Below are 57,671 nucleotides of genomic sequence, written 5' to 3'. Positions count from 1 at the left end.
GGACGGACCACGACCGAGGTTCGACGCGACAAGATTCACCGATTCGTTCACGGCTGCGTGGGTGGCAACGCGCGTGGCCAGCAGCTGGTGCGTCGCAAGACGCAATGCGTCGAGCACGGCGCCATCGATCTCCTCGGTGGGACGGCCGGCGGCAGAAGCGATGATCGCGTCATAGGTGCCGCGACGCCGCAGAGTGCCGTAGGTCAGCTCGGTGGCGAGGGCGGCATCCTGCGTGTTCAGACCTGCGTCTGTGATCGCTGACGGCAGGAGCAGGTTCGCATAGGCGTCAGATTCGCTGACTGCTCTCAGCACGTCGTAGGCGACGCGTCGGGCGGGTTGCACGTGGCGATTCTGTGCGGGGCGGTCCGGGCGATTCTGTGCCGGGCGCCGCTGCTCACCGCTCATGCGCCGGCTCGCAGAGTGTCGTCGCTGCGAAAGCCGCGCCACCAGTCTGTGGCGTTCATGGCTCCTTTTCCTGCGGGCTGTACTCGAGTGACCTCGAGCGGCGTTGTCGCCGTGCCGATCAACAGCGAGTGTTTCGTCGCCGCGATAACGCCGGGCGCAAGCGCACCTGCCTCAGACACATCCACACCGTCGGCAGGAGACGCCCCGAGAATCTTGACGCGAAGATCACCCACGGTCGTGTGTGCTCCTGGTTCAGGCGTGACGCCGCGGAATCGCGCGTAGATCTCGTCCACCGGAAGAGTCCAGTCCAACTGCCCGTCGTCGAGCGTGAGCTTCGGCGCCACCGTGACTTCACCCTCCTGCGGGAGAGCTGTCGCGGTGCCGTCCGCGATACCTGCCACGACCTCGGCGGTGAGATCCGCGCCATCATGGGCGAGCACGTCGAGCGCAGAATCGGCGTTGGCATCAGATGGCAGCGGCACAGTGCGCGCGGCGAAGACGTCGCCAGCATCCAGCGCAGCGACGAGCTGGAAAACGCTCACCCCTACCTCGGCATCTCCGGCAATCAGCGCACGCTGCAGCGGTGCCGCACCACGCCACTGCGGCAGCAATGAAAAGTGCAGGTTTATCCAACCGTGGGTCGGCGTCGAAAGCAGCGGCTCACGAACCAGCCCTCCGTACGCGACGATCACACCGAGCTCTGGACGCAGCGCACTGATCCGCCCGGTCGCATCATCATCGAGACGGGCCGCCTTGATGATCGGCAGTCCCATTTCCGCGGCAGCCTGCGCGACCGCGGAGGGAGTCAGCACGCGCTTGCGCCCGAGCGGCGCATCAGGGCGTGTGACAACCGCGACGATCTCGTGTGAGAGCGCAAGCGTGCGCAGAGTGGGGACGGCAGCGGCGGGTGTGCCGGCGAAGACGAGTCGCATAAAGGTTCTCCGGAAGGAATGGGTTAGAGCTCTGGATCGAGGATATCGAGCCGCAATGAAAGCGGGATGCGCGTATTGTTCTGCCCTCGCCGGCGGCGTCGCTTAACAGCCTCTGCCACCACTACAGCGCGAAGAGCCGTGGAAACGACATTGCCGGCGCCGTATTCGAAACGGACCAGCGCGCGCACGCGCCCTTCGTCCGTCTCGATCGGCACCGGCCCGAGGACCGCATCCGATGGCAATGGCAACTCTCGCAGCGCGTCGAGGGCGCGCTCAACGGAGTCGGGTACCCCTTCGACAAGGGCAACTCGAGTCGTGGGTGGCATGTGCAGCGGGGCGCGCTCTTCCAGTTCGGAGCGCGCATAGCCGGCTTGATTCCAGGTGGCCAGTGCTCGTCCGACTGCACCGTCCACGCCAACCAGATGAACCGGAGCGCCTGGCGCGGCAAGGGCTGCGGCATTGGACCACCAGCGCAGGCAGGACTCACCGATACGGAGGTCAGGCGCCTGCAGCATCCGCGAGCCGTCCAACAGCACGACCGCGCGGTAGCCCCCATCTGCCAGTGGTTCTGCGCCACGCGTTGCGACCACCAGTGCCGGCGCGGCAGAGACCAATTCGACGGGGTGTGCACCGTCGGCGACGATCACGCGCACCCCGGGAAACGCACGGCCGAGCTCGTCGGCGGTGCGTTCGCTCCCCGATGACGCCAGTCGCAGCTGTGTAGACGAACATGACGGGCAGCTCCACGCCCGCGCCGATATACCGCACCAGGCGCACACCGGCACAGCGCCTCTGTGGCGTGCCCCGAGAGGGCCTCCACAGGGCGCGCAGCGGGCGGGGGCACGGCACTCGGCGCACACCAGGCTTGGCGAGAAGCCAGGCCGCGACACCTGCACCAGTACTGGGCCGTGCTCTGTGGCCTTTCGTGCCGCGGCGAACGTGCTGGAGTGCACGCGCTGGGAGGGTGCTTCCATCTCATGAGTCGTGCTCAGCACGACCTTCGGCAGTACTCGCCGCACCGCGCGGACATCCTTCAGCCAGCCTCTGAGTACGAGGCGTTCGGCATCAGACGTGCGGGTATGCCCGGCGAGCATCAGCGCAGAACCCTCCTGCTCCTGACGCAGAAGTGCGGCATCTCTCGCGTGCACGTAGGGCGCGAGCTGTTCACCGAGCAAGGGGTCGCCGTCATCCCAGATCATGACCAGGTCAGCGCGGACCGGCGAGTAAACGGCCGAGCGGTTGCCGACGACGACGCAGGGCGCATCTTCCAGCGTGCGCAGGAACCCGCGATAGCGGTCGGGGTTCGTCTGTCGCGAGTCATGTCGCACGATGGCTTCGGGCGGCAAAAACTCCCCCAGCGTGGCGAGCAACCGGTCGAGGTCACGATGATCGGGTACCACCAGAATCGAGGAGGACCCGGATGCGAGCATCCGGGACGCTGCAGCCGCGAACAGCTCGGTCCAGCGCAGCACGCCGTCTCGGACTCCCGGAATAGCCTCGACGGCGCCGCGCTGTCGTTCCTCCAGCAGCGTGGCGAGTCCGTCGTACTCCTCGAGCACAGCGTCCGCGCGTTCGACCGATTCCGCCGTGAGCACGGGTGGCGCGGCATCCGCCTTCCACGCCTTCTCGACACGCACCTGTCGCTTGGGAATGACCAGGCGAAGGATGTCGGAAGCGGAGCCCGCAGCGCGGTCTGCTGTACGGCGGGCAAGGCGGTAAAGGCGTTCAGGCAGCACTGGCACTGCCGAGACGATCGCCTCCACCGCGGACAGCGGACGCTCAGCGTCGTCTTCTGCAGCAACCTCGATGACGTAGGCGTCGACGAGCCGCCCGGCGGTGCGCAGCGGCACACGCACGCGCACGCCGACCTGGACATCACCGAGTTCGTCCGGAAGTGCGTAATCGAACAGTCGGTCCAGCTGGGGCAGCGGAGACTCCAGCTGCACCCGCGCGATGCGCCGGCTCATCGCCGGGCTCCGCGCGTGCGCATCACAGCCCCGCGGCGCGGCGCAGCTCGTCGGCGCGGTCTGTGCGCTCCCAGGTGAACTCTTCCAGCTCGCGGCCGAAGTGGCCGTACGCGGCCGTCTGACGATAGATCGGGCGCAGCAGATCAAGTTCTTCGATGATCGCCTGCGGTCGAAGGTCGAAGACCTTGCGGATCGCTTCCGTGATCACCTCGTCGGAGACCTTCCCGGTACCGAAGCTCTCGACGTACAGACCGACGGGGCGTGCCACGCCGATCGCGTAGGCGACCTGAACTTCGAGGCGTTCTGCGAGGCCGGCGGCGACGGCGTTCTTCGCTACCCAGCGCATGGCGTAGGCGCCCGAACGGTCGACCTTCGACGGATCCTTGCCGCTGAAGGCACCGCCACCGTGGCGGGCTGCGCCACCGTAGGTGTCGATGATGATCTTGCGCCCGGTGAGCCCGGCGTCGCCCTTGGGTCCTCCAGTGACGAAGGGCCCTGCAGGATTGATGAAGTAGCGATCGTTCGCCGGCATCGCAAGACCGGTGCTCTCCAGAACCGGATCGATGACGAGGCGGCGCACCTGCTCCTTGAGATCATCCTGAGAGATATCAGGGTGATGCTGCGTGGACAGGACGACGGCGTCGATCGTCTTGGGTGTGAAGCCCTCGTAGCCGAGGGTGACCTGCGTCTTGCCGTCTGGTCGTAGGAACGCAAGTTCGCCGGAGCGGCGCACTGCGGCCAGGCGCTCTGCGATGCGATGTGCGGTGTGCCCTGCCATCGGCATGAACTCGGGAGTTTCGACCGTGGCGAAACCGAACATGATGCCTTGGTCGCCTGCGCCCAGACCGTCGAGCGCGTCAACGGAGCTGCCGTCGCGCTGTTCCTGCGCCTGATCGACGCCGTGGGCGATGTCGCTGGACTGCTCCCCCACGGAAATGCTCACGCCGCAGGAATCGCCGTCGAAGCCGGTCTCGCTGGAGGTGTAGCCGATGCTGTTGACAACCTCGCGGACGATCGTCGGAATGTCGACGTATGCCTCGGTGCGGATCTCTCCTGCGACGTGCACGAGTCCCGTGGTGACAAGAGTCTCCACAGCAACTCGTGAGCCGGGATCTTTGGCGATCAGAGCGTCGAGGATGCTGTCAGAGATCTGGTCGCAGATCTTGTCAGGGTGTCCCTCGGTGACGGACTCAGATGTGAAAAGGCGCAGTGCGCTCATCGAGGACGCAGCCCTCACTCAGCGTGGCGAATGCGGAGCTTGTCCTCGTTGATCTCGTGGAGCGCGATGGTGAGCGGCTTGTCCTCGACGGACGAGTCGACCAGGGGCCCTACGTTGTCGAACAGGTTGCCCTCGTGGAGATCTGCGTAGTAGTCGTTGATCTGGCGTGCGCGCTTGGACGCGTAGATGACCAGTTCATACTTCGAGTCGACGCGGGAGAGCAGGTTGTCGATGGGGGGATCGATAATGCCCTTGGTGTGATGACCGGCCATGGTGGACCTCCAGATCAGGCGACGGGTTCGTCGCAAAGTCGAATCGGCGGGCGCGCGAAATCGCTCAGCGCGCAGTCGCCTCAGACAATCCTACGACCTCGCGCGCTGCTGCGGCGACGTCTTCGTTCACAATCCGGTAATCGAACTCATTCTGCGCGGCCAATTCGACCTTCGCAGAGCGCAGTCGACGAGTACGTTCTTCCTCGTTTTCGGTGCCGCGGCCGACCAGCCTGTGCACCAGCTCGTCCCAGGACGGAGGCAGCAGGAAAATGAGCGTTGCCGATGGCTCCGCCGCACGCACTTGGCGGGCGCCCTGCAGATCGATCTCCAGCAGAACCGTCTTGCCCTCTGCGAGAGCAGCATCGATCGGTTGCCGCGGCGTGCCGTATCGGGAACGATTGTGGACGACCGCGTGCTCGAGCAGCGCACCCTCGTCGATCAGCCGATCGAACTCGGTGTCGTCGACGAAGAAGTAGTGCACACCGTCGATCTCGCCAGGGCGCGCCGTACGCGTCGTCGCCGAGACGGAGAGGTGGATCTCGGGATTGTGCTCACGGATGTGAGCGGCGACCGTGCCCTTACCCACTGCTGTGGGGCCGGCCAGCACCAGCAACCGGCTGCGACCGGAGCGGGGGCCCTGCTCCGGGAATCGCGAGTCGAGCCACTGCGTCAGGCTGACGCGCTGACGCACTCCGAGTCCGCCCAGACGCTTGACGGGAGAGATGTCCAGGTCGAGCAGGATCCGGTCGCGCTTGCCGATGCCGATGGCGGGCAGCGCCAGGAGGAAGTCCGTGATGCGCATCGAGCCCGCGACTGAGTCTGCATCCTCGAAGGCCTCCCGCGCGATGGACTGTGGGGCAACGACGCGCATGGTCAGCGAGCGCTTCACCGCGGCCCGCGCACGACGGCGCTCCACAGCTCGGCGTGCCGCGGCAGCCCGATCGACTTCGGGAACGGTGCGCTCAGCCATTCAGAGCCTCCTGGTACGCCACAACACGAGAATTGATTGCGTCGACGAGACCATCAGGTCCCGCCGACAGGATGCTGCGGCTCTCGGCCGCGATAACCATCGGTGCCGCTGCCCCGAAACGACCGATGAGGTCGGCAGGACCCGCTCCCTGAGCCCCGAAACCAGGACCGAGGATGGGCGCGGCCGGAGAGAACGCCGAAATACCGGCATCCGTCCAGTCGACCGTCGCACCGATGACGAAGCCGAGGCTCCCCCACTCACCATCGGCCGTCACCCGCGCGTTGCGGATGCTGACCTGCTCGATGATCGATGCAGCGACCGTCTGCGTTCCCGTCGCAACAGAACGCGCCCGCTGCACCGTTGCGGCCTCAGGGTTGCTCGTCGCCGCAAGCACGAAAACGCCCTTGCTGTTCGACTCTGCGAGTTCGAATGTGCTCTCCAGCGCGCCGATTCCGAGATACGGATTCACCGTGAGCGCATCCGCTTCAAGTGGGGACCCCGGCGTCAGCCAGGCGGCGGCATAGGCATCCATCGTGGTGCCGATGTCACCGCGCTTGGCGTCAGCGATCACGAGAAGCTCCGCCTCACGCGCTGCACGCAGCACATCCTCCAGCGCGGCGAATCCGGCGGAGCCGAAGCGCTCGAAAAACGACACCTGCGGCTTGACCAGGCCGACTCGGCCCGCGGCCGCGGCCGCGTCCACCGTACGCAGCCCGAAGTCCCTGACACCCGCAGCGGAGTCTGGGAGCCCCCAGGAGGCGAGCAGCGACTGATGCGGGTCAATTCCTACGCACAGCGGTCCGCGCGCGGTGAGAACCGCACGGACCCGCTCTCCGAACCGTTCGGTCACAGGGCAGCCTGCCGGTCGATCGCATACTCCTGGAGGCTCTTGACGCTGAAGCCCTGATCCGCAGCATCCATCGCGCTGACAGCTGCGCCAAGGACGGCGATCGTGGTGAACAATGCCTTGTCGGCAGCCACGGCAGCGGCGCGGATCTCATAGCCGTCTGCGCGCGCAGCACCACCGGAAGGAGTGTTCACAATGATGTCGATCTCGCCGTTGTTGATCAGATCAACGATGTTCTGCTCACCGGCATCAATGCTCTCGCTGTACTTGGCGACAACGGTGACGGCGATGCCGTTACGGGACAGGATCTCAGCCGTGCCCTCAGTGGCAACCAGGTTAAAGCCCAGTTGCTGCAGGCGGTGGGCAGGCAGGATCACGGCACGCTTGTCGGCGTCGGCCACGGAGATGAACACCGTGCCGGAGGTCGGCATGCCGCCGTACGCTGCGGCCTGGCTCTTCGCGAACGCGGTCGGGAAGTCCTTGTCGATGCCCATGACCTCACCGGTGGAGCGCATCTCCGGGCCGAGTACGGAATCGACGATCTTGCCAGTCTTGGTGCGGAACCGTTTGAAGGGCAGCACCGCCTCTTTGACGGACACCGGTGCATCCATCGGCACCCTGGAGCCATCTGACAGCGGGAGCATTCCCTCGGTCTTGAGCTCGGCGATCGTCGCGCCAACCATAATGCGGCTGGCCGCCTTCGCCAGCGGAATGCCCAGCGACTTCGCCACGAACGGCACCGTGCGGCTGGCACGGGGGTTCGCCTCGATGACGTAGAGCACTCCGGCGCTGATCGCGAACTGCACGTTCAGCAGGCCACGCACGCCTACGCCCTCGGCAATCGCAAGCGTGGCAATGCGCACGCGGTCGATGTCACTCCGGCCGAGCGAGATCGGTGGCAGCGTACAGCTGGAATCTCCGGAGTGGATACCGGCCTCTTCGAGGTGCTCCATGACGCCGCCGATGTACAGCTCGGCACCGTCGTAGAGCGCGTCCACGTCGATCTCGATGGCGTCATCCAGGAAGCGGTCCACGAGCAGCGGCGTGCCAGGACCGACAATGACCTCGCCCGCCGTACGGACGAAGTAGTCGCGCAGGCTGGGGGTGTCGTAGACGATCTCCATGCCGCGGCCACCGAGCACGAAGCTCGGACGAACCAGCACGGGGTAGCCGATGTCTTCGGCGATCACGACAGCGCCGTCTGCGTCAATCGCCGTGCCGTGACGCGGCGCGATGAGGCCCGCAGTGTCGAGCAACTGTGAGAACAACTCACGTTCCTCGGCAATATCGATGGCCTCGGGGCTGGTGCCCAAAACGGTGTAGCCGGCGGCCTGGATGCCCTTAGCAAGACCGAGCGGAGTCTGCCCGCCGAGCTGGCAGACGACACCGAGGATGGTGCCGCTGGCCGCTTCCGCGTCCAGGACTTCCAGTACATCCTCCAGCGTCAACGGCTCGAAGTAGAGCCGGTCGGAGGTGTCGTAGTCGGTCGAGACAGTCTCAGGGTTGCAGTTGACCATGATGGTCTCGAAGCCGGCATCCGACAGCGCGAAGGAGGCGTGCACGCAGGAATAGTCGAACTCGATGCCCTGGCCGATACGGTTCGGGCCAGAGCCGATGATGACGACCTTCGTACGCTCCGACGGCACAATTTCCGTCTCAAAGTCGTAGCTCGAGTAGTGGTATGGCGTGAGAGCCGGGAACTCGCCGGCGCAGGTGTCCACCGTCTTGAAGACCGGGCGGACACCGAACCCCTGACGCAGGCCACGAACTGCCGCCTCATCGAGGCCGCGAATCTCGGCCAGTTGGGCGTCGGAGAAGCCGTGCTCCTTCGCGTAGCGAATGGTTTCCGCGTCGAGTTCAGTGGCAGTGCGCACGGTGTCGGCGACCTCGTTGATCAGCACGATCTGGTCGATGAACCAGGGATCGATCGCAGTGGCCGCGAACGCCTGCTCAACGGTCGCGCCCTTGCGCAGCGCCTGCTGCAGCACGACAATGCGACCGTCGGTCGGCGTCTGGGAGATCTCGAGGAGTTCCTCGAGGCTGCGCGGCTCATCGCCCCAGTGGAAGCTCGATCCACGCTTCTCCAGCGAGCGAAGCGCCTTCTGCAGCGCTGTTGCGTAGTTGCGACCGAACGCCATCGCCTCACCCACCGACTTCATGGTGGTCGTCAACGTGGCATCCGCCGCCGGGAACTTCTCGAACGCGAAGCGCGGCACCTTGACTACGACGTAGTCAAGAGTCGGCTCGAAACTCGCCGGAGTCACACCGGTGATGTCGTTCGGGATCTCATCGAGTCGGTAGCCGAGCGCGAGCTTCGCCGCGAGCTTCGCGATCGGGAAGCCGGTCGCCTTCGACGCCAACGCGCTCGAGCGAGAGACACGTGGGTTCATCTCGATCACGATGATGCGACCGTTCGAGGGGTCGACCGCGAACTGGATGTTGCATCCGCCGGTATCAACGCCAACGGCACGAATAATATCGATGCCGATGTCGCGCATGTGCTGATACTCACGGTCAGTGAGGGTCAGCGCGGGCGCCACGGTGATCGAGTCGCCGGTGTGCACACCGACCGGGTCGACGTTCTCGATCGAGCAGACTACGACCGTGTTATCGGCCGTGTCGCGCATGAGCTCAAGCTCGTACTCCTTCCAGCCGAGGATCGACTCCTCAAGGAGCACCTCGTTGGTCGGTGAGTCGTGCAGACCTGCGCCGGCGATGCGGCGAAGATCGGCCTCGTCATACGCAAAGCCAGAGCCCAGACCGCCCATGGTGAAACTCGGGCGCACGACCAGCGGGTAGCCGAGTTCCGCCGCACCGGCGAGCACCTCGTCCATGGTGTGGGCGATACGAGAGTCGGCGACCTCAGCACCGGCGTCGAGGACAAGCTGCTTGAAGATCTGACGATCTTCGCCCTTGTTGATGGCCTCGAAGCTCGCGCCGATGAGCTCGACATCGTACTTCTCGAGGATGCCGTGGTTGTGCAACTCGATCGCGGCGTTGAGCGCTGTCTGCCCGCCAAGGGTCGGCAGAATTGCATCTGGACGCTCCTTCGCGATGATCGTTTCGAGGACCTGCCATGTGATCGGCTCGATGTACGTGGCATCGGCGAAGTCCGGATCGGTCATGATCGTGGCGGGGTTGGAGTTCACGAGGATGACGCGCACGCCCTCCTCGCGCAACACACGACACGCCTGTGTTCCGGAGTAGTCGAACTCAGCGGCCTGACCGATCACGATCGGGCCGGAGCCGATGACGAGGACGGAGTTGATGTCGTCGCGCTTTGGCATTACTTGGCGTCCTTCTGGGCAATGTCGGCCACAACCAGATCACGGAAGCGGTCGAAGAGGTAGTTTGCGTCGTGCGGGCCGGCAGCGGCTTCGGGATGGTACTGCACCGAGAACGCGGGAATGTCGAGGGCGCGCAGGCCCTCCACGACGTTGTCGTTCAGACCGATGTGGCTGACCTCGACTTGGCCGTAGCCATTCGGGCTCTCGAAGGTGCCTTCAAGAGGGGCCTCGACCGCGAACCCGTGGTTGTGGGCCGTGATCTCGATCTTGCCGGTGGACTTGTCGAGCACCGGCTGGTTGATACCGCGGTGACCGAACGGCAGCTTGTAGGTGCCGAGGCCGAGTGCACGGCCGAGCAGCTGATTCCCGAAGCAGATACCGAAGAAGGGAAGCCCATCGTCGAGCACGCTGCGCAGGAGAGCGACGTGATCGCCCGATGCGGCCGGGTCACCGGGTCCGTTCGAGTAGAACACGGCGACCGGGTTCACCGCACGGATCTCCTCGATCGTCGCGCTCTGCGGCAGAACGTGCACCTCGAAGCCGCGAGCGGCGAGATTGTCGATCGTGGCCTGCTTCACACCGAGGTCGAGCACAGCGAGGTTTCCGAGTCGCTCCCCCAGTGCAGTCGTCACGGTGACGACATCCACCGAGACCTGGGCCGACAGATTCTGTCCGCTCATCTCTGGTGCCTGCCGCACGATCCGTACCTGCTCCTCTGGGTCAAGCGCAGCATCCGCACCGGAGAAGATGCCTCCACGCATGGAGCCGGCCGACCGGATATGACGCGTGATGGAGCGCGTATCGATTCCGCTGATCCCGATGATGTCGTCGCGAACGAGGATCTCATCGAGAGAGGCGTTGGCGCGCCAGTTGGACACCACGCGTGAGGGATCGCGCACGATGTAACCGGCGACCCAGATGCGTCGAGACTCCGAGTCTTCGTCGTTCATCCCGGTGTTGCCGATGTGCGGCGCTGTCTGCAGGACGATCTGTCCGGCGTAGGACGGGTCGGTGAGTGTCTCCTGGTAACCGCTCATACCCGTAGCGAAGACGACTTCGCCGAGAGTGGTTCCTTGGGCGCCATAGGCGCGACCCATGTGACGTGTGCCGTCTTCCAAGACGAGGACGGCGGGATCAGGCAGTGTCATGACGTGGCTCCTGAGTTATCGGCGGGGATGAGCCGCTGCAGTTCTGAGATGAGGTTGTTGGGGTCGCCCGTGCTGGCACGCAGGTACGAGTCGACGATCGTTGCGTCATCGACCTTCCATGCCAGCCGCACAAGTCCCCCGGGTTCGACGACCCGGTCGATCGTGACGGTTGCGCGATCCACAGCGACGATCTTCGCCGAGGCGAGGAACACTGTGGGCGATCCGTCCAGGCAGAGCGCGGCGCCGCGATCGGTGATGGCGAGCTCTCCCCGCGCACGGTAGGCCAGCGGCGTGATTGCCAGTCGTTCCAGCGGCTCGCCGTGACGGGTGGTTGATACGTAGAGAACCTCGTGGCGCGTGAGAACCTCTGCGTGTTCGGGAACACCCAGCGGCGCGGAATACACCGCGTCACGTCGAAGACGTCGTCGCCACGATAGGAACATCGTCAGCAGGATCAGCAGCGCGACCCCGATGGTGATGGCGATTGCAATATCACGCATGCTCACGCGTTAAGCTCCTCGACGACGGTGCCAGCCTCGACCGTGACAAGACCGTGGTGGATGGTGTACTCGACACGACCGGGCAGGTCCCGACCGAGATACGGAGAGTTCTCGCTGCGACCATGCAGGTCAGCACTGGTGAACGTGCCGGAGATGCTGGGGTCGTAGAGCGTGATCTGGGCGGGCTGTCCGGCCTGCAGCGGCGTGCCGTGGCCTTCCAGCTGTCCGATGCGAGCGGGGGTCGCGCTCATGACGCGGGCGACGTCTTCCCAGCCGATGAGGCCGGTCTGCACCATCGACTGGTGCACGACGCGTAGGGCGCTCTCCAGGCCCACCATGCCGTTGGCCGCAGCCTGCCATTCGCACGCCTTCGCCTCGCTCGGGTGCGGAGCGTGGTCGGTGGCGACGATGTCGATCGTGCCGTCGGCGAGACCTTCGCGCACGGCGAGGACATCCTCCTCGCGGCGCAGCGGCGGATTAACCTTGTATCGTGCGTCGTAGCCGCGCACCAGCTCGTCTGTCAGCAGCAAGTGATGCGGGGTGACCTCAGCGGTGACGTTGATGCCGCGTTTCTTCGCCCAACGGATGATATCGACCGAGCCTGCGGTCGACAGATGGCAGACGTGCAGGCGTGAACCGACATGTTCGGCGAGCAGCACATCGCGGGCGATGATCGACTCTTCGGCGACGGCGGGCCAGCCGGTGAGTCCCAGCTCGGCCGAGACGACGCCCTCGTTCATCTGGGCACCCTCGGTGAGACGCGGATCCTGCGCGTGCTGCGCGATGACGCCGCCGAAGGATTTCACGTACTCCAGCGCACGGCGCATGATGAGCGGATCGAATACGCAGAAGCCATCGTCGCTGAAGACGCGGACCTTCGCGCGTGAAGTCGCCATCGCACCGAGTTCAGCGAGTCGCTCACCCTTCTGCCCGATGGTGACCGCGCCGATGGGCTGCACCGTCGCGTAGCGTGCGGCCTCCCCCAGCGCGAGCTCCTGCTCGACCACACCGGCGGAGTCTGCGACTGGCGAGGTGTTCGGCATCGCGAACACGGCGGTGAACCCACCGGCCGCCGCAGCCTTGGTGCCGGTGAGGATCGTCTCGGACGCTTCGTAGCCCGGCTCGCGAAGGTGCGTGTGCAGGTCGACGAGGCCAGGCAGTGCGATGAGGCCGGATGCATCGATGACGCGGGCGCCGGAACGGCTGAGGCCGGATCCGATCTCGGCGATGATTCCGTTTTCCACCATGATGTCGGCGCGGTCGGCGCCGAGCAGCTGAGCTCCGGTGATCACGAGGGTCTCGGTCACTTGTCTTCCCCTCGTTCGTCGTTTCGTTCTCCTGCCAGCAGCAGGTAAAGCACAGCCATGCGTACGGACACCCCGTTGGTGACCTGTTCCAGCACAGTGGATCTTGGAGAGTCTGCGGCTGCGGAGGAGATCTCCAGGCCGCGATTCATGGGTCCGGGGTGCATGACAATGCTATCGCTCGGAAGCGATGCTGCGCGCACAGCATCCAATCCCCAGCGCCTGGAATACTCCCGCTCACTCGGGAAATATGCCGCGTTCATACGCTCGAGCTGGATGCGAAGCATCATGACCGCATCCGGCCCCTCAGCGAGGGCCTCGTCAAGGTCATAGAGAACGCGCACCGGCCAGTGCGACACGTTCTGGGGAAGGAGGGTCGGCGCCGACACCAGAGTGATCTTGGCACCGAGCGTGGCGAGCAACCAGACGTTGGATCGAGCGACCCGCGAGTGCAGTACGTCACCGACGATGACGACCTTGATCCCGGCGAGATCGCGACCACGGCTGTCGAGGCCGAATCGCCGTTTGCGAATGGTGAAGGCATCCAGCAGCGCCTGAGTCGGGTGCTCGTGCGTGCCGTCGCCGGCGTTCACGATGCCGGCCGAGATCCAGCCGCTCGTCGCGAGTGTGCGCGGCGCGCCGGATGCCGGATGCCGGATGATGACGGCATCCGCTCCCATCGCCTGCAGAGTCTGTGCGGTGTCCTTCAGGCTTTCGCCTTTGGACACGCTGGAGCCCTTCGCCGTGAAGTTGATGACATCGGCGGAAAGACGTTTGGCTGCGGCCTCGAAGGAGATGCGAGTACGGGTGGAATCTTCGAAGAACAGGTTGACCACAGTCTTGCCGCGCAGCGTCGGAAGCTTCTTGACCTCGCGAGACTGCGTGTCTGACATGTCTTCGGCGACGTCAAGGATGCGCAGGGCCGTCTCGCGGTCGAGCGTCTGAGTGTCGAGGAGGTGCCTCATACTTCGATCGTCACCTCCTCGGCGCCGTCATACTCGCGCAGTCGCACGTTGACGCGCTCGGAGCGGGCGGACGGGATGTTCTTGCCGACGAAGTCGGGGCGGATCGGGAGTTCCCGGTGTCCGCGGTCGACGAGGATAGCGAGCCGGACGACGGATGGCCGTCCGATCGACTGGATCGCGTCGAGGGCGGCACGGATGCTACGACCGGAGAAGAGTACATCGTCGACGAGGACGACGGTCTTACCCTCGATGCCGCCGGCAGGGATATCGGTCGGGCGCGGTGACCGCGTCGGATGCTGGGCGAGATCATCACGGAACAGCGTGACATCCAGAGACCCGACCGGAATGTCGGTCTGCGCGATCTCGCTGATCAGTGCGCCGAGACGCTGCGCGAGGGCGACGCCTCGAGTGGGAATGCCCAGCAGCACCAGATCGGCTGCGCCCCGGTTGGATTCGAGGATTTCATGGGCGATACGGGTCAATGCCCGTGAGATATCGGCTTCTTGCAGCACGGTGCGCGCGCTCATTCGCCGCTCCCTTCTCCGCCTCTCTGGACGGTGTTAAAGGTTGCTTGTGCGTTCAGTCTAGCGCGTCGGCGCTCTCCCGAAATCAGGAACTCGTCCCGAGATCAGGAGGAATCTGCAGCATCCTCCTGATCTGGGGCTGTCGTCCTGTTTTGGGCAGGTGCCTCAGGATGCCGCGGACTGCGTCGCGCGGATGTCGTGGCCGGTGGTGCTGAGGCACTTGCCGGTTTTAAGATCCCACTTCCAGTCGTGCATGCTGCAGGTCAGCACGCCGTCCTCATCGACCTTGCCAGTCTTGGTGAGATCTGCACGCAGGTGCGGGCAGCGGCGCTGAACGACCCAGTCGCCGATCTCGGCATCCTCGGTCTGGTCGGTCTGTTCCGAGTACCAGTTCTCGACGTACTCGATGCGATCCACTGACAGGCATTTGAGGAACGTGGTCAGGAACTCGTTGAACTTGCCGCTGCGGCCAACCGAGAACTGCATGGAGAGGAAGATCGAGTTCGACCAGTCGATCTCGTGGTCGGCGATGTTCGTCGACACGAGATCGGCGGGGATCGTGTACCAGTAGATGCACTCCTCCCCCGCGTATTCGCGAACCTTCGCCTTGGGGAAGTCGACCACCATGTCGAGCTCTCCAATGCGGAACCGGACGTTGCCGCCGACACCGAGGCGGATGGTGCGGGACTTCTTCAGCAGTGGTTCCCACCACGCCTTGATCGCTGCGAGCATCTCGTCGGGCGGCAGAACCTCGGCACGGGTGGCTTCCTCGTCGCGGATCTCCTGCTGACGGCTCACGCGCTGAGATTCGAGGTAGTCCCACTTCTCATCGAAGATGTGCGCGATCTCGGCATCTGTGTAGAGCGACTGCGACATCGTGAGGTCGATGCCTTGCAGTTCGACGACGGTGCCCGGGACAAACAGCTGACCGTTGTACTGCGGTGCCAGCTCCTTCATGTGAGCGATGAACTGCTTCTGGTCGGTGAAGATCGAGTCGTTGTCTTTGCCGAATCCGTTGTACTTGAACAACTCGTCGCGCAGGAACATCGGCGGACCAGCCATCGGGAAGACGTGCGGTGCGTCGACCTTCTCGATGTAGAACATGGCCCGCTTGTTCTGCGAGTCACGCTTGAGGCGCGCAAAGTTCTGCTTGGCATCCTGAGGCAGGTCGTAGACCATGGGCCACCAGATGGCTCCGGACGTCTGTGTGAAGTAGGCGTCCGGCTTGCCGAAGCTCAGCAACGTGTCCAGGTCCAGCGGATGCGAGTCGTTCTGGTTCAGCACTGAAGCGGTGCCATCGTCGACGCTGAGAGATGAGTCACCGATGGGTCCGTCGCTGGGCGCGCGCAGCGGCGTGATCATGATCTTCAGATCGCCGCGCTGGATGACCTCGCCCGCCGGCGCATAGGTGATGTTGTTGTAACCCAGCCCACGAAGGTCCTGCTCGAGATCATCGATGGGATAGTCCGGGAGGAGCACCTCGATGTCCTTGCGGATATAGCGCTCCAGCAGCGCCTGATCGAAGTGATCACGGTGCCGGTGCGAGATGTACAGGAAGTCCGCTTCTCGGCCAAACTTCGCCCAATCGAGCCCCCGGTTGTCGGGGAATGGGAACCAGGATCCGTAGAACGACGGTCCGAGAACGGGATCGCAGATGATGTTTCCGCCGACCGTCTCGATGAACATCCCGGCGTGGCCGAGTCCCGTAATCCGCATTGCACTCCTTCTGACATGAACCCTGCAATTCTACCCGGGGTGCTCTGCACGATCCCTGCGATAGGCCGGGGATAAGTTCGCGAATCAGGCTTCGAAGAGACCGCGGATGTCATCCGCAGTCAGCGACTGGGAGAACAACGCCTCGTCATCCATCACCGCGGTGAACAAACGAGCCTTGCGCTGCTGCAGCGCCAGCACCTTCTCCTCGATGGTGCCCGCAGAAATCATGCGATACACGAACACCTGCTTGTCTTGGCCGATACGGTGTGCACGATCGACGGCCTGCGCTTCGGCCGCCGGGTTCCACCAGGGATCAAGCATGAAGACATAGTCGGCTTCGGTGAGAGTGAGTCCGAAGCCGCCGGATTTGAGACTGATCAGGAAAACCGGCTGCTCCCCCGTGCGGAACTCCCGAATGACGTCCTGCCGCTTACGCGTCGACCCGTCCAGATACACATACGGAATTCCCGCTCGCTCCAGACGCGCCGCCGCCATCTTCAGGAATGACGTGAACTGGCTGAAGACGAGCGCGCGGTGATGTTCGGCGTGCAGTTCGATGACCCGCTCGACCAGCGTGTCCAGCTTGCGCGATCCGATCTTCGCATCGGTCTCGTCCACCAACCCAGGTGCCAGGCTCAGCATCCGCAGCATCGTCAGCGAACGGAAGACGATGAACCGGTTGCGATCGAGATCCTTCAAAAGCCCGAGCACCTTCTGCCGTTCCCGCTGCAGCACCGTGTCGTAGAGCGCTCGGTGCGCGGGACTCAGCTCGACGTGCAGCAGCTGTTCCTGCTTCTCCGGAAGGTCGCTGGCCACGAGCTCTTTGGTACGGCGCAGCATCAGCGGACGGATGCGTCGACGCAAACGCTCCAACCTCCGCTGACGGTACTCGCCGCCCTCCTCGTTCTCCGGCACCTTGCCCTTCTCGATCGGCTGGATGTAGTCCTGGCGAAACTTCCGCGCCGACGGGAAAAGCCCGGGGGCGGCGAGTTTCAGCAACGCCCAGATGTCGCTGAGGCTGTTCTCCATCGGTGTACCGGTCACCGCGAACGTCACGTCGGCGCGGATGGATGCCACTGCACGATGCTGCTTCGTCGAGGCGTTCTTCACGAACTGCGCCTCATCGAGAATGAGCCCTGCCCACTCGATCGCTTCGTACTCGTCGGCGTCCAGCCTGGCCAGTGTGTACGAGGTGACGACGAGGTCGGTATCCTTCGCGATATCCGCGATCGAGGATGCCCGTCTGCTGCTGGTCCCGTCGATGATCTGAACGCGCAGGGACGGGGCGAATCGTGTCGCTTCGTCCTGCCACGTCGACAGCACGGACGTCGGCGCGATGACGAGGAACGGCCGCGTTTCGCCCGATTCGCGTGCATGCAGGATGAGCGTCAGAAGCTGCAGGGTTTTTCCGAGTCCCATGTCATCTGCGAGGATCCCCCCGAGGCGATGCGACCAGAGGAATGCGAGCCAGTCGAATCCTGTCTTCTGATAGGGACGCAGCTCAGCTTGCAACCCCTTCGGCACCTCGGCCGGTGGTACTCCGGTCGCGGCCCGCAGGCCGTCAGCGGTGGCCCGCCAGCTCGTCGCGGGCAGCGCTTCATCAGCGAGATCCTCGAACTCTTCCCAGAGATCGGTCTGATACTTGCTGATGCGGGGCCCAGTCTCCCACTCCGACAACTCGGTGGCCTCGTCGATGAGTTCACGCAGTGTGTCCAATGCCGGATGCGCGAGAGAGAAGTAGCTGCCGTCGGCGAGAAGGAGCTTCGTTCGGCGCATACTCAGCGCGCGAAACAGCGGAGTGAAGGGGATCGTCCGCCCGTCGATCTTGACCAGGACACCGAGATCGAACCAGTCTGAGTCAGTGCTCTCGACCGTGGAGACGGTGATCTCCGGTATTCCGCTGAGCTCCTGATAGGACTTGCGCTTTCCGGATATGACGACCTTGATCCCGTGCCCTTCGAGCACGGGAACGACATGAGTGATGAACTCCGCCGCCTCGACATCTTGGAACGCACCGCTGTCTTCGAAGCGTATGCCGGTCGCGTCGCTCCATTGCACCTCGACGATTGATCGTTGCTGTGCCTCAGCGTCCTCATCGCGAACCGCGTCCGAAGTCGCAGTGAAAGGGAATCGCCCGAAGCCCCGATAGGTCCATCCGAATAGATATCGAACCGTGTCGCCGGGAAGGTGCGAGATCGTCAGCGTCGGCACAGGTACCGGAATGGTCGGCAGCTCGACCTTTCCCACCGCACGCACTTCCACCCGGCGCGCCAGTATCGGATACGCGTCACGCAGGAACACCGCTTCTTCTTCGGCAGGGACATCCAACGGCACACCTGCATCGAGCAGCGCACGCACGGGCGCGCTCAACGGCACTTCGGCCAGCGTTACGGAGACTCTGGCTCCGAGAGGCGTGACCGCGAAGATGCCGGAATGACCGATCGCATGAATACGACTTTCATTCATGCTCCGACCATCGAGAGCGACTTCGGCGCTCACCGACAAATCGCCGTTCTCGGCCCGGACGACCTGAGCCGTGACGGAGCCCTCCTCCGCCATCGAGAAGGTGAAGCTCTTCTGCGTCGACACGAGCGGTATGCCGAGGATTGCTCCGGCGCGCAGGTGGGCCCAGAGCAGGTTCGATTCGACATGATCCAGCACGAGCCAATCGCCCGCAGTGCCGGACAACAGCGAATCGCGCGAGATGCTGAGCAGGTCAGCGAACCACCGAACGCGGTCTTTTCCGAACTGCGTCCCTGAGCGCCGCACAGAGTCCCATGACACCGTGCCATGTATCCAGGAACCGGTCGTCGCGCTGCGCATGAGCGGGCGGATGCCGACGAGCAGTTCTCCGTCGCCGCGCGCGACATCACGTGCAGTAGCGGGCCGCATCGGCCGCGGTGCCCACTGATGAACACCGCGGGCGGAGCGATGTCGAAGTTCGATACCCAACGCCAGCGCGGTCGGCGTCTTCGCGGATGCGGAACCGTCCAGCAGCGTGCGCCATCCTGGGCGTGCAGGCTCTGCTGCCGCGGCAGTGGCGTCTGCGGCAGCGTCCCTCTCAGCGTTACTCGCGAGCAGGGCCGCGACGACATGCTTGCAGGTGCGCGGAACCGGACATGAGCAGGTGGCCACCGTGATCTGCGCGGTTTCGGGCTTCATCCGCACGGCACACCGGTACACGGCGGTCCCCGAGCCACGAACACGGGCGGTCAGCGTGTCCGACGCTGCGTCCCAATGCAGTTCAGAAACCATCCCGTCGAGGAAGTACGCGCGGCCACGCTCGTAGCTTCCGCGATCGATCATCCGCGAAAGATCGGATTCATCAACATGCGGAGCAGACATGCCGGCATCCTCTCCCCGACGACGGACATCACGGTGACATCGACAAGATCGACATCACCGCGAAGTCGCCGTCATTCTGATTGACGGTGAGGGTTAGCGCGCGCGATCCACCCGAGCAAGAACTCCGTGCACGAATGCGCCGGAATCGTCAGTGGAGAATTCCTTGGCCAGTTCCACTGCCTCATCAATGGCCACCGCGGTGGGAACCTCGTCGTTGTAGACGATCTCCCACACGCCGATGCGCAGCAGGGCACGGTCAACGGCCGGCATGCGTTCGAGCTTCCAATCACGGCTGTGCGTGATGATGCTTTCATCGATCTCGTCGCGGTGATCAGCGATCCCGTCGACGATCTCACGGGCGTATAGCCACGAGGCCTCACGAGCGGGCTCACTAGCCGCGCGCTTTGCTTCCGCCGCAAGAGTTACGGCGAGGTCATCTCCACGGACGTCCGAGGAGAAGAGAATGTCGAGAGCGCGCTTGCGCGCCTTCGTCCGGGCACCCACGCCTTACTTCTCGCGACCGAGGTACTCACCCGTGCGGGTGTCGACCTTGATCTTCGTGCCGGTCTCCACGAACAGCGGAACCTGCATCTCGTAGCCGGTCTCGACTGTGGCGGGCTTGGTTCCTGCCGAGGAGCGGTCGCCCTGCAGGCCAGGCTCGGTGTACGTCACTTCGAGGGTGACGGATGCCGGAAGGTCAAGGTACAGCGGGTTGCCGTTGTTCAGCGCGATGGTGACCTGCTGGTTCTCCAGGAGGAAGTTCTTCGCGTCGCCGACGGTGGCTGCGCCAACGGTGATCTGGTCGTAGTCGGCGATGTCCATGAACACGAAGCCATCACCGTCTGCGTACAGGTAGGTGAAATCACGACGATCGACGTTCTCGATCTCGATCTTCGCGCCGGCGTTGTAGGTGCGGTCGACGGTCTTGCCTGAGACGACGTTCTTCAGCTTGGTGCGGACGAACGCGCCACCCTTGCCGGGCTTGACGTGCTGGAACTCGATGACGTTCCAGAGCTGTCCGTCGATGCTGAGGACGACGCCGTTCTTGATGTCTGCGGTGGATGCCATGCGTTCTGAATTCCGTTTCCGTGAGAGAGAGGCCGTGCACTGCCCTTCGACTGGCGAAGGGGGCAGTTAGGTAGGGGCCGACAGTCGATTCTACGGGATCAGCGCTGTGAGCTGACGAACAGCGTTCGCGTAGCCGTCTGCTCCCTCGCCGATCACGCGTACAGCAGCGACGTCGTGGAGGTACGAGAAGCGCCGGAACTCTTCGCGGGCATTCACATCGGAGATGTGAACTTCAGCGAACGGCAGCAACACGCCGGTCAGCGCGTCGCGAAGGGCGACGGAGGTGTGAGTGAGGCCGCCGGGGTTGATCACGATGCCCAGGCAGTCTTCGCGTGCCGCGTGAATCGCGTCGATCAGTATGCCCTCGTGATTGCTCTGGATGCTGCGCACCTCGAAGCCAGCCGCGGTTGCAGCATCCGTCGTGATTCGTTCGACATCAGCCAGGGTCGCGGTGCCGTAGATGGCCGGGTCTCGGGTTCCGAGCAGGTTCAGGTTCGGGCCGTTGACGAGCAGGATGCGGCGAGTCATGCGCCGACCTCCTGGTAGGCGGCGAACAGCAGCGACTCGTCCGGAGCCCGCAGCACGGTGGGCTTGGCGATGTCGTCGAGGACGATGAAGCGCAGCATCCCGCCGCGGCTCTTCTTGTCGCGTTGCATGCTTGCCAGCAGAGTCGCCCAGGCGCCGGCGCGGTAGCTGGTGGGAAGCCCCAGCGACTCCAGTACCGTGCGGTGGCGATCCGCGCTCTCGTCCGAAAGCCGACCGGCAAGACGCGAGATCTCGGCGGCGAAGATCATGCCGACGGAGATCGCTGCGCCGTGACGCCAGCGGTAGCGCTCTGCGTGCTCGATCGCGTGGCCGAGCGTGTGCCCGTAGTTGAGAATCTCGCGCTGACCTGTCTCGCGGAAGTCCTCCGAGACGACACGCGCCTTCATATCAATCGCGAGCTCGATGGCGCGGCGGAACTCTGGCGTGGTGGTGTCGACGGCGCGCGCGGGATCTGCCTCGATGATGTCGAGAATCTCCGGTGCCCAGATGAATCCCGCCTTGACGACCTCGGCGAAGCCGGCAGTCGCCTCATGCGCACTGAGGCTGGCGAGCTCATCCAGGTCGCCGATAACGGCACGCGGTGGCCAGAATGCGCCAACGAGGTTCTTCCCCTCGGCGGTGTTCACGCCTGTCTTGCCGCCGACGGAGGCGTCGACGAGGCCCAGCACGGTTGTCGGGACCTGGATCACCTGTACGCCGCGCAACCATGTGGCGGCGACGAATCCGGCAAGGTCTGTCACAGCTCCACCGCCATACCCGACCACCGCGTCTGTGCGTGTGAAATCGGACTGGCCCATGACCTGCCAGCAGAATGCCGCGACCTCGATGCGCTTGCCCTGCTCGGCATCGGGTATCTCGGCCAGCAGCACCTCGCGCGGACCGTTGGTGGTGTCGGCAAGCAGACGGTCACGCAACTCCGCTGCACGGGCACCGAGCGTCGGCGGATGCACGACCAGCACCTTGCGCACGGCGGGGTCCAGCGCGGCAGAGACCTGATCGAGGATGCCGCGTCCGATCGTGATGTCGTACTCCGCCTGCCCGGTCACACTGATCGTGGTCGTGCTCATGTCAGGTTCTTCCTCCAGGCGGCGATCTCGTCGGCAATGCGCTGCATTGGCCGTCGAGAAGTGTCGAATGTCACGGTCGCGACCTCGTCGTACCAGCCGCGACGCTGTTCGTAGATAGTCTTCCACCGTTCCAGTGGATCTTCGTCACCCGCCAGCATCGGCCGGCCGCCAGTGCGGATGCGCCCTGCTACTGCTTCCGCCGTGACGGCAAGGAAGACGACCGGATGCTGACACAGCAGTTCACGCGTCTGCGCTGAGGTGACGGCGCCGCCTCCGACGGAGATAACTCCGCCTTGGCCAAGCGAATCAGCAACGGCTGCGCGTTCGAGGGCGCGGAAGTGCTCCTCACCGTGCTGCGCGAAGATCTCGGGGATGGGCCCGTGCGCTGCCACGATGCACTTGTCAGTGTCGATGAAGCCGACTCCGAGTCGTTTGGCGACCTGTCTGCCGACGCTCGTCTTGCCCGCGCCCATCGGGCCGACCAGTACGAGTGTCAGCTGTTCAGGACTGCTCATCGTGGGCGATCAAGGCGGCCTCGGAAGCGGGTGCGGTACGCAACTCTGCCGGGATCGCCGCGAGGTAGCTCTCGACATTGCGGCGTGTCTCGCGGATGCTGTCGCCACCGAACTTCTCCAGCACGGCGTTGGCGAGCTCAACAGCCACCATCGCCTCGGCGACGACGCCGGCGGCAGGAACAGCGCAGACGTCAGAGCGCTGGTGGTGCGCCGTTGCTGCCTCGCCTGTTGCCGTGTCGATCGTGCGCAGCGAGTGCGGAACCGTGGCGATCGGCTTCATGCCGGCGCGCACGCGCAGCACGGTGCCAGTGGACATACCGCCCTCGGTGCCACCGGCGCGGTCGGAGGATCGGGTGATCCCAGCCTCCGCAGCGAAGAGCTCGTCGTGCGCGGCGGAGCCACGACGGCGAGTCGTCTCGAAGCCGTCTCCGACCTCGACACCCTTGATCGCCTGGATGCTCATGAGCGCTTGTGCAAGGCGGGCGTCCAGTCTGCGGTCCCAGTGCACGTGCGAGCCGAGCCCCGGCGGAAGGCCGTAGGCCAGCACCTCGACGATGCCGCCGAGGGTGTCGCCCTCCTTGCGGGCGTCGTCGACTTCGGCGACCATCAGCGCAGAGGTGGCGGCGTCGAAGCACCGCAGCGGATCAGCATCCAGCGCATCGACGTCATCCGCAGTAGGCAATGCGGCGTTTTCCGGGACACGTACCGGGCCGATCGAGAGCGTGTGGCTGACGAGCCGGATGCCCAGCTCACCAAGGAACGAACGCGCAACGGCTCCGAGAGCCACGCGTGCAGCGGTCTCACGGGCGCTGGCGCGCTCGAGGATCGGGCGGGCTTCATCGAAGTCGTACTTCTGCATGCCGACGAGGTCAGCGTGACCTGGGCGTGGACGGGTGAGCGGTGCCGAGCGGCCCCGCGACTTGTCAGTGAGCTCGACCGGCTCGGGGTTCATGACCTCGATCCACTTCGGCCATTCGGTGTTGCCGATGCGCAGCGCGATCGGGCTGCCGAGGCTCTTGCCGTGGCGCACACCGCCGGAGATGGTGAGCTCGTCCTGTTCGAACTTCATCCGCGAGCCGCGACCATAGCCGAGCTTGCGCCTGGCAAGGTCAGCCTGGATCGCCTCGGAGGAGATCGGGACGCCAGAGGGCAGCCCTTCCATGACGGCAATGAGTTCTGGGCCGTGCGATTCGCCGGCCGTGAGCACGCGGAGCATTGCTCTAGTCTCCCACGAGAGCCAACCGCATTTCGTCACGCACGCGACCTTCGTTGCCGAGCTCGTGCAGCGGATCGCCGTGCACGAAGATGCGTACCTGGCGCACGGCCTGATGAAGCAGCATCTCGAGCCCACAGATCACGCGTTCGTCCTGCCACGCCGCAGCCAGAGCAGACGGCCACGGGGCGTATGCCGCGTCGAGCAGCATGCCGCCGCTGGCGGCAAGAGACGTCGAGACCGGTTCGTCGAGCACGGTGCCGCCCGGCAGCGTTGCGACGGTGACATCAACCGATTCTGACGGGGCGTCAAAACCCTGCACCGTCACTGCGATGCCGAGTCTGTCTCCCACCGTGCGCAGCCCCTCGGCGCGATCTGGACGGCGTGCACGCACGTCGATGCGCTGCACACCGATCTCCGCGGCCGCGACCATCGCTGATGAGGCCGTGGCTCCAGCACCGAGGATGCGCGCACTGTCAGCCGCACTCACACCGCCGCCAGCCAACGCGTCGATGATCCCCCCGACGTCTGTGTTGAAGCCGGCTGGTGCCTGCCCGAGAAGCAGGGTGTTCACCGCGCCGGTCAATTCGGCATGGCGGTCATGGGTCGCCGCGGTCCGGAACGCCTGCTCCTTGAGGGGCATCGTCACCGAAAGCCCTCGCCACGAACTGTCCAATGAGCTCAACGCTGCGGCGAAGCCCACGGCATCCACCTGGCGACGACCGTACTCCCAGTTCAGGCCCAGCACACGGTACGCTGCGGCGTGCAGCGCCGGTGACATGCTGTGGGCGATCGGATCGCCCCAGACGGCGAGGCGATGCCCCGTCATGCCTTCAGCATCCCTGATCGGGGTTGGCCCGGCACCACTCGTGCCAGACCTCGATCCCGGCCTGGTGCTCCGCATAGGTCGTCGAGAACACCGTCTCACCGCTCTGCGGGTTGATGGTCACGAAATAGAACCATGGGCCGTCGACCGGATGCATCGCGGCATCGATCGCCGCATGGCTCGGGTTGGCGATCGGGCCGATGGGGAGTCCCTCGATCACATAGGTGTTGTACGCGTTTTCGTCGAACTGGGCTTCCTCAGAGGTACTCACGACACCTGCGTGCAGTTCGCCGTAGCCGTACTGCGCGGTCGAGTCCATTTGCAGCATCATGCCGTCGTCGAGGCGGTTCTGGATGACGCGTGAAACTTTGGCGAAGTCGTCCGTGCGTCCCTCCCGCTCGATGATGGACGCGATCGTGAGAACCCGATTCTCGTCACCCGCAGGCACGCCCGCCTCTGCCAGTGACTGCCGAGTGCGATCCACCATCCGCTGGATGACCTGCGTCGCGGTGACCTCAGGGTCGAAAGTGTAGGTAGCAGGGAACAGCCACCCCTCGAGGGTCGCGGCGGTGACGCCGTACGCACTCGGGTCTTTGACGGCAGCCTGCAGGTCTTCGATCGGGATGCCGATGGCCTCGCTGATCAGCGGCAGCGAGGATTCGATCGTGCCACCCTCGACGGTGGCGACCGTATTCTCCAGCTTGTTGGCGGGATCGTTCAGCGCCTCGAGCGCGGCGGCGGCCGTCATTTTCTCCTGGAGCGTGTAGAGACCCGGGTACACCGTGAAGTCGACGTTCTCGTCTACGAGGTAGTCGTAGAACACGTCCTCGGTCTTGGTGACGCCGGCGTCGAACAGCGCGGTGGAGACCGGTCCGCCGGTGTCGCCCTCACGGATCGTGACGGTGACCTCGCCAGTGGCAAGCCCCGGCTCCCAATCCGTTGGTTCGCCCCAGCCCATGACCTCGTTGATTTTGTCGCCGTAGTTGTTCATGGCCCAGAACCCGCCGTAGACCGCTCCGCCGATCAGCACGAGAATGATGATGAGCGCGACGAGACAGCCGGTGCGGCGCTTCTTCTTTCGTGGAGCACGAAGAGATTCGTCGTGCTCTGGCTGGAACAGATCATCCAGCGTCGAGGGCGCCGGCTTCGTCTGGCCTCGCTCGGTAGCCAGTGATGCGGACTCTGCGCCGGCGGTAGGAGCGTCTGCGCCCGATGCCTCGTCTGGGACTCCGGATGTCGATGCTTCTCGCAGTGCACGGCGGGATCCGGGCACTGGCCCTACCGAATCGGATACCGGGGCGCGGTGCGAAGGCGCGGGGAGATTTGCGAACAGATCATCGGAAACAGAGTTCGAGCCGGGGTCTGCAGTGTCACGTTCGGGCATGCTCAGGAGGCTCCTCATCAAGCGGGACAGCAACACCGGCCGGGGTACCGGTGCTCTTCTCCGTGTCAATCGCGTGCTGCAGCAGCACTACTGCCGCGACCTGATCGACAATGCTACGAGAGTTTCGCTGATTTCTCCCGGAAGAGCGCAGCGCAGCGTGTGCGGTGACGGTACTCAACCGCTCATCCATCATGCGTACGGACACCCCGGTGAGCCGTTGCAGCGCTGCGGCGAACTCGCGCGCATCCGTGGTTGACGGAGTATCCGCACCCTGCATGTTGACCGGAAGGCCGACAACGAACTCGAGTGGCTCGTACTCGGTCGCAATCGCTGCGATCCGCGCGAGCGAGGTATCCGAGCGTGGCACCGTCTCCACGGGAACGGCCAGCATGCCGTCGGGGTCGCAGCGCGCGACCCCGACTCGAGCTTTACCGACATCGATGCCGATTCGCACGCCGCGACGGAAGCCACTCACGCGCCGCGAAGCTCCTGAGTCACGGCCTCGAGCGCAGCGCCGAGTGCCGAGGCATCTGCACCGCCACCCTGAGCCACGTCATCGCGGCCGCCGCCGCCGCCACCGAGAACACCGGCAGCCCGCTTTGCAAGCACACCAGCCTTTGCTCCGGCAGAGCGTGCTGCTTCGTTCGTGGCGACCACGACGATCGGCCGGCCCGCGGCAACACCACCAAGAACGACAACTGCGGCGTCCGATCCGAGACGCTCGCGCACGCTCAAGGCGAGGCCACGAATGTCGTCAGCCGAAGCAACCTCGCCGAGCGAGAGCGCTGCCACACGGTAGGCACCGATGCGTTCTGCCGCTTCAGCGATCGCAGGAACCTGTCCCGCGCGCTCCTTCGCCTCGAACTGCGCGATGCGCTTCTCCGCCGTCTTCAGGTTTGCAGCGATCTCTGCGATGCGCTCTGGAAGATGCTCGCGTGGAGTCTTCAGAGCTGCGGTGAGCTGCGAGACGATCGCACGTTCGGCAGCCAGTTCGCGGAATGCGTCCTGACCCACGAGTGCTTCGATACGACGGTTGGAGGCGCCGACCGACGACTCCCCCACGATGCTGACGAGACCGATCTCAGCGCTGGAGTTCACATGCGTGCCCGCACAGAGCTCGCGCGACCACGGACCACCGATGTCGACCATGCGCACGACATCGCCGTACTTCTCGCCGAACAGCGCCATGGCGCCGGCTTCCTTGGCCTCATCGAGTGAGACGATGCGCGTCGTCACTTCAAGCGCATCCTGCACAGCACGGTTGGTGATGTCCTCGATCTCGGTGCGAGTGTCGGCAGACAGCGCCTGCGACCACGAGAAGTCGAATCGCATGTAGCCGGCACGGTTCAGCGACCCGGCCTGCGTCGCAGTCGATCCCAGCGTGTCGCGAAGCGCCGCGTGCACGAGGTGCGTCGCCGAGTGCGCCTGGCGTGCGGCACGGCGGTTCTTGGCATCCACGAGCGCAGTGGCGCGATCATCGACAGCGACCGTTCCGCTCGCGACCTGCACGGTGTGGCTGATGAGGCCGGCAACAGGCTTCTGCACATCGAGGACGTCCAGTTCGAATCCGGCGCCGACGATCGTGCCCTTGTCGGAGACCTGACCACCGGACTCCGCATACAGCGTCGTCTCGGCGAGAATGATCTCGGCGACCTGACCTTCACTCGCCGTTGTTGCCGGCTGGCCGTCAACAAGAATGCCGAGCACACGAGACTCGATGTCGAGATCGGTGTAACCGGCGAAACCGGTCTCGCCGAGCGCACGGAACTCGCGATAGACGGAAACATCAGCGAGCTGTCGACGACGACTCTTGGCATCGGCCTTTGCGCGTGTCCGCTGCGCGAGCATCAATTCATCGAACGCTGTGCGATCGACGTTGAGACCCGCTTCTTCAGCGATCTCGAGCGTGAGATCGATCGGGAAGCCGTACGTGTCGTGCAGCAGGAAGGCCTCGGGGCCTGCAAGCGTCTGCTTGCCTGCCTTCTTGGTGGTGTCAAGGGCGAGATCAAGAATCGTCGACCCCTGTGAGAGGGTGCGCAGGAAGGTCTCTTCCTCCGCGTTGGCGAGGCCGGAGAGGCGGTCCCACTCGGTCGACAGCACCGGGTACGCCGACTTCATCGCATCGCGGGATGCGCTGAACAGCTCCGGGAAGACCGGTGCGTCGACGCCGAGCAGACGCATGGAGCGGACGGTACGGCGCATCAGGCGCCGCAGGATGTAGCCGCGACCCTCGTTGGCGGGCTTCACACCATCAGAGAGCAGCATGAGAGAAGAACGCACGTGGTCCGCGATGACGCGGAAACGGACGTCATCCTCATGGTCCACGCCATACTTGCGGCCGGAAATCTCAATCGCACGGTCGAGCACCGGACGCACCTGATCGGTCTCGTACATGTTCTCGACGCCCTGCTTGAACATCGCGACGCGCTCGAGGCCCATGCCGGTGTCGATGTTCTTCTTCGGCAGCGGTCCAGAGATGTCGAAATCGACCTTTGTACGCACGTCCGAGAGAAGTTCCTGCATGAACACGAGGTTCCAGATCTCGGTGAAGCGGTTGTCGTCGACAATCGGTCCACCTTCACGGCCGTACGCGGGGCCGCGGTCGATGTAGATCTCTGAGCAGGGTCCTGCGGGGCCGGGCTGGCCGGTGTGCCAGTAGTTGTCTTCTTTACCCATGCGCTGAATGCGTTCGGCGGGAAGTCCTGCGATCTTCTGCCAAAGCAGTGCAGCCTCGTCATCGGTCTCGTAGACAGTGACCCAGATGTCCTTCTCAGCAAACCCGAGACCGCCATCGGCCTCTGAGGTCGTCAGCAGCTCCCACGCATACGTGATTGCGCCTTCTTTGAAGTAGTCGCCGAAGGACCAGTTGCCCAGCATCTGGAAGAACGTGCCGTGGCGCGCGGTCTTGCCGACCTCTTCGATGTCGTTGGTGCGAATGCACTTCTGCAGGTCAGCCGCGCGCGCGAACGGCGCGGGAATCAACCCCGTCAGATACGGCACGAACGGCACCATGCCCGCGATGGTGAACATCACCGTCGGGTCGTCGCTCACGAGCGACGCGGAAGGCACGATCGTGTGGTCGTTCTTCTCGAAGAAGTTGAGGTAACGCTGCGCGATGTCCGCAGTTTTCATAGGAGTACGGCTGTCCTTGTGTGAGGCGGATGGGCACCACGCCGATCGTGGTGACCGGCGCTGATGATCAGCGGTCGAGCGGGTCGACCAGTCGCGCTTGCTGCTCGCGGTACGAGTCGCCGAGAATCGCGGTGAACTCTGTGATGCGAGCGTCGACATCGGACAAAAGATCGTGTCCGCGCGGATCCTTGTTCATGAAGTGTGCAGCGATAAACCCGCCGATCACACCGATCAGGAACCACAGCAGAGTCTTCATGTCGTCTTCCTCGCCCTTGGACCGCGAAGCGCGGTCTCTCCATCGTATGCGGAAACCACAAGAGGCGTCGGGAGAACCCCGACGCCTCTTGCTCAGAAACTCTCTGAGAGAGCTTTAGCGAGCTGCGTAGTACTCGACGACGAGCTGCACTTCACAGGTCACGGGGACCTCAGCGCGCTTCGGACGACGAACCAGGCGTGCCTGAAGCTTGTCGAGCTCAACCTCGAGGTAGCCGGGAACGGGAGGAAGCACCTCGGCGTGACCGCCGGCTGCTGCCACCTGGAAGGGCTCGGTGCCCTCGCTCTTAGGCTTGACGTGGATGACCTGACCCGGCTTCACGCGGAAGGACGGGCGGTCGACGAGCTGGCCGTCAACCATGATGTGACGGTGCACGACCATCTGGCGAGCCTGCGCGGTGGTGCGGGCGAAGCCCGAACGCACGACGAGGGCGTCGAGACGCATTTCGAGGAGCTCGACCAGGTTCTCACCGGTCAGGCCGTCGACGCGACGAGCCTCGTTGAACGCGATGCGAAGCTGCTTCTCGCGGATGCCGTACTGCTCACGCAGACGCTGCTTCTCACGCAGACGGACGGCGTAGTCGCTGTCGGTCTTGCGCTTGGTGCGGCCGTGCTCACCCGGAGCGTAGGGACGCTTCTCGAGGTAGCGGGCAGCCTTCGGCGTCAGCGGGATGCCGAGCGCACGGGACAGGCGGACCTTGCGGCGGTCCTGGGACTTCGTAACCACGAAGTATTCCTTCCGATGACGTGGACGTGACTTTCACGTCTCACGGACGTATCTCCGGCGTTCTGCCTTCACGCGCACGCCGGGGCGCAGAGAAGGTGGGGATGAACGAAGGGATGCCCGAAAACTGTGTTTCGAACCGCTCAAGTCTAACAGACCGCGACTCGCGCCCGTTCAGCGGGCGTCGAGGATGCGCCGGATGCGTTCGAGCCGCGCGGAGATGTCACGCTCAGCCCCCAAACCCTTTGGCTGGTAGTACCGACGGCCGTCAAGCTCATCGGGAAGATATTGCTGCGGCACGACGCCATGCTCACTGTCGTGCGGATACACGTAGCCTTTGCCATGTCCGAGGCGCTTAGCGCCGGGATAGTGCGCGTCGCGCAGGTGCGGCGGTACTCGGCCGAAACTGCCTGCGCGCACGTCAGCGATGGCCGCATTGATCCCGAGGTAGGCCGCATTCGACTTCGCCGTCGTCGCAAGGTAGACCGTCGCCTCGGCGAGAGGGATTCGTCCTTCCGGCATCCCGATGAATGCGACTGCGTCAGAAGCGGCAACCGCGATGACGAGGCCCTGCGGGTCGGCCAAGCCGATGTCTTCGGATGCGGAGATCACCAGACGCCGCGCGATGAAGCGCGGATCCTCCCCCGCTTCGATCATGCGTGCGAGGTAGTGCAGCGCGGCATCTGGGTCCGAGCCGCGGATCGACTTGATGAACGCACTGATGACGTCGTAGTGCTCGTCGCCCTGGCGGTCGTAGCGCAGCAGAGCCCGGTCGACGGCCTGCGCGACGTCCTCGTCCGTGATTGCAGGTATGCCAGAACCGGGACCGGAGTCGTCGTCTGTTGCGGAGACTGATGACTGCGCCACGGCCGCCGCGGCTTCCAAGCCGGTCAGCGCACGGCGCGCGTCACCCGACGCAAGTCGCACGAGCGCGCTGCGCGCAGCATCCTCAATCGACACGGTGCCGTTCAGGCCACGCGCATCGGAGATGGCCCGGTCGAGAAGCAGGGCGATGTCATCATCTGTGAGCGGCTGCAGCGTCAGTAGCAATGAGCGCGACATCAGGGGCGAGATCACTGAGAAAGAGGGATTCTCGGTCGTCGCAGCGATGAGGATCACCCAGCCGTTCTCGACTCCGGGAAGCAGTGCGTCTTGCTGGGCCTTCGTGAAGCGGTGGATCTCGTCGAGGAACAAAATGGTGGTCTGTCCGTAAAGGTCGCGCTGTGTGATCGCTTCCTGCATCACCTCGCGCACATCTTTCACACCCGCGGTGATCGCGGAGAGTTCAACGAATCGGCGCCCGGAGGATCGCGCGATCGACTGTGCAAGCGTCGTCTTGCCTGTGCCCGGAGGCCCCCAGAGGATGATTGAGACCGCACCGGGTGAGGCGGCTTCAGGGTCAGCCAACGCAACGATGGGAGACCCAGGACGCAGCAGATGCTGTTGACCTGCGACCTCGGCGAGCGAAACAGGACGCATCCGCACAGCAAGGGGCGTCTGTCCCGAGAGCAATGGCGCGGAAGTCATGGATCCAGGCTAATGCGCACGGCAGACACCAGCGCACCTCCGCAGTGACGGTAGGCTCGCAGACGGCGCCCAGGCGAGGCGTCGCAGGAAGGAACTTGATGGCTGGCCGTGGACCGAAAAACATCCAGCGCTCACGCGCAGACACCGAGCGCGCCCGGCTGTACGCGGCGCGCACGGCCTGGCACGATGGCCAGATCAGCCGTCGCGTGCGTGACAACCTGATCGCGGGCATCGCGGGTGGACTGATCATCGCTGGCGCAATCGCCAGCCAGTCCGTACACGCGGCTGTTACCGCCCCCGAGCCGGAGCCGACCAAGACCTCGACGCCCACGCCGCTCGAGAATCCCTTCACCGATCTGCTCTCGACTGACGTCCCCGCCGAATAGGCTCCTGCACTTCGCGCGCACGTCACTTCACACACGCGCACTTCACGATGTGAGAGTTTCGCTCCACAGCCGTAACGATCGACGTCTCTGCCGGAAACCGCGGTGAGTCACGCTGAGTTCAAGCTCAGCTCCTGTGCTCATCCGATACATCCGTGGAGGTCGCCCGTGTCCTATATCAAGCCCGCCGAACTCGTCACCCGTATGGTGGACGCCGGCGCCTACAAGATGCAACTGTCCGTTCGCGACACACTCATCCGCGCCTTCATGGGTGCCGCTCTTCTCACGATCGCCGCAGCCTTCGCGCTCACCGTCTCAACGAATACCGGGCAGCCACTGTTGGGGGCGGTACTGTTCCCCGTCGGCTTCGTGATCCTCTATCTGTTCGGTTTCGACCTGCTCACCGGGGTCTTCACACTCGGACCGCTCGCCGTGCTCGCCAAGCGGCCAGGCGCCACTGTCGGTGCCATGTTCCGCAACTGGGGCCTCGTTTTCCTCGGCAACTTCGGCGGCGCGTTCATGGTCGCGATTCTGATGGCGATCTACTTCACCTATGGCTTCTCCACGGAGCCGAGCGCGGTCGGGCTGGCAATCAGCGAGATCGGCCACGGTCGCACGGTCGGTTACGCCGATCATGGCGCCGCGGGGATGCTGACACTGTTCATCCGCGGAGTGCTCTGCAACTGGATGGTCTCCACCGGAGTCGTCCTGTCGATGGTCTCGGACAACGTGGTCGCCAAGATCCTGGCGATGTGGCTGCCGGTGATGCTGTTCTTCTACATGGGCTTCGAGCACTCGATCGTCAACATGTTTCTCTTCCCGTCGGGGCTGCTCCTCGGCGCAGATTTCACGATCATGGATTACCTGATCTGGAACGAGATCCCCACTGTGTTCGGCAACCTTGTCGGCGGGCTGCTCTTCGTGGGACTCCCGCTGTACATCACCCACGGTCGTCCCACTGCGCGCCGCGTTCGCGCCCACAAGCGTGGTGACACGGCTGTCGCTGCTTCAGACACGGACCTCCACGACCCGGTGGCGCAGCCGGCCGCCGCGACAACCCGTGAGGCTAAGCGCACGCCAGAGCCCGTCAGCGTCGGCTGACAGAAGAACAGAATGTCCCGGTGAGTCCGAAGCTCACCGGGACATTCTCGTGTGCGTCAGGCCGTCGCAGAGACGGCGAGGTACCGATCTACGATCACCTGTGCGATGCGTGCATCGGGAGCGAGCGGAAGACTGACGATATCCGCCCCGGCACCTCCGATAACCCCGGCGAAGAATCCGGGAGCCAGTAGGTGACTGGCGGCGATCACTCGTGTAGCGCCACTCGCGCGCGCCGCCGCCACCGCATCGCCGATGCGAGGAACCGATGCCGACGCATATCCGACCGTGACTGGTACTGGAATGTGGGCGCGCAGCCGGATTGCGACTTCCTCGACATCTGCCATTGCACCAGGATTACTGGATCCCGCGGCGGCAAGCACCACATGATCACCCGGCAACCAGCCTCCCGGCACCGCGGACGCAAGCCGATCGACGAGAACCTCAGCGATCAACGGATGCGTCCCGAGCGGCTCAGACTGGCGTGCGCCGGTATGCCGCGCCACCGCTTGGGAGATGTCCACAGCGGTGTGGTAGCCGATCGAAAGCAGCAGCGGAACGACGATCATGTCGTCTAGCGGTGCCTGGCTCGCGAGAACCTCTTCGAGCTGCGGCTGCTCGACATCGACGACGGCCGCGACGACTGTCACATCGGGCAGCAGCCCCTGAACCGACTCGATCAGTGTGCGAATCGCTCGCTGCCCGGCAGGATCGCCGGTCCCATGCGAGCAGGCGATGAGCGTCGTCATTCAGTCTCCTTCACGGCGAGGCGATAGCCCCGCTTCACCACGGTCTTGACGACATCGACGTCGCCGAGCGCTTCCCGCACACGTGCCACCGCCATCTCCACTGCGTGAGAATTCTGCCCCGCGCGTGGCAGTGCCTGCGCGATCTGCTCGCGCGACAGTACGCGCCCTGCACTGTCGAAAAGGGCGCCGAGTATGCGCGCTCCTGCCGGCGACAGGGCGATGAACTCGCCGGCGATGACCGCTCCACCACTGCGCATCGACAGCACGCCTGCAGTAGTCGACAGTCTCGGTGCCGCGCCGCCCTCACCGAAGTATCCGATCACGCAGCGCGCGAGGGAGCCGAGGCGTCCACGGTCAGCGATAGTTGCGTGAAAACCGCCGTTATTCAGTGGCTTCGCGGTGACAGGGCCGACGGCCGCGAGCAGCAACCTCCCGGATGCTGCACGGCGCCGAACCGCGTCCGATGCCTGCAGCCGATCGGCCGAGCGGATCCATTCCGCGGCCCCTGGAGCAGAGGTGAACAGCACCGCATCGACTTCCCCTGACGCGGCCTGCAAGACCGACCGTTCGACCAGCTGTGGCTCGGCCGGCGGCCCCCAACGATAGACCGTGAGACTCACGACATCGGCGCCTGCAGCGGCAAGAAGCTCGTCGAGGCCGTCTGCGCCCGCACCGTGATGCTGAACCGCGACACGCTTACCCACGAGGTGTGTGGACAGCAGATACTCCCCCACTTCAGCAGCTGTCTCGGACTCCGCGACCCAGTCTGCGGTGAAGCCCGCCTGCTGAATAGCACCGTGTGCTTTCGGGCCTCTGGCGACAAACTGGGTGTGCTGCAGCGCGTCAGTGAGTCCTTCGGCCAGATCATGCTCGTGCGCCGCGTCGATCCAGCCGCGGAACCCGACACCGGTCGTCACGACGACGATGTCCGGCGGGCTCGCGACCAGTTCGCGAGTGCGTCTGATGAGTTCATCGTCGTCCGCATTGCGAACGACGCTCAACGCGGGAGCACGATGCACCTGCGCACCGCGCCGCTCCAGGGCGCTTGCGAGGTCGCCCGCACGTCGGTCAGCGGCGATGACGATCGTGCAGCCGACGAGGGCGGCATCCAAAAGCCTGCGAGAGGTCACGTATGGGTTTTCCCCACCTGCGCAGGTTCAGGCATGAGCAACCCGGCCCGAGCCACCTCACCGAACACGATCACCGCTGGATTGGTGACCCCCACGGCCGCGGCATCGGCCACCACCGCGCCCAGCGTGCTGCGGGTCGTCCTCTGAGTGGGCGTATGCCCGTTCTCCACGATCGCCATCGGAAGGTCGTCTCTGATGCCGTAAGCGCGTGCGGCATGCACCACCCTGGGCAGCGCGGCCACGCCCATCAGCATCACCGTCGTCACCTCGGCGTCTGCCAACGACCGCAACGTCGTTTCGGACACCTCGCCTTGGCCGTTCACCATGTGGACAGCGGATGCCGTTCCTCGATGCGTGACCGGGATGCCGGCGGCCTGCGGTACCGAAATGGCGCTGGACGGTCCAGGAGTCACTTCTACGGGGATGCCCGCCTGCTGGCAGGCAATGACTTCTTCTCCCCCGCGCCCGTAGACGAAAGGATCACCGCCCTTGAGCCGTACGACCCGCTTTCCGGCGGTCGCATGTTCGACCAGGAGGGCGTTGATCTGCTCCTGCGGCACAGGATGATGATGCGGTCGCTTGCCCACGTCGATCACGAGGACGTCCGGGTCGAGTTCTGCGAGCACCGCACTGGTCGGTCCCAGGCGGTCGGCGATCACCACATCCGCTTCGGCGAGCAGTCGCCGTGCGCGCACCGTCATGAGGTCGACGGGACCAGGACCACCACCGATGAGATCCACTCGTCCGGCGCGGGCCGCCCGGCGTCGTCGCAGCGGAAGTCGCCCCGATTCAAGCAGTCCATCGATCGCGTCACGCACACCGGCCGTCCGTCGTGGATCGGCACCCACTGCGCTGGCGACGCCGATGATGACATCGCCCGACGTCGTCTGAGCGGTCATCCGTGCGCTGCCATGAGCGCCATCTGACGCATTGATGCAGAACACCCGCCGCTGCTCACACAGCGCGGCGACCTCACGATCGATCGCAGTGTCGCCGGTCGCGGTGTGCACGAGCCACACATCTTCGACATCATTGGCGTCGAAGCCGCGCTCCACCCAATCGACGCCATGTTCGTCCACGAGAGCCTGTGTCTGCGGCGCGAGCTGCGGGGCGACCAGTCGCACTACGGCGCCGTCGGCGAGGAAACGACCGAGTCGGCGGGCCGCAACAGCTCCACCGCCGACAAGCAGCACCTGACGTCCACTCAATGACACTCCGAGAATCGTGGTCATGTCAGCCTTCCTCGCTCGGCGCGGTGAAGGGAGCCTGAAGATAGAGGTCGTCGCCGACTCGCCGCACCGGCCAGACGGCGAGATGAACGGGCGTCTTACCCTGACTCTCCAGACATTCGCCGGTTCGCAGATCGAACACCTGCTTGTGCATGGGCGAGGCGATTGTCGGCACATCACCTCTGGTTCCAACGATTCCTCGCGAAATCACATGCGCGCCGCTGTAGGGGTCGAAATTCGACACCGCATGCACGTTGCCGTCACGCAGCAGGAACAGGGCGATCTGGTCCAGGCCGAGCAGCGCGGCGCGACCGCGTTCCACTTCGAGGTCCTGGATCGCGCACACGCGGACCGCGGTCGCCTGATCAATCAAAAGCGTCATCGACGCACCTCCAGGGTCGTTCCTGCGATCATTACGCCGCCGCGCTCGCGCTCTTGGGCAGTGGCGGGCCGCATCTGGCCGCGGCTCGCCACATACGCAAGTGAAGGATCCGGCGTTTCCGCCGCATTCACGAACGATTGGAACCGCTGCAGCTTCTGCGGATCCCGTAGCGTCGCCGCCCACTCATCTTCGTAGTTGTCGACGTGCCGAGCCATAGCCGCATCCAGATCTGCGCAGATGCCGAGGGAGTCCTCGAGGATGACCTCCTTGAGACCTGCGAGTCCGCCCTCGAGCTCCTGGCACCACGGCGCCGTGCGCTGCAGGCGATCGGCTGTACGGATGTAGTACATGAAGAATCGGTCGATGGCCTGGATCAGCTGCTCGTCGGAGAGGTCAGTGGCGAACAGTTCGGCGTGCCGTGGCGTGAAGCCGCCATTACCGCCGACGTACATGTTCCAGCCTGTCTCCGTTGCGATGACGCCGACATCTTTGCCTCGCGCCTCGGCGCACTCCCGCGCGCACCCCGAGACACCGATCTTCAGCTTGTGTGGGGCCCTCAGGCCGCGGTACCGCAGTTCGAGACGCACAGCCATCCCCACTGAATCGAGCACGCCGTAGCGGCACCACGTGGAGCCGACGCAGGACTTCACGGTGCGCAGTGACTTTCCGTACGCCTGCCCCGATTCGAAACCGGCGTCGACGAGGCGCTGCCAGATCTGCGGCAGCTGCTCCAGGCGCGCACCGAACATGTCGATGCGCTGGCCTCCGGTGAGCTTCGTGTAGAGCCCGAAATCCTCGGCGACCTGTCCGATCACGACCAGGCCGGCGGGCGTCACCTCGCCGCCGGGCATCCGCGGCACCACAGAATAGGTGCCGTCCTTTTGCATGTTGGCCATGACGTGATCGTTGGTGTCCTGCAGCGTTGCGTTCTCGCCGTCGAGGACGTGCGCACCCACCAGCACGGAGAGGATGCTCGCGAGCGCCGGCTTGCAGATATCGCAGCCACGGCCGCGCCCGAAGCGTTCGATCACGGCGCTGAACGTGGTCAGCTCTGACACGCGCACCGCGTCGAAAAGCTGCCGGCGCGACATGTCAAAGTGTTCGCAGAGCGCGTTCGACACGGTCTGACCGAGTTTGGTCAGCTCCTGCGCGACCACCTTCTTGACCATGAGCACGCACGAGCCGCAGGTGGCTCCGGCCTTGGTGCAACTCTTGACCGCGGCTGCGTCCATGCAGCCTTCTGCATGCACCGCCTGACGGATCCGCCCGGCTGTGACGTTCGAGCAGGAACAGACGACCGCCGCATCCGGAAGCTCGCCGCTCGGCGCCTCCACCCCGCCTTCCGGCATGAGATACGCCACCGGGTCGGCCCCGAGACGTGCCCCGACCAGCGGCCGCAACGAACCATATGCCGAGGCGTCACCGACAAGGATGCCACCCAGCAGCGTCTGCGCGTCATCCGACAGCACCAGCTTCTTGTACACGCCAGCCACAGGGTCGGCGTAGACCACGTCGAGCGCATTCTGAGTCTGAGCGAGTGCATCGCCGAAGCTGGCGACATCGACGCCGGAGAGTTTGAGCTTGGCAGACTCGTCGTAACCGGGGAAGGTCGCATCATCACCGAGCAGAAGGGTCGCAGCTACCTCTGCCATCGCGTATCCAGGTGCAACGAGGCCGACACTGCGGCCGTCGAAGTTCGCGACTTCGCCAATCGCCAGAATCGCGGGATCGCTGGTTCGGCAACGATCGTCGATCAGCACACCGCCCCGAGCATGCACCTCGAGTTGCGCATTTCGAGCGAGTTCATCGCGCGGACGCACGCCGACGGTGAAGATCACGACATCGGCACGGTGGAAGCTGCCGTCTTGGAATTCCAGCGCGGTGACGGCGCCGGATTCGTCTGGATCGAGTCGGGTGGTGCGCGATTCGGTGCGCACCGAGATTCCACGGGCCTCGATCAGACGTCGCAGCATGCTACCGCCGGCGAGATCGAGCTGCGCAGACATGAGGCGGTCGGATGACTGCACCACGGTGCATTCGACGTCGAGGCCCTGCAACGCACCTGCAGCCTCGAGCCCCAGCAGTCCGCCTCCGATCACGGCGCCCCGCAATGGACGTGCGAGCTCAGCGCTGCGCAGCTGCACGAATCGACGTAGCGATTGCACATCGTCCAGCGTGCGATAGACGAAGCATCCTGGTAGGTCTGCTCCGTCGACCGCGACGCGCGCAGCGTACGAGCCGGTGGCGAGCACCAGTGTGTCGTAGCCGATCACTCTCTCGGCACGTGTGTGCACGGTCTGCGCGCGCCGATCGATCCGTGTCACTCGTTCGCCGGGGATGAGCGTGACGCGCTCGTCATCGAACACCGATCGATCCAGAGTCAGATCATCGGGGCTAGCACCGGAAAAGTAGCTGGTCAGTGCCACGCGGTCGTAGGGATCACGAGCCTCGTCGCCAACGACAGTGATGTGGATTCCGTCTTCAGCGCGGCTGAGCAGGCTCTCAACGAAGCGATGCGCGACCATCCCTGCGCCGACGACGAGAATCTGGATCTCGGTCTTCTCATTCATGGCGGCTCCTGAACGTCGGGGATGTCCAGACACTACGTTCACGGTGTTTCGCGAACCGAGCGGCTCCCGTTACGCGCAACGAACGTTCTCCTCACAAATCGGTAACGGCCGTGTGAGCGGGTGAGGCCTCATCGCGCATGGCTCTGCGCGTACTAGGCTGAACAACGTCCCTTCCCCCCTCACGCGGGTTGACCGCGCAAGGAGCACATTGTGTCTGCCACCGAACCTTCGACACCGACTCCACCGGTACCGTCCCCTCCGCGCATCCCGATGCCACAGCGTCCGACTGCGCCTGCAGCCGCCGCCGCACCGGTCGCGCCCGTCGCCTCGGCTGATTCCGCGAACTTTGGTCGCGTGGCTGAAGACGGCACTGTAGAGGTGCGAGAGGGCGACGACTGGCGTGTTGTCGGCCAGTATCCCGATGGCACCTCGGATGAGGCCTTGGCCTATTACATCCGCAAGTTCGACGATCTCGCATTCAAGGTGCACACGCTCGAGCAGCGCCACCAGAGTGGCGGGGCATCGGCCAGCGAGCTGACCACACAGGCGAAGCGTCTTGTCGACGAGGTAACCGGCGCCGCAGCAGTCGGAGATCTGGCGTCACTGCGTGCACGTCTGGATGCCCTCACCGCCACGTTGGCCGAAGCAAGTGAAGCTGAGGCACAGCAGGCCAAAGAGCTCGTAGACAAGGGCATCGCCGAGCGCACCGTTCTGGTCGATGGCATCGAGGCGATCGCTGCACGCGACCTTTCGAAGGTGCAGTGGAAGCAGGTCACCGAAGAAGTCACCACTCTCTTCGATGCATGGCAGGCCCAGCAGCAGAGCGGTCCGCGCCTCCCGAAGGGCATCTCTCAGCAGCTGTGGAAGCGATTCCGTGACGCGCGTTCGGTCATCGACAAGAGCCGCCGCACCTTCTATGCGGATCTGGATGAGACGCACAAGTCCGCACGCAACCAGAAGAGCCAGCTGATCGAGCGTGCCGAAGCGCTGGCATCCAAGGGCGTCGACGGCATCCCTGCCTACCGCAATCTGTTGGACGAGTGGAAGGCTTCCGGCCGTGCCGGACGCAAGGCCGATGACGCGCTGTGGGCACGTTTCAAGGCCGCCGGAGATGCTCTCTACTCAGCACGTGCCGAGCAGTCCGCCGCAGAGGAGGCCGAGTCGGCTCCGAAGATCGAGGCCAAGAAGGCTCTTATCGAAGAGGCGAAGGCTGTCGCTGACGAGTCCAACATCAAGCAGGCGCGTGCCCTGCTGACGCGTATTCAGACTCAGTGGGATGAAATCGGACGTGTCCTCCCACGTGACACGGACCGCACACTCGATGACAAGCTCCGCGTCATCGAGCAGGCGCTGAAGTCGCGCGAAGAGGTCGACTGGAAGCGCAACAACCCCGAAACCAAGGCCCGTGCCAACGACATGAGCCAGAAGCTCCTCGACGCGATCGAGAAGCTCGAGACAGAGAAGGCCGCAGCAGAGAAGGCCGGCGACAAGCGGGCCGCAAAGGAAGCTGCCGACGCACTCGACGCACGCAAGGCATGGTTGAACGCCCTCGAGGGCTGAACGTTATCCACAGCCGCCCCGGGACCGGGTTCAGCACGGCACACTGAAAGTGTGTATCCGTCGCTGTTCTACCGTCCCGGGGCGTTGTTGTCCCCGTCAGAGCTGAGCGCGGCACGCCTGGACGGTCTCCTCTTCGAGGTCGGTGATGGTTATATGCACGCGGACCTGCCTGAGGATGCGGCCGCCCGCGTCGCCTCGCTCGCGTCGGTGCTCGCCCCCGGATACGCGGCGAGCGGCGCTACCGCAGCCTGGGTGCACGGCTTCGGTGACGCAGCCCCGCTTTGTCACCATATTCAGCGCGCGACGCCACGGCGCCAGCGCGTGACGCCCCAGCGCAATGTCGTCGTGCATGAGATCCAGCTGGCGCCGACTGATGTGGTGACTATCGCCGGCGCACAAGTCACCACGCTCCCCCGTACGCTGACCGATCTCGCCCTCCGCGCAGATCGCGACGCTGAGGGCGAGAGATGGTTGCGAGCGCTCGGAGCCGCGCGGCCCGACCTTCTGCTGCCGGTACGGCAGCAGATAGCGTCACGCAAGCGCATGCCGGGCAAGAGAGCAGCCGTTACCGCGCTCGATCTACTGCGGGAAGCGTATTGTCAGGATGTCGTCACTCGGTAGACGTCGTAGACGGCATCGATCCGGCGCACGGCGTTTAGCACGCGATCCAGATGCACTGAGTCACCCATCTCGAACACGAACCGGCTGATGGCAAGGCGATCGTCGTTCGTGTTGACCGTGGCAGAGAGAATGTTCACGTGGTGCTCGCTGAGCACTCGAGTGACATCGGAGAGAAGCGCTGAGCGGTCCAACGCTTCGACCTGGATCTGCACACGGAAGACGCTCTTTGTGGTCGGCGCCCACTCTACGTCGACGAACCGCTCCTGTTCGGCGCTGAGCGCCTTCACATTGGTGCAGTCCGTGCGGTGCACCGAGACGCCGCTTCCCCTGGTGACGAATCCGACGATCGTGTCCCCCGGCACCGGTGTGCAGCACTTGGCGAGCTTGACGAGAATGTCGTCCGCTCCACGCACCAGAATGCCGGAGTCACCAGAACGAGGTTCACGCGAGGGTGGCTTGCCGGGGAGATCGATGGCGCCGGTGCTGGTGTCGTTCGCCGCGATGATCGCGGTGACCTTCTCCAGTACGGACTGCGTGGAGACGTGTCCTTCGCCTACGGCCGCGTACAGCGCGGAAACATCTTCGTAGTGCAACTGTTGGGCGACCTCGGCGAAAGAGCTCTGATTCATCAGTCGCTGCAGCGGCAGGTTCTGTTTGCGCATCGCCCTGGCGATGGATTCTTTGCCCTGCTCGATGGCCTCTTCGCGGCGTTCCTTCGTGAACCAGCCGCGGATCTTGTTGCGCGCGCGGGTGCTCTTTACGAAGTTAAGCCAGTCCTGGCTCGGACCTGAATCCGGGTTCTTCGAGGTGAACACCTCGATCACGTCGCCGCTCTTGACCTCGGTCTCCAAAGGCACCAAACGCCCGTTGACCTTCGCACCCATTGTGCGGTGCCCGATCTCGGTGTGCACGGCGTAGGCGAAGTCGACCGGAGTCGCTCCTGCTGGCAGACCGACAACGCGCCCCTTGGGCGTGAAGACGTAGACCTCCTTGGCGCCGATCTCGAAGCGTAGCGAGTCGAGGAACTCACTGGGGTCTGCGGTCTCTGCCTGCCAGTCGGAGATGTGCGCGAGCCACGTCATATCCGTGTCGCTCGGAAGGGACCCTGGCTTGCCGCCGTTCATCCGTTCCTTGTACATCCAGTGCGCGGCGACACCGAACTCCGCCTGCTGATGCATCTCGTGCGTGCGGATCTGAATCTCAACGGTGCGTCCGCTAGGACCGATCACGGTCGTGTGCAGAGACTGGTACAGGTTGAACTTCGGGGTTGCGATGTAGTCCTTGAAGCGGCCAGGCAACGGCGTCCACCTGGCGTGGATCGCGCCGAGGACGGCGTAGCAGTCGCGTACCGAACCCACGAGCACGCGGATGCCAAGGAGATCGTAGATGTCGTCGAACTCACGGCCCCGGATGACCATCTTCTGGTAAACCGAATAGAGCTGTTTGGGTCGCCCCGCCACCTTGCCGCGGATGCGAAGGTCGTGCAGATCTTCGTTGATCGACTCGATGACCTGCTTCAGGTACTTTTCGCGCTGCGGCGTGCGCTGAGCGATCAGGCTGTTGATCTCCACGTAAATCTTGGGATGAAGCACAGCGAACGATAGATCTTCAAGCTCAGACTTGATCGCCTGGATACCGAGGCGGTTCGCCAGCGGTGCGTAGATCTCGAGGGTCTCTCTGGCTTTCTTCTCCGCTTTCTCCGGCGGAACGAAGCCCCAGGTCCGCGCATTGTGCAGACGGTCCGCGAGTTTGATCAGCAGCACGCGGAGGTCCTTGGACATCGCGACGATCATCTTGCGGACGGTCTCTGCCTGAGCGCTTTCGCCGTACTTGACCTTGTCGAGCTTCGTGACCCCGTCGACGAGCATGGCGACTTCGTCGCCAAAGGTCTCCGTCAGTTCCGACAGCGCATAGCCGGTGTCCTCGACAGTGTCGTGCAACAGCGCTGCCGCGATTGCACGGGGGCCGAGACCCATCTCTGCGAGGATCTGCGCCACGGCGAGCGGATGCGTGATGTACGGCTCGCCACTCTGCCGCTTCTGACCCTCGTGCTTCTCCTTCGCAACGCTGTAGGCGCGCGCGATGATCGCGAGATCACCCTTGGGATGGTTCACCCGCACCGAGCGAATCAGGTTGTCGAGGTCGTTTACCCGGGGCGCGCGCGAGAAGATGCGGGGCACAAGTCGTCTCAGACTCGATCCCTGCGACGGCGCATTCGCTTCCGCCATCACTTCACCTCCGGGTCAGAACATTCTACGCGGGCCTGGCGTTAGCCAGCCCCGCGCAGAGAACGAGATCAGGCGTCAGCAGTGGCGCGAGCACGGAGCTCGAGCACGCGCTTGTCTCGCTCGACGATGTCCGGCTCTTTCTCGCGGAACAGCGAGTACAGCGGCGCAGCTACGAACAGCGTGGAGTACGTCGCCACAATGATGCCGACAAAAATCGACAGCGAAATGTCGGTGAGCGTTTCCGCACCCAGCCAGAACGCACCGATGAACAGGATCGCGCCGACTGGCAGTGCCGCAACGATCGAGGTGTTGATCGAACGCACCAGAGTCTGGTTGACGGCAAGGTTCACTGACTCACCGAAGGTACGAGATGAGTTCTCGCCGTCCTCGGTGGTGTTCTCTCTGATCTTGTCGAAAACCACCGTGGTGTCGTACAACGAGTACGAAAGAATTGTCAGGAAGCCGATCACCGCCGCAGGTGAGATCTCGAAGCCGGCAAGCGCATACACACCGACCGTGATCACGAGCACGTCAAGCAGACCGATGATCGCTGCGGCAGACATCTTCCAGGTACGGAAGTAGATCGCGAGGATCAGGAACGTCAGCGCAAGGAAGATCGCGAGGCCCCAGAGCGACTGGCGGGTGACGTTTTCGCCCCAGGCCGGGCCGATGTAGGAGGATGTGACCTCTTGCGGGTCGACCTCGAATACCTCAGCGAGGGCGTTTGCTACGGCAAGCGTCTCGCTCTGAGTCATCTGGTCGGTCTGCACACGCACATCAGTTTCGCCGACGATGGCGACCTTGGTGGCCGCATTTGGAACGATCGACTGCACCGCGTCGGTTGCCGTCTGCTGGTCAGTAGATGCCGGCGCGACCACCGTGAACTGCGAGCCGCCCGTGAACTCAATCGAGAACTGCACTGGGCGCAGGAGCGGCACCAGAGCGGATGCTGCCACCAGGACGACGGCGATGATGAACCACAGACGCCGCCTGCCGACGAACGGGAAAGAAGTCTTTCCCGTATACAGGTTGTTACCGAACTCATTCATAGAGGCCATCAGCGCTCTCCCTCGCTTCCGGCGTTGGTCGTTCTATCGCCGACGAGGGCTTCTGCGCGCTTGCGCTCAGCAATCGTCTGACGGCGTTCCGCTTCACCACGTGATCGGTTGGTCTTCGCACCACGGCTGTTCTTGCCCGGCTCGACCCGTCGATACTGCGTGCGGGTGTGATAGACCGCTCCGAGCGCGTCGGGGTCAAGGCCGGACAGTTTGTGGCCACCACCGAAGAATCTCGTACGGGCCAGGATCTGCATCACCGGGTGCGTGAAGATGACGAAGATGAAGATGTCGATGATCGTTGTGAGTCCCAGGGTGAAGGCAAAGCCCTTCACCGTGGAGTCAGCCAGAATGTACAGCACGACTGCGGCCAGGATGTTGATCGACTTGGAGATGTAAATCGTACGCTTGGCGCGTCCCCAGCCGTCCTCCACCGCATTCGTGATGGATTTGCCGTCGCGCAGCTCATCTCGTATTCGTTCGAAGTAGACGATGAACGAGTCGGCGACGAAACCGATCGACACGATCAGACCTGCCACGCCGGCGAGCGACAGGCGGAAGCCGAGTCGCCAGGCCAGGATGCAGACGATGATGTAGGTCAACACGCCCATGACCGCGATGGATGCGATGATCACTGCGCCCAGTGCCCGGTAACTGAGCAATGAGTACACGGCGACCAGCGCGAGACCGATGAGGCCGGCGATCAGGCCGATCATCAGCTGCTGGGTGCCGAGTGTCGCCGAGATACTCGCAGCGCTCTCGGTCGTGAAGCTCAGCGGCAGCGCGCCGTACTTGAGCTGGTCTGCCAGCGTCTCAGCGGACTCCTGGGTGAAGGAACCGGAAATGCTGGGCTTGCCATTGAGGATGACGCCGTTCATCTGCGGAGCAGAGATCACCGCGCCGTCCAGCACGAACGCGAACTGGTCACGGGGAGTGAGCCCGGCGAGCTTGTTCTGGTAGAGGCGCTGGCTGATCTCGCCGAAGACCTCGGTGCCGTGATTGTCGAGCGTCAGCTGGACGGTCCAGGCGCCGTTGGTCGGATCGCGGCCGCTGGTCGCGTCATCAATCGAGTCGCCGGTCAGTTCCATCGGGCCGAGGATGTACTTGATCGAGTTGAACGGGTCACATGTGATCAAAGGCTCATCAGCGGGCGCGTTCGCCGCGTCGTTCGCAGGATTCAAGCAGTCATAGGCGAGGAACTCTGCCTGGAGCTTCTCCGTGACCCAGGCCAGATCGCTGCCGTCGGTCGGGTCCGGTGTCGGAATCGCGTTGGCAGTCGCATCAGGCGTCGGGTAGGGCGTCGCAAGGCCGTCTTCTCCAACAAACTCGGTAGCAGGGCTCCCGGTGAAGATCACCGCACGGAACTCAAGCTGCGCACTCGCCTCGATGCGTGCGCGAGTCTCTTCATCAGCGATTCCAGGGATCTGGACGACGATGTTGCGCCCACCCTCGGTGGTGATGTCGGACTCGGCCACACCTGCAGCATCCACACGCTGGCGAATGATCGCCGCCGCCTGAGCAAGCTGCTCCTGCGTGGGGTCGGCGCCGTCCTCGGTGACCGCGCTGAGCACGATCTGGGTGCCGCCTTGGAGGTCGAGCGCGAGTTCAGGCGACCAAGAGCTCTTCTCGAGCCCCACACCGACCGCATTGATGCCGAACAGCGCAGCCGTCACGATGACGAGGCTGAGAAGAACCTTCCAGGCATGACGAACTGGAGAAGAAGAAGCCACGTATGTTCAGCTTTCTAAGATGCCGGGTGAGCGGAGGGGTTACTTGCCGTCGGAGTCCCGATCCAGGCGGGCGCGGGTCTCCTCGGGGGTCTCGACATTGAGGTTGGCCTCGACGACGTCGTCAGCATCCGTGGCGTCGTCGTTCTCGTCGTTCTCATCGTTCTCATCGATTTCGTCGACGGCGTCCTTCGGCTCCACGATGCGCAGAATCGCCTGGCTGTGCACCTCGATGATGGTGCCGGGGGCGATCTCGACGAGCGCGGGCGAATCGAGGTCCTCGGGGTCGTACGCGACGATGGTGCCGTACAGGCCGCCCTGCAGCAGCACCTTGACGCCGGGGACGGTCTTCGTCGCCTTCTCCTCCTGCTCAGCCTTCTGAGCCTTCTGTCGCTTGCGCGTGTTGAAGAACATGAAAACGAGGAGAACAGCCAGGAGGCCGAAGAGGACGATTTCCATCAGGCAGTGCCTTTCAAAGTGCGCACGCCAACGGTGGACGCGCAGAAGATTAGGGGGGAAGTCTTCAGTGATTATAGGTCATTGAGCAATGGCGCCGTCTCGGGATGCTGCAACCCGAGATGCTGATACGCCTCGGGCATGGCGACGCGGCCCCGCGGCGTGCGTCCCAGGAACCCAATACGCACCAGGAAGGGTTCAACCACGCTCTCGACGGTCTCTGCTTCCTCACCGACCGCCACAGCCAGGGTGCTGAGCCCTACTGGACCGCCACGGAAACGCCGAACCAACGTCTCCAACACAGCGCGGTCGAGCCGGTCGAGGCCGATTGGGTCGACGTCGTAGAGCTCGAGAGCGGCGTTGACGTCGGCAATCGTTGCGGCGCCGTGTTCGCCGTGCACGAGCGCGTAATCACGCACGCGCCGTAGTAGGCGGTTCGCGATACGCGGGGTTCCCCTGGAGCGTCGAGCGATCTCGTTCAACGCGTCGGCGGGCATGCCGACACCCAGCACATTTGAGGACCGCGCGATGACCTTCTCGAGGTCGCTGTCGTCATAGAACTCGAGATGGCCGGTGAACCCGAATCGGTCGCGCAGCGGGTTGGGCAGCAGCCCGGAACGGGTGGTCGCACCGACAAGGGTGAACGGCGCAAGATCCAGCGGGATGCTGGTGGCGCCGGCCCCCTTACCGACCATGATGTCGATGCGGAAGTCTTCCATCGCGAGATACAGCATCTCTTCTGCGGATCGCGCCATGCGGTGAATCTCATCGATGAAGAGGACTTCGCCCGGAACCAGGCTCGACAGCAGTGCCGCCAGGTCACCCGCGTGCTGAATCGCGGGTCCGCTGGAGAGCCGCAGCGGACGCTCGCTCTCATAGGCCACGATCATCGCAAGAGTCGTTTTGCCGAGGCCAGGAGGGCCAGCGAGCAGGATGTGATCCGGTGGCCGATTCTGGATGCGCGCGGCGTCCAGCAACAATTGAAGCTGACCGCGCACCTTCGGCTGTCCGACGAACTCACCCAGACTGCCAGGGCGAAGCGCACCTTCGATTGCGAGTTCTACCTCGTCAATCGGTTCTGCGGCATCCCGGCCTTCCGACTCTCTGCCGTCAACCACGCGTTACTCCAGTCTTGGCCGGGCCGAGTGCTGCGAGTGCGTGACGCAGCAGTGCAGAAACCGAGTCCCGATCGGAGTCACTGGCGGCTTCTGCGGTCTCACTGGCGGCTTCGACGGCGACCTTCTCCGACCAGCCGAGACCAACCAATGCCGTCGCAACCTGCGCGACGATATCGCCGGCGCCGGAAGAGCGGGCGGCAGCATTGGCGGCCGGCCGCTGCAGCTTGCCGGCCAGTTGCACGACGATCAGCTTCGCCGTCTTCGGGCCGATTCCGGAAACACGGCGGAACGGAGCGTCATCGTCATCAGCGACAGCTGTGGCGATCTGATCGACGCTCAGGTGTCCGAGCACTCCCAACGCAGACTTCGGGCCGACGCCTGTCACGCTCAGCAGCAGTGAGAAGACCTCGAGCTGTGTGGAATCGGCAAAGCCGAACAGGGTGAGTGCATCTTCACGCACGATGAGGCTGGTGTGCAGTCGCATTTGCTCAGCCACTCGCGCGGTGTGCGCGACGTCTCCAGGGACGAATACGAAAAAGCCGACACCACCGACTTCGATCACGACATGATCGACGCCGACGGAGAGCACGGTCCCGTGCAGTGAGGAGATCATCCTCTCAGCCTACGAGCCGGATCGTATGTATGTTCGAGCGACACGCTCAGCATCGGCCCATGCTCGTTGCGCGGGCGTCAGCGTTTCCGCCGCGCCAGGGGCTGCGCCACCACGACGCCACGCATGACACAGCGCAATAGCCAGCGCATCCGCGGCGTCAGCAGGTTGCGGGGGTGCATCCAGGCGGAGGATGCGTGCAATCATCGCCTGCACCTGCTTCTTGTCGGCAGAGCCGTAGCCGGTGACGGCGGCTTTCACTTCACTGGGCGTGTGCGTCGCAGCCGGCAGGCCGGCTTCCGCGGCGATCAGCAACGCCACACCACTTGCCTGCGCGGTACCCATGACGGTGTGGCTGTTGTGCTGCGCAAAGACTCGCTCGACAGCGACGGCATCGGGTTGGTGTTCTTCGAGAACCGCGCGGATGCCAGCGGCCACTGCCGCCAGACGTTCGCCGATCGGCGCATCCGGTGGCGTGCGGATCACACCGACGTGCACGAGCGTCCCCTTCCGGGCACGATCGACATCGACGACACCGACACCGCACCGGGTCAGGCCGGGGTCGATGCCCAGCACACGCAAAGAAGAAGCCGCCACTCCCCCAGGTTATGTGCCAGGAGAGCGGCGGCTTCGACGGCGCGCCTTAGTCGTCTGAGTCGTCGCTTTCGAGTTCGGCCTGCACCTCGGCGGTCAGGTCGAAGTTGCTGTAGATGTTCTGCACATCTTCGCTGTCTTCTAGCGCGTCGATGAGGCGGAAGACCTTGCGGGCCGTGTCTGCATCGATCTCGACCTTGAGGTTCGGCACGAACTCAATATCGGCAGACGCGTACTCGAGACCCGCATCAACCAGCGCAGTGCGAACCGCGACCAGATCGGCGGGCTCGGTGGTGACCTCGAAGCCCTCGGCGTGAGGTTCGATCTCCTCGGCGCCAGCTTCCAGAGCCGCCATCATGACATCATCCTCAGTCGCACCCTCGGCACTGACCACGATGATGCCCTTGCGTGTGAAGTTGTACGCAACGCTGCCTGGATCGGCGAGAGTGCCGCCGTTCCTGCTGAGCGTGGTGCGTACTTCAGCGGCCGCACGGTTCTTGTTGTCGGTCAGACACTCGATCATGATTGCGACACCGTTCGGGCCGTAGCCCTCGTACATGATCGAGGTGTACTCGATGGCCTGGCCGCCGATACCGGCGCCGCGCTTCACTGCACGATCGATGTTGTCCTTAGGGACCGACATCTTCTTGGCCTTGAGCACAGCATCGAACAGCGTCGGGTTGCCCTGCATGTCTGCGCCGCCAAGCTTCGCAGCCACTTCGATGTTCTTGATGAGCTTCGCCCACGACTTCGCGCGCCTGGAGTCGGTGACGGCCTTCTTGTGCTTCGTCGTCGCCCACTTGGAATGCCCGGACATATGCCTCCGCTCGTAGTTCAGCCCCGGAGTTGCCTCCAAGGCATCGACCAGTCTAGCGAACGCAGCGGCACGCGCCGAGAAATGGTCTTGTTCGCCGTGGAGCCTGGTGCGAGACTCAGGCACATGGATGAGCGAGAGCGTGCTCTCGACACCGCACACCGCCGTGCGACAGAGTTCCTGGGGACTTTGGATGACCGACCGGTGTGGCCGCGTGCGAGTCTGGACGAAATGCTGGAGGTATTTAGCAGGCCGCTGCCCGAACACGGCATGGACGCTGCTGCTGTCGTCGAGGAGATGGCTCTGTATGCGGGCCCAGGGCTCGTCGCCATCCCGGGCGGACGCTTCTTCGGATTCGTCATCGGCGGAACTCATCCGGCCGCCCTCGCTGCAGATTGGCTCGTCTCGGCGTGGGATCAGAACTCGGGATCGTCGATGCTGACTCCGGCGACGGTGGCGATGGAGCGTGTTGCAGGACAGTGGATGCTGGAGCTGTTCGGACTCCCCGAGTCGGCGAGCGTCGGGTTCGTCACCGGTGGGCAACTCGCGAACTACACATGCCTGGCAACCGCCCGCACCGCAGTCTTGGCGCGGGCAGGATGGGATCTGGCCGAGCAGGGGCTGCGTTCCGCGCCACAGGTCCGGTTCGTCGTCGGCGCTGACCGCCACGGCTCCGTCGATCGCGCTGCGCGCTTCCTCGGGATCGGCCGCACAGAATTCACCGTCATCGATTCCGATGACCAGGGCCGAATGCGCGCGGAGGCGCTGGAACAGGCACTCGACGCAGAGGACGGCCCGCTGATCGTGTGTCTGCAGGCCGGTGAGGTGCACACCGGTGCGTTCGACGATTTCAACACCCTGATCCCGATCGCCCGGCACCACGATGCCTGGGTGCACATCGACGGCGCGTTCGGGCTGTGGGCTGCGGCATCCGCATCGCTTCGCCACCTGACGGCAGGCATCGAAGGCGCCAATTCATGGGCGACGGATGCGCATAAGACGCTGAACGTGCCGTACGACTGTGGAATGGCGATCGTACGTGACCCGGCGGACTCGATCGCAGCCTTCCGTACCGGCGGTGACTATCTGATCTATTCCGGCCTGGACCCGTGGGATGTCACTCCGGAGCTCTCCCGACGCGCACGCGGTGTTCCAGCCTGGGCGGCGATGCGTGCGCTCGGACGGGACGGGATCGCCGGGCTGATTGAAGGTCTGCATGCGAATGCCGTCGCGATGGCAGCGGGGTTGTCATTTATCGACGGCGTCGAGGTGCTCAATGATGTCGACTACACACAGGTCATGTTCTGCCTCGGCTCAGATGAGGCCACCCGCGCATTGGGCAAAGCGATCCTCGCCGACGGCACCGCCGCCGTGACCGGAGCGCAGTGGAGGGGTCGCACTGCGCTGCGTTGCTCGATGTCGTCCTGGGCGACCACCGGCGACGACATCGATCGCACGCTGGCGGCGTTCCGCCGCCTCATCGAGGCGTAGCGTCCGGTCTCAGGGCGTGGGACGCGTACCTGTCAGCCCTCGAGGCTGGTGCGCCCGGATCTCAGGCGCGCGGCGTCCATGTCCGCATTGACCGGCAGCGCCACCGGCACGTCCATCGCCGCGTCTGGTGCCCACACATCCCAGCCCTCGTCGAGTGGCCAGCCGCCCGAAGCGACGAGCTCCTGCCCGGCGTGATCGGCGAGCGAGCGCACGGCCTCCGCCTGCTCTGCGGTGAACCGCCCTTGCTCGACAGCGGCGACCAGTTCGTCGGCATCCTTCAACCAGATGTCCTCTGACCCTGGATGCTCGGCATCAATCCACAGATCCAGGACGAGGTCGCGGGAGACGATTCCGCCGGGGTCACCGGCCACGCGCCGGTGCGGCAGCTCCAGGTTTACATACGCACCAGCCGGAGTGCCATCTATTTGACGGAAGAACCAGACCGACCATGGCCTGCCAGTCGGGGCGACGCGCACCACACCGGGCCCTGTCCACGTGGACTCCCTGGTCACCCATGGGACGCTGAAGCGCTCCTCCAAAGGCACGTCACGGGTTCGACGGCCATCAGCCGGCACTGATTCCAGTCGCGCCGAGCCGGACGGTATCCAGACGACCAGGCCCCGTGCGTCGTCACGAATCACGCGCGCTGTCTCGATGTAGCGTCCGTAGCGCCAGAGAATCCCCTCTCCTGGTGCGAATCGCGGAGAGTCAACGCTGGCGGACGGCACCGCATCCTGCCGCACGAAATCGACGTGCGCGCCGTCGTGATTACCGGTGTCGAGGAGCGCGATCGCCGCGGCCAGAGTCATTCCACTGTCGGATATGCGTTTCCAGCCCGAACCGCATCGACCGATGAGTTCGGCGTTTCCGCCACTGGCGCTGACATCCGTTGATCCGATCGGCAATCGCATTCCGCCACGCTACAGCGTGGTCGCGGCGCGTTCTGCGGCGAGAGCCAGCAGCTGCTCGTGGAAGCGGGTCTCCCCAGTAATCTCCGGATGAAAGCTCAGACCGATCAGGTTCCCCTGCGAGGCCGCAACGACCCTGCCATCTTCCAGTGCCGCCATCACGGTCGCACCGGCTCCCACCGATTCCACGACCGGACCGCGGATGAAGGCGGCTCGCACTGGCACCGGGCCGAGCGCAGGCACATCCAGTTCTGCTTCGAACGATTCGACCTGGCGCCCGAACGCGTTGCGCCTGACGACCACATCGAGCCCGCCGAACGACTCCTGCCCGTCGATGGCATCCACCACGGTGTCGGCGAGCATGATGAGACCGGCGCAAGTACCGAGCATCGGCATCCCGTCGGCGATCGCATCGCGAATCGGCTGCTGCAGACCGAACAGGCGCGACAGCTTGTCGATCACGGATGACTCGCCACCGGGAATCACGAGAGCGTCCACCAGCGCGAGGTCCTCGGCGCGGCGCACACGCAGAACATCCGCGCCGAGGGACGACAGCACCTGCTCGTGCTCGCGCACATCGCCCTGCAGGGCGAGCACCCCGATGCGCGGTCGGTTACCAGCCACGCTCGGCAAGTCGGTGCGGTGCGGGCAGATCCGACACGTTGATGCCGACCATCGCTTCGCCCAGACCGCGAGAGACCTCGGCGACGACCTTGGCGTCATCGTAGAAGGTGGTGGCCTTCACGATCGCCGCGGCCCGTTCGGCCGGGTTTCCCGACTTGAAGATGCCGGATCCGACGAATACGCCGTCAGCGCCGAGCTGCATCATCATCGCCGCGTCTGCTGGGGTGGCCACGCCACCGGCGACGAACAGCACGACCGGCAGCTTGCCGGTGGCCGCAATCTCGGCGACGAGGTCATAAGGCGCCTGCAGTTCCTTTGCCGCAACGTAGAGCTCGTCCTTCGTCTTCGAGCGCAGAACGTTGATCTCGCTGGTGATCGTACGGATGTGCTTCGTCGCCTCAGAGACGTCGCCCGTGCCTGCCTCGCCCTTGGAGCGGATCATCGCCGCGCCCTCATTGATCCGGCGCAGCGCCTCGCCGAGGTTGGTCGCACCGCAGACGAAGGGAACGGTGTAGCCCCACTTGTCGATGTGGTTCACATAGTCGGCGGGCGACAGGACCTCGGATTCGTCGATGTAGTCGACTCCGAGCTCCTGGAGGATCTGAGCTTCGACGAAGTGTCCGATGCGCGCCTTCGCCATCACCGGGATCGACACCGTGTTGATGATGCTGTCGATCATGTCGGGGTCGCTCATCCGCGAGACGCCACCCTGCGCGCGAATGTCTGCGGGCACCCGCTCCAACGCCATGACGGCGACAGCGCCGGCATCCTCGGCAATCTTGGCCTGCTCCGCAGTGACGACGTCCATGATCACGCCGCCCTTGAGCATCTCGGCAAAACCGCGCTTGACGCGAGCCGATCCTGTGGTGGGATTCTGGTCTGCAGCCATGAGCTGATCCTTTCGGGTATCCAAACATCAACTTTGATCTATGCCAAAAGATAGCACTACGCGCAAGCCCTCTAGACTCAGATGTCGAGAGGTGACATGAACGACGAGATCACAGGCACGACAGCCGCCGATATTGCGATGAGCGTGCGAGCGCTCCGCGAGCGCGGTGTCTTGCGCCCCGGTACCGTTCTGCCGCCGGTACGCGAACTCGCCACACGTCTGGGCGTCAACCGCAACACCACCGTCGCCGCGTACCGTCAACTCGCTCAAGCGGGGCTTGTGGTCAGCCGGGGACGCGCCGGCACCATGCTCGTCGAACACGACTCGGTCGCCCAGGAGGGCTACGCCGCCGACACCGTTCTGCGCGATGTCGGCACCGGTAACCCCGATCCGCGTCTCATCCCCGATCCATCCCCTGTGCTGGCGAGCGTCACGGGTCGCCCCGTGCTCTACGGTGAGCCCGTAATCGACAGGGCTTTGGATGCTTGGGCACGTGAGTGGGTCGCCCCAGATCTGCCCTCGGCGGATTTCCGCATCACGATTACCAGCGGGGCGGTGGATGCCGTCGAGCGTCTGCTGGCGCAGGCGCTGACCCGAGATGACGCCGTGGCGCTCGAGGATCCGTGCTTCCTCGCCAGCATCCACACCGTGCGTCTCGGTGGATATCGAGCGGTGCCGGTGCCGGTCGATGCGGAGGGGATGACGGTCGCTGGATTGCGCGCGGCATTGGCTGCCGGCGTACGCGCCGTCATCTGCACCCCGCGCGCGCAGAACCCGACAGGTGCGAGCCTCTCCCCCGAACGGGCCGTCGCATTGCGCGCCGTACTGGCCGAGCATCCGTACGTATTGATCATCGAAGACGATCATTTCTCGATGCTGTCCGCCCAGCCATACGAGAGCCTGATTGGCCCTGAGCACAAGAGATTCGCGCTGCTGCGTTCCGTGTCGAAGTTCCTCGGCCCTGACATGTGTCTCGCTATCGCGGCGACCGACCCCGAGACCGCAGAACGCCTCGCGATGCGGCTCAGCCCCGGGACGACCTGGGTGAGCCATCTGCTACAGCGCCTGGCGCTGGGCCTGTTGAGCGACAGCGAGGTGCGCGCGTCGATTCGCACGGCTGGCGAGCATTACGCCGAGCGCAATTCCGCCTTCGCCGCGCGTCTCAGGGCACACGGGATCAGCACCCATTACGCCGACGGCATGAACCTCTGGGTCGAGTTGCCGATTCGCGCGCATACGGTGTCGGAGCGGCTCATGCGGCGCGGCTGGTTGGTGCGCACGGGCGACGGATTCTCACTGTCGGAGCGGGACGCACCATCGCACCATCTCAGGCTCACCGTGCATGATCTCTCTCCGGAGGATGCCGAGCAACTGATCTCTGATATTGCCTCCGCCGTACGGTGATGTGCACGAGCGCAGCCCTCAGCAGTGAGAAGATCGAGGGATGAAGATCCTCTCGATCCAGTCAGCTGTCGCCTACGGCCACGTGGGCAACTCCGCAGCGGTGTTCCCCCTGCAGCGCATCGGCGTCGATGTGATCCCCGTGAACACGGTGAACTTCTCTAACCACACCGGTTACGGCTCGTGGCGCGGGCCACTGATCGCACCCGCCGACGTCGCGGATGTCATCACCGGCATCGAAGAGCGCGGCATGTTCGGCGAGGTCGACGCGATTCTCTCCGGCTACCAGGGTGGCGAAGGCATCGGAGACGTGATCATTGACGCCGTTGCGCGTGTCAAAGCCGCGAACCCGAAGGCGCTATATGCGTGCGATCCGGTGATGGGAAATGCGAAGTCCGGATGCTTCGTCGCACCCGCGATTCCGTTGCTGCTGCGCGAGCGCGTCGTGCCGGTGGCCGACATCATCACTCCCAATCAGTTCGAACTGGGCTTCCTCACCGACACCGAACCCGACACTCTCGAGTCGACACTCGCTTCTGTCGATGTGGCACGCGCGATGGGTCCGGACACCGTGCTCGTCACGAGCGTTGAGCGCCCCGACCGCGAAGAGGGCACGATCGAGATGCTTGCGGCCGACAGTGCCGGCGCATGGATCGTGCAGACGCCGTACCTGCCGATGAAGGCCAACGGCTCCGGCGATGTCACTGCGGCGCTGTTCACGGCACATTACGTCGAAACCGGCAGCGCCAAGATCGCGCTGGAGCGCACGGCGTCGAGTGTTTTCGATCTGCTGAAGCTCACGCTGGATTCCGGCGACCGTGAACTGAAGCTGATCGAGGCGCAGGAATCCTACGCACACCCGAAGCTGCAGTTCACCGCGCGCCAGGTTCGCTAGGCCCGGCCTAGCCAGCGGAAGGCGTCGGCCAGGCGTTCGCGACGGCCTCACGCACCTCACCGAGCAGCTGCGGGAGCGCCTTCGTCTTGGCGATGATCGGGAAGAAGTTCGCATCGGACTGCCACCGCGGCACGATGTGCTGGTGCAGGTGCCCGTCGACGCCCGCTCCGGCAACCGCGCCCTGGTTCATGCCCAAGTTGAAACCATCACAGTTCGAGACCTCGCGGAGCACGCGCATCCCGATCTGAGTGAGCTCGCCGATCTCGGAGACCTCCTGCGGCGTCGCCTGGTCGTAGGTCGCGATGTGGCGATACGGGCAGACCAGCAGGTGACCGGAGTTGTACGGGAACAGGTTCAGCAGCACATAGGCGGTCTCACCTCGCGCGACGATGAGACGCACGGCGTCAGGATGCTTCGGCGCCTCGCAGAACGGGCATTCTTCGCGCAGCGGCTCTGGCCCCGCCTGGATGTACGCCATCCGGTGCGGAGTCCACAGTCTCTGAAAATCGTCAGGGACGCCAGCAAGGTGCGCGGCATCCTCGACAGCATCCCCGTCGGTCACGCCAGATCCTCCGCAGTGTGCACGAGAGCATGCGAGTCGATCGCCGCACGGATGCGCGCCACAGCATCCGCAATCGGCACACCGTTCTGCTGGGTGCCGTCACGGAAGCGGAACGAGACGGTGCCGGCTTCCTTGTCCTGCTCGCCGGCGATGAGGATCAGCGGCACCTTCGAGGTGGTGTGGTTGCGGATCTTCTTCTGCATGCGATCGTCGGAGTGGTCGACCTCCGCGCGCACGTCGCCTCCACGCAGTTGCGCGATGACGCCGTCCAGGTACTCGCCATATTGCTCTGCGACGGGCACACCGACGACCTGCATCGGTGCGAGCCAGACGGGGAAGTCGCCCGCATAGTGCTCGAGGAGGATCGCGAAGAACCGCTCCACAGAACCGAGCAGCGCACGGTGGATCATGACGGGCCGGTGCTTCTGTCCGTCGGATCCGGTGTATTCCAGGTCGAAGCGCTCTGGCTGGTTGAAGTCCAGCTGGATCGTCGACATCTGCCAGGTGCGGCCGATGGCGTCGCGTGCCTGAACCGAAATCTTCGGGCCGTAGAAGGCCGCTCCGCCAGGGTCGGAGACGAGCTCGAGTCCGGATGCCACAGCAACCTCACGCAGCGACTCGATGGCGCTGGTCCACTGCGCTGGCTCGCCAAGGAACTTCGGGTTGCCCTCTTCATTGGTGGATAGCTCGAGGTAGAAGTCGTTCAGACCGTAATCGCGCAGCAGATCGAGCACGAGATTGAGGTTCGTGGTGAGTTCTTCTTGTACCTGATCCTGGGCGACGTAGATGTGCGCGTCATCCTGGGTGAGACCGCGCACGCGAGTGAGGCCGGACAGCGTTCCGCTCTTCTCGTAGCGATAGACGGTTCCGAACTCGGCCAGACGCAGCGGCAGCTCACGGT

The 57,671-nt window shown here is 64.3% G+C and carries 52 protein-coding genes and 1 pseudogene (2 of these 53 cut by a window edge); 7 read left to right on the top strand and 46 right to left on the bottom strand.

Annotation, left to right across the window (positions count from 1 at the left end; translation table 11 throughout):
- From ACSU04_RS02260 to ACSU04_RS02125, 28 genes and pseudogenes are all read right to left on the bottom strand, one after another.
- Positions 1-342: the 5' portion of an RsmB/NOP family class I SAM-dependent RNA methyltransferase gene (locus ACSU04_RS02260; RefSeq protein WP_439278211.1), read on the bottom strand. 1,050 nt of this gene lie to the left of the window's left edge; the window shows 342 of its 1,392 coding nt (coding positions 1-342); its start codon is at positions 340-342; its stop codon lies beyond the left edge, outside the window.
- A gap of 59 nt (positions 343-401) precedes the next feature.
- Positions 402-1,337, bottom strand: a complete 936-nt coding sequence (fmt, locus tag ACSU04_RS02255) for a methionyl-tRNA formyltransferase (protein ID WP_439288297.1) — start codon at positions 1,335-1,337, stop codon at positions 402-404.
- 23 nt (positions 1,338-1,360) lie between these two features.
- The gene (locus ACSU04_RS02250; RefSeq protein ID WP_439288296.1) at positions 1,361-3,304 is read right to left on the bottom strand and encodes a primosomal protein N'; all 1,944 of its coding nucleotides are present in this window, start codon (positions 3,302-3,304) and stop codon (positions 1,361-1,363) included.
- 22 nt (positions 3,305-3,326) lie between these two features.
- Positions 3,327-4,523: a methionine adenosyltransferase gene (metK, locus tag ACSU04_RS02245; RefSeq protein ID WP_439278208.1), complete on the bottom strand. Its 1,197-nt coding sequence runs from the start codon at positions 4,521-4,523 to the stop codon at positions 3,327-3,329.
- A gap of 14 nt (positions 4,524-4,537) precedes the next feature.
- Positions 4,538-4,795, bottom strand: a complete 258-nt coding sequence (gene rpoZ, locus ACSU04_RS02240; RefSeq protein WP_439278207.1) for a DNA-directed RNA polymerase subunit omega — start codon at positions 4,793-4,795, stop codon at positions 4,538-4,540.
- Between the two features lie 64 nt (positions 4,796-4,859).
- Positions 4,860-5,765 (bottom strand): guanylate kinase, encoded by a 906-nt coding sequence (gmk, locus tag ACSU04_RS02235; protein WP_439278206.1) that lies wholly within the window; start codon positions 5,763-5,765, stop codon positions 4,860-4,862.
- Positions 5,758-6,615, bottom strand: coding sequence for an orotidine-5'-phosphate decarboxylase (pyrF, locus tag ACSU04_RS02230; RefSeq protein WP_439278205.1), 858 nt, complete (start codon positions 6,613-6,615; stop codon positions 5,758-5,760). The genes gmk and pyrF overlap by 8 nt, the downstream gene beginning before the upstream one ends.
- On the bottom strand, positions 6,612-9,899 hold the full coding sequence (gene carB / locus ACSU04_RS02225) for a carbamoyl-phosphate synthase large subunit (protein WP_439288295.1): 3,288 nt from the start codon (positions 9,897-9,899) through the stop codon (positions 6,612-6,614). The genes pyrF and carB overlap by 4 nt, the downstream gene beginning before the upstream one ends.
- Positions 9,899-11,047: a glutamine-hydrolyzing carbamoyl-phosphate synthase small subunit gene (carA, locus tag ACSU04_RS02220; protein ID WP_439288294.1), complete on the bottom strand. Its 1,149-nt coding sequence runs from the start codon at positions 11,045-11,047 to the stop codon at positions 9,899-9,901. Before carA ends, carB begins: the two co-directional genes overlap by 1 nt.
- Complete coding sequence (locus tag ACSU04_RS02215) at positions 11,044-11,547, bottom strand: PH-like domain-containing protein (protein WP_439289406.1); 504 nt, start codon at positions 11,545-11,547, stop codon at positions 11,044-11,046. Before ACSU04_RS02215 ends, carA begins: the two co-directional genes overlap by 4 nt.
- Positions 11,548-11,549: 2 nt before the next feature.
- Complete coding sequence (locus ACSU04_RS02210; RefSeq protein WP_439278671.1) at positions 11,550-12,794, bottom strand: dihydroorotase; 1,245 nt, start codon at positions 12,792-12,794, stop codon at positions 11,550-11,552.
- Positions 12,795-12,850: 56 nt separating this feature from the next.
- Positions 12,851-13,816, bottom strand: a complete 966-nt coding sequence (locus ACSU04_RS02205; protein ID WP_439288293.1) for an aspartate carbamoyltransferase catalytic subunit — start codon at positions 13,814-13,816, stop codon at positions 12,851-12,853.
- Positions 13,813-14,346 (bottom strand): annotated as a pseudogene (pyrR, locus tag ACSU04_RS02200) (bifunctional pyr operon transcriptional regulator/uracil phosphoribosyltransferase PyrR); the annotation flags it as partial. The pseudogene pyrR and the gene ACSU04_RS02205, both read right to left, overlap by 4 nt.
- Positions 14,347-14,505: 159 nt before the next feature.
- Entirely contained in the window at positions 14,506-16,056 is a 1,551-nt protein-coding gene (locus ACSU04_RS02195; RefSeq protein ID WP_439288292.1) for a Rieske 2Fe-2S domain-containing protein, read from the bottom strand.
- Positions 16,057-16,140: 84 nt separating this feature from the next.
- Positions 16,141-19,401 carry a DEAD/DEAH box helicase gene (locus ACSU04_RS02190; RefSeq protein WP_439288291.1) on the bottom strand — a complete coding sequence of 1,087 codons (3,261 nt, stop codon included), beginning with the start codon at positions 19,399-19,401 and terminating at the stop codon, positions 16,141-16,143.
- Between the two features lie 93 nt (positions 19,402-19,494).
- Complete coding sequence (nusB, locus tag ACSU04_RS02185) at positions 19,495-19,905, bottom strand: transcription antitermination factor NusB (protein WP_439278199.1); 411 nt, start codon at positions 19,903-19,905, stop codon at positions 19,495-19,497.
- Positions 19,906-19,908: 3 nt separating this feature from the next.
- On the bottom strand, positions 19,909-20,469 hold the full coding sequence (gene efp / locus ACSU04_RS02180; RefSeq protein WP_439278198.1) for an elongation factor P: 561 nt from the start codon (positions 20,467-20,469) through the stop codon (positions 19,909-19,911).
- Positions 20,470-20,559: 90 nt separating this feature from the next.
- Complete coding sequence (locus tag ACSU04_RS02175; RefSeq protein ID WP_439288290.1) at positions 20,560-20,997, bottom strand: type II 3-dehydroquinate dehydratase; 438 nt, start codon at positions 20,995-20,997, stop codon at positions 20,560-20,562.
- The gene (aroB, locus tag ACSU04_RS02170) at positions 20,994-22,082 is read right to left on the bottom strand and encodes a 3-dehydroquinate synthase (RefSeq protein ID WP_439288289.1); all 1,089 of its coding nucleotides are present in this window, start codon (positions 22,080-22,082) and stop codon (positions 20,994-20,996) included. Before aroB ends, ACSU04_RS02175 begins: the two co-directional genes overlap by 4 nt.
- Positions 22,079-22,597, bottom strand: a complete 519-nt coding sequence (locus ACSU04_RS02165; RefSeq protein ID WP_439288288.1) for a shikimate kinase — start codon at positions 22,595-22,597, stop codon at positions 22,079-22,081. The genes aroB and ACSU04_RS02165 overlap by 4 nt, the downstream gene beginning before the upstream one ends.
- On the bottom strand, positions 22,584-23,813 hold the full coding sequence (gene aroC, locus ACSU04_RS02160) for a chorismate synthase (protein ID WP_439288287.1): 1,230 nt from the start codon (positions 23,811-23,813) through the stop codon (positions 22,584-22,586). The genes ACSU04_RS02165 and aroC overlap by 14 nt, the downstream gene beginning before the upstream one ends.
- Positions 23,814-23,817: 4 nt before the next feature.
- Positions 23,818-24,639 carry a shikimate dehydrogenase family protein gene (locus tag ACSU04_RS02155; RefSeq protein ID WP_439288286.1) on the bottom strand — a complete coding sequence of 274 codons (822 nt, stop codon included), beginning with the start codon at positions 24,637-24,639 and terminating at the stop codon, positions 23,818-23,820.
- Positions 24,640-24,643: 4 nt separating this feature from the next.
- The gene (mltG, locus tag ACSU04_RS02150) at positions 24,644-26,020 is read right to left on the bottom strand and encodes an endolytic transglycosylase MltG (protein WP_439288285.1); all 1,377 of its coding nucleotides are present in this window, start codon (positions 26,018-26,020) and stop codon (positions 24,644-24,646) included.
- Positions 26,007-26,495, bottom strand: coding sequence for a Holliday junction resolvase RuvX (ruvX, locus tag ACSU04_RS02145; protein WP_439288284.1), 489 nt, complete (start codon positions 26,493-26,495; stop codon positions 26,007-26,009). The genes mltG and ruvX overlap by 14 nt, the downstream gene beginning before the upstream one ends.
- Complete coding sequence (gene alaS / locus ACSU04_RS02140; RefSeq protein WP_439288283.1) at positions 26,492-29,152, bottom strand: alanine--tRNA ligase; 2,661 nt, start codon at positions 29,150-29,152, stop codon at positions 26,492-26,494. Before alaS ends, ruvX begins: the two co-directional genes overlap by 4 nt.
- Positions 29,153-29,219: 67 nt before the next feature.
- A complete protein-coding gene (locus ACSU04_RS02135) occupies positions 29,220-29,408 on the bottom strand; it encodes a hypothetical protein (protein WP_439278189.1) in 189 nt (62 codons plus the stop codon).
- 114 nt (positions 29,409-29,522) lie between these two features.
- Positions 29,523-30,152, bottom strand: coding sequence for a 30S ribosomal protein S4 (gene rpsD / locus ACSU04_RS02130; RefSeq protein WP_439278188.1), 630 nt, complete (start codon positions 30,150-30,152; stop codon positions 29,523-29,525).
- Between the two features lie 171 nt (positions 30,153-30,323).
- Positions 30,324-31,676, bottom strand: coding sequence for a replication-associated recombination protein A (locus ACSU04_RS02125; RefSeq protein WP_439288282.1), 1,353 nt, complete (start codon positions 31,674-31,676; stop codon positions 30,324-30,326).
- Between the two features lie 98 nt (positions 31,677-31,774).
- On the opposite strand from ACSU04_RS02125, the gene ACSU04_RS02120 reads away from it, so the two are divergent.
- Both ACSU04_RS02120 and ACSU04_RS02115 read left to right on the top strand, forming a co-directional pair.
- On the top strand, positions 31,775-32,062 hold the full coding sequence (locus ACSU04_RS02120) for a hypothetical protein (RefSeq protein ID WP_439288281.1): 288 nt from the start codon (positions 31,775-31,777) through the stop codon (positions 32,060-32,062).
- Positions 32,063-32,227: 165 nt separating this feature from the next.
- Complete coding sequence (locus ACSU04_RS02115) at positions 32,228-33,160, top strand: formate/nitrite transporter family protein (protein WP_439288280.1); 933 nt, start codon at positions 32,228-32,230, stop codon at positions 33,158-33,160.
- 56 nt (positions 33,161-33,216) lie between these two features.
- Here the strand turns inward: ACSU04_RS02115 and ACSU04_RS02110 are convergent, their stop codons facing one another.
- The 5 genes from ACSU04_RS02110 to nirB are packed head-to-tail and all read right to left on the bottom strand — an operon-like array spanning position 33,217 to position 39,217.
- Positions 33,217-33,906, bottom strand: coding sequence for a sirohydrochlorin chelatase (locus ACSU04_RS02110; protein ID WP_439288279.1), 690 nt, complete (start codon positions 33,904-33,906; stop codon positions 33,217-33,219).
- Positions 33,903-35,036, bottom strand: coding sequence for a uroporphyrinogen-III synthase (locus ACSU04_RS02105; RefSeq protein ID WP_439278183.1), 1,134 nt, complete (start codon positions 35,034-35,036; stop codon positions 33,903-33,905). The genes ACSU04_RS02110 and ACSU04_RS02105 overlap by 4 nt, the downstream gene beginning before the upstream one ends.
- The gene (gene cobA / locus ACSU04_RS02100) at positions 35,033-36,268 is read right to left on the bottom strand and encodes a uroporphyrinogen-III C-methyltransferase (RefSeq protein ID WP_439288278.1); all 1,236 of its coding nucleotides are present in this window, start codon (positions 36,266-36,268) and stop codon (positions 35,033-35,035) included. The genes ACSU04_RS02105 and cobA overlap by 4 nt, the downstream gene beginning before the upstream one ends.
- A gap of 1 nt (position 36,269) precedes the next feature.
- Entirely contained in the window at positions 36,270-36,647 is a 378-nt protein-coding gene (gene nirD, locus ACSU04_RS02095) for a nitrite reductase small subunit NirD (RefSeq protein WP_439288277.1), read from the bottom strand.
- Positions 36,644-39,217 carry a nitrite reductase large subunit NirB gene (gene nirB / locus ACSU04_RS02090; RefSeq protein WP_439288276.1) on the bottom strand — a complete coding sequence of 858 codons (2,574 nt, stop codon included), beginning with the start codon at positions 39,215-39,217 and terminating at the stop codon, positions 36,644-36,646. Before nirB ends, nirD begins: the two co-directional genes overlap by 4 nt.
- A 210-nt stretch (positions 39,218-39,427) precedes the next feature.
- Here nirB and ACSU04_RS02085 point away from each other — a divergent pair, with 210 nt between their 5' ends.
- Both ACSU04_RS02085 and ACSU04_RS02080 read left to right on the top strand, forming a co-directional pair.
- Positions 39,428-40,777: a DUF349 domain-containing protein gene (locus tag ACSU04_RS02085; protein ID WP_439278179.1), complete on the top strand. Its 1,350-nt coding sequence runs from the start codon at positions 39,428-39,430 to the stop codon at positions 40,775-40,777.
- 51 nt (positions 40,778-40,828) lie between these two features.
- Complete coding sequence (locus ACSU04_RS02080; protein WP_439288275.1) at positions 40,829-41,398, top strand: hypothetical protein; 570 nt, start codon at positions 40,829-40,831, stop codon at positions 41,396-41,398.
- On the opposite strand, the gene ACSU04_RS02075 is transcribed toward ACSU04_RS02080, so the two are convergent.
- From ACSU04_RS02075 to ACSU04_RS02040, 8 genes are all read right to left on the bottom strand, one after another.
- The gene (locus ACSU04_RS02075; protein WP_439278177.1) at positions 41,377-43,626 is read right to left on the bottom strand and encodes a RelA/SpoT family protein; all 2,250 of its coding nucleotides are present in this window, start codon (positions 43,624-43,626) and stop codon (positions 41,377-41,379) included. The genes ACSU04_RS02080 and ACSU04_RS02075 overlap by 22 nt on opposite strands.
- Positions 43,627-43,694: 68 nt before the next feature.
- On the bottom strand, positions 43,695-44,684 hold the full coding sequence (gene secF / locus ACSU04_RS02070) for a protein translocase subunit SecF (RefSeq protein ID WP_439278176.1): 990 nt from the start codon (positions 44,682-44,684) through the stop codon (positions 43,695-43,697).
- Positions 44,684-46,411, bottom strand: coding sequence for a protein translocase subunit SecD (gene secD / locus ACSU04_RS02065; RefSeq protein ID WP_439278175.1), 1,728 nt, complete (start codon positions 46,409-46,411; stop codon positions 44,684-44,686). The genes secF and secD overlap by 1 nt, the downstream gene beginning before the upstream one ends.
- A gap of 39 nt (positions 46,412-46,450) precedes the next feature.
- Entirely contained in the window at positions 46,451-46,867 is a 417-nt protein-coding gene (locus tag ACSU04_RS02060; RefSeq protein ID WP_439288274.1) for a preprotein translocase subunit YajC, read from the bottom strand.
- A 71-nt stretch (positions 46,868-46,938) separates the two neighbouring features.
- Positions 46,939-47,982, bottom strand: coding sequence for a Holliday junction branch migration DNA helicase RuvB (ruvB, locus tag ACSU04_RS02055; RefSeq protein ID WP_439278173.1), 1,044 nt, complete (start codon positions 47,980-47,982; stop codon positions 46,939-46,941).
- Positions 47,975-48,595: a Holliday junction branch migration protein RuvA gene (gene ruvA, locus ACSU04_RS02050; protein WP_439278172.1), complete on the bottom strand. Its 621-nt coding sequence runs from the start codon at positions 48,593-48,595 to the stop codon at positions 47,975-47,977. The genes ruvB and ruvA overlap by 8 nt, the downstream gene beginning before the upstream one ends.
- Before the next feature lie 9 nt (positions 48,596-48,604).
- Positions 48,605-49,189 carry a crossover junction endodeoxyribonuclease RuvC gene (gene ruvC / locus ACSU04_RS02045; RefSeq protein WP_439278171.1) on the bottom strand — a complete coding sequence of 195 codons (585 nt, stop codon included), beginning with the start codon at positions 49,187-49,189 and terminating at the stop codon, positions 48,605-48,607.
- 46 nt (positions 49,190-49,235) lie between these two features.
- The gene (locus tag ACSU04_RS02040) at positions 49,236-50,003 is read right to left on the bottom strand and encodes a YebC/PmpR family DNA-binding transcriptional regulator (protein ID WP_439278670.1); all 768 of its coding nucleotides are present in this window, start codon (positions 50,001-50,003) and stop codon (positions 49,236-49,238) included.
- 123 nt (positions 50,004-50,126) lie between these two features.
- On the opposite strand from ACSU04_RS02040, the gene ACSU04_RS02035 reads away from it, so the two are divergent.
- Positions 50,127-51,491 carry a pyridoxal phosphate-dependent decarboxylase family protein gene (locus ACSU04_RS02035; protein WP_439288273.1) on the top strand — a complete coding sequence of 455 codons (1,365 nt, stop codon included), beginning with the start codon at positions 50,127-50,129 and terminating at the stop codon, positions 51,489-51,491.
- A gap of 32 nt (positions 51,492-51,523) precedes the next feature.
- Here the strand turns inward: ACSU04_RS02035 and ACSU04_RS02030 are convergent, their stop codons facing one another.
- Genes ACSU04_RS02030 through pdxS form a run of 3 tightly spaced genes read right to left on the bottom strand, consistent with a single transcriptional unit; the run spans position 51,524 to position 53,912 of the window.
- Complete coding sequence (locus ACSU04_RS02030) at positions 51,524-52,402, bottom strand: DUF402 domain-containing protein (RefSeq protein WP_439288272.1); 879 nt, start codon at positions 52,400-52,402, stop codon at positions 51,524-51,526.
- A gap of 9 nt (positions 52,403-52,411) precedes the next feature.
- Positions 52,412-53,023: a pyridoxal 5'-phosphate synthase glutaminase subunit PdxT gene (pdxT, locus tag ACSU04_RS02025; RefSeq protein WP_439288271.1), complete on the bottom strand. Its 612-nt coding sequence runs from the start codon at positions 53,021-53,023 to the stop codon at positions 52,412-52,414.
- On the bottom strand, positions 53,013-53,912 hold the full coding sequence (gene pdxS / locus ACSU04_RS02020; RefSeq protein ID WP_439278167.1) for a pyridoxal 5'-phosphate synthase lyase subunit PdxS: 900 nt from the start codon (positions 53,910-53,912) through the stop codon (positions 53,013-53,015). Before pdxS ends, pdxT begins: the two co-directional genes overlap by 11 nt.
- 96 nt (positions 53,913-54,008) lie before the next feature.
- On the opposite strand from pdxS, the gene ACSU04_RS02015 reads away from it, so the two are divergent.
- Together ACSU04_RS02015 and pdxY are read left to right on the top strand one after the other, a co-directional pair.
- Positions 54,009-55,316, top strand: coding sequence for an aminotransferase class I/II-fold pyridoxal phosphate-dependent enzyme (locus ACSU04_RS02015; RefSeq protein ID WP_439288270.1), 1,308 nt, complete (start codon positions 54,009-54,011; stop codon positions 55,314-55,316).
- A gap of 40 nt (positions 55,317-55,356) precedes the next feature.
- A complete protein-coding gene (pdxY, locus tag ACSU04_RS02010) occupies positions 55,357-56,208 on the top strand; it encodes a pyridoxal kinase PdxY (RefSeq protein ID WP_439288269.1) in 852 nt (283 codons plus the stop codon).
- Between the two features lie 7 nt (positions 56,209-56,215).
- Here pdxY and ACSU04_RS02005 read toward each other — a convergent pair whose 3' ends face one another.
- Together ACSU04_RS02005 and thrS are read right to left on the bottom strand one after the other, a co-directional pair.
- Complete coding sequence (locus tag ACSU04_RS02005) at positions 56,216-56,770, bottom strand: HIT family protein (RefSeq protein ID WP_439288268.1); 555 nt, start codon at positions 56,768-56,770, stop codon at positions 56,216-56,218.
- A protein-coding gene (gene thrS / locus ACSU04_RS02000) for a threonine--tRNA ligase (RefSeq protein WP_439289404.1) crosses the window boundary here: on the bottom strand, positions 56,767-57,671 show its 3' portion. 1,024 nt of this gene lie beyond the right edge of the window; the window shows 905 of its 1,929 coding nt (coding positions 1,025-1,929); the start codon falls outside the window, past its right edge; it ends in the stop codon at positions 56,767-56,769. Before thrS ends, ACSU04_RS02005 begins: the two co-directional genes overlap by 4 nt.

The sequence above is a fragment of the Microbacterium sp. A84 genome (assembly GCF_051842815.1).
Classification (GTDB): domain Bacteria; phylum Actinomycetota; class Actinomycetes; order Actinomycetales; family Microbacteriaceae; genus Microbacterium.
The sequence above is the reverse complement of the archived record's forward strand: the minus strand, read 5'-3'. Positions and strand labels throughout refer to the sequence as shown.

Excerpts from the sequence above, each read along its gene's own strand:
- ACSU04_RS02135 (WP_439278189.1), bottom strand. The coding sequence starts at position 29,408 with ATGAAGACTCTGCTGTGGTTCCTGATCGGTGTGATCGGCGGGTTTATC.
- ACSU04_RS02165 (WP_439288288.1), bottom strand. The coding sequence starts at position 22,597 with ATGAGCAGTCCTGAACAGCTGACACTCGTACTGGTCGGCCCGATGGGC.
- nirB (WP_439288276.1), bottom strand. The coding sequence starts at position 39,217 with ATGAATGAGAAGACCGAGATCCAGATTCTCGTCGTCGGCGCAGGGATG.
- metK (WP_439278208.1), bottom strand. The coding sequence starts at position 4,523 with ATGAGCGCACTGCGCCTTTTCACATCTGAGTCCGTCACCGAGGGACAC.
- ACSU04_RS02015 (WP_439288270.1), top strand. The coding sequence starts at position 54,009 with ATGAACGACGAGATCACAGGCACGACAGCCGCCGATATTGCGATGAGC.
- ACSU04_RS02190 (WP_439288291.1), bottom strand. The coding sequence starts at position 19,401 with ATGTCTGCTCCGCATGTTGATGAATCCGATCTTTCGCGGATGATCGAT.
- ACSU04_RS02040 (WP_439278670.1), bottom strand. The coding sequence starts at position 50,003 with ATGTCCGGGCATTCCAAGTGGGCGACGACGAAGCACAAGAAGGCCGTC.
- ACSU04_RS02215 (WP_439289406.1), bottom strand. The coding sequence starts at position 11,547 with ATGCGTGATATTGCAATCGCCATCACCATCGGGGTCGCGCTGCTGATC.
- pdxY (WP_439288269.1), top strand. The coding sequence starts at position 55,357 with ATGAAGATCCTCTCGATCCAGTCAGCTGTCGCCTACGGCCACGTGGGC.
- aroC (WP_439288287.1), bottom strand. The coding sequence starts at position 23,813 with ATGCTCCGCGTGCTCACGGCCGGCGAATCGCACGGCCCAGAACTCATT.
- ACSU04_RS02175 (WP_439288290.1), bottom strand. The coding sequence starts at position 20,997 with ATGACTCGCCGCATCCTGCTCGTCAACGGCCCGAACCTGAACCTGCTC.
- ACSU04_RS02035 (WP_439288273.1), top strand. The coding sequence starts at position 50,127 with ATGGATGAGCGAGAGCGTGCTCTCGACACCGCACACCGCCGTGCGACA.
- carB (WP_439288295.1), bottom strand. The coding sequence starts at position 9,899 with ATGCCAAAGCGCGACGACATCAACTCCGTCCTCGTCATCGGCTCCGGC.
- ACSU04_RS02210 (WP_439278671.1), bottom strand. The coding sequence starts at position 12,794 with ATGGTGGAAAACGGAATCATCGCCGAGATCGGATCCGGCCTCAGCCGT.
- cobA (WP_439288278.1), bottom strand. The coding sequence starts at position 36,268 with ATGACCACGATTCTCGGAGTGTCATTGAGTGGACGTCAGGTGCTGCTT.
- ACSU04_RS02120 (WP_439288281.1), top strand. The coding sequence starts at position 31,775 with ATGGCTGGCCGTGGACCGAAAAACATCCAGCGCTCACGCGCAGACACC.
- ACSU04_RS02205 (WP_439288293.1), bottom strand. The coding sequence starts at position 13,816 with ATGAGGCACCTCCTCGACACTCAGACGCTCGACCGCGAGACGGCCCTG.
- aroB (WP_439288289.1), bottom strand. The coding sequence starts at position 22,082 with ATGAGCACGACCACGATCAGTGTGACCGGGCAGGCGGAGTACGACATC.
- secF (WP_439278176.1), bottom strand. The coding sequence starts at position 44,684 with ATGGCCTCTATGAATGAGTTCGGTAACAACCTGTATACGGGAAAGACT.
- ACSU04_RS02155 (WP_439288286.1), bottom strand. The coding sequence starts at position 24,639 with ATGACGGGGCATCGCCTCGCCGTCTGGGGCGATCCGATCGCCCACAGC.
- ruvA (WP_439278172.1), bottom strand. The coding sequence starts at position 48,595 with ATGATCTCCTCACTGCACGGGACCGTGCTCTCCGTCGGCGTCGATCAT.
- ACSU04_RS02250 (WP_439288296.1), bottom strand. The coding sequence starts at position 3,304 with ATGAGCCGGCGCATCGCGCGGGTGCAGCTGGAGTCTCCGCTGCCCCAG.
- ACSU04_RS02060 (WP_439288274.1), bottom strand. The coding sequence starts at position 46,867 with ATGGAAATCGTCCTCTTCGGCCTCCTGGCTGTTCTCCTCGTTTTCATG.
- carA (WP_439288294.1), bottom strand. The coding sequence starts at position 11,047 with ATGACACTGCCTGATCCCGCCGTCCTCGTCTTGGAAGACGGCACACGT.
- ACSU04_RS02195 (WP_439288292.1), bottom strand. The coding sequence starts at position 16,056 with ATGCGGATTACGGGACTCGGCCACGCCGGGATGTTCATCGAGACGGTC.
- ACSU04_RS02075 (WP_439278177.1), bottom strand. The coding sequence starts at position 43,626 with ATGGCGGAAGCGAATGCGCCGTCGCAGGGATCGAGTCTGAGACGACTT.
- efp (WP_439278198.1), bottom strand. The coding sequence starts at position 20,469 with ATGGCATCCACCGCAGACATCAAGAACGGCGTCGTCCTCAGCATCGAC.
- ACSU04_RS02110 (WP_439288279.1), bottom strand. The coding sequence starts at position 33,906 with ATGACGACGCTCATCGCCTGCTCGCATGGGACCGGCGATCCTGCCGGG.
- pdxS (WP_439278167.1), bottom strand. The coding sequence starts at position 53,912 with ATGGCTGCAGACCAGAATCCCACCACAGGATCGGCTCGCGTCAAGCGC.
- rpoZ (WP_439278207.1), bottom strand. The coding sequence starts at position 4,795 with ATGGCCGGTCATCACACCAAGGGCATTATCGATCCCCCCATCGACAAC.
- gmk (WP_439278206.1), bottom strand. The coding sequence starts at position 5,765 with ATGGCTGAGCGCACCGTTCCCGAAGTCGATCGGGCTGCCGCGGCACGC.
- fmt (WP_439288297.1), bottom strand. The coding sequence starts at position 1,337 with ATGCGACTCGTCTTCGCCGGCACACCCGCCGCTGCCGTCCCCACTCTG.
- nirD (WP_439288277.1), bottom strand. The coding sequence starts at position 36,647 with ATGACGCTTTTGATTGATCAGGCGACCGCGGTCCGCGTGTGCGCGATC.
- ACSU04_RS02125 (WP_439288282.1), bottom strand. The coding sequence starts at position 31,676 with ATGACTTCCGCGCCATTGCTCTCGGGACAGACGCCCCTTGCTGTGCGG.
- alaS (WP_439288283.1), bottom strand. The coding sequence starts at position 29,152 with ATGAAAACTGCGGACATCGCGCAGCGTTACCTCAACTTCTTCGAGAAG.
- mltG (WP_439288285.1), bottom strand. The coding sequence starts at position 26,020 with ATGCCCGAACGTGACACTGCAGACCCCGGCTCGAACTCTGTTTCCGAT.
- ACSU04_RS02030 (WP_439288272.1), bottom strand. The coding sequence starts at position 52,402 with ATGCGATTGCCGATCGGATCAACGGATGTCAGCGCCAGTGGCGGAAAC.